Annotated in this window: 54 protein-coding genes, 3 tRNA genes and 2 pseudogenes (2 of these 59 running past the window's edge); 29 read left to right on the forward strand and 30 right to left on the reverse strand. The window is 67.9% G+C overall.

From position 1 onward, the window contains the following. From AC1RLW_RS13990 to AC1RLW_RS14030, 9 genes are all read right to left on the reverse strand, one after another. A protein-coding gene (locus AC1RLW_RS13990) for a nucleoside deaminase (protein WP_159275739.1) crosses the window boundary here: on the reverse strand, window positions 1–34 show its beginning. Its footprint begins 443 nt before the window's first position; the window shows 34 of its 477 coding nt (coding positions 1–34); the start codon lies at window positions 32–34; its stop codon lies off the left edge, out of view. 11 nt (window positions 35–45) lie between these two features. Beyond that, window positions 46–816, reverse strand: a complete 771-nt coding sequence (locus AC1RLW_RS13995) for an ABC transporter permease (RefSeq protein WP_070062385.1) — start codon at window positions 814–816, stop codon at window positions 46–48. Between the two features lie 10 nt (window positions 817–826). After that, a complete protein-coding gene (locus AC1RLW_RS14000) occupies window positions 827–1690 on the reverse strand; it encodes an ABC transporter ATP-binding protein (protein WP_493193513.1) in 864 nt (287 codons plus the stop codon). After that, a complete protein-coding gene (locus tag AC1RLW_RS14005; protein ID WP_062473355.1) occupies window positions 1690–2724 on the reverse strand; it encodes an ABC transporter substrate-binding protein in 1035 nt (344 codons plus the stop codon). The genes AC1RLW_RS14000 and AC1RLW_RS14005 overlap by 1 nt, the downstream gene beginning before the upstream one ends. A 155-nt stretch (window positions 2725–2879) precedes the next feature. Continuing rightward, window positions 2880–3878, reverse strand: a complete 999-nt coding sequence (locus AC1RLW_RS14010; RefSeq protein ID WP_070062387.1) for a TRAP transporter substrate-binding protein — start codon at window positions 3876–3878, stop codon at window positions 2880–2882. A gap of 53 nt (window positions 3879–3931) precedes the next feature. Next, window positions 3932–5197 carry a TRAP transporter large permease gene (locus tag AC1RLW_RS14015; RefSeq protein ID WP_062473357.1) on the reverse strand — a complete coding sequence of 422 codons (1266 nt, stop codon included), beginning with the start codon at window positions 5195–5197 and terminating at the stop codon, window positions 3932–3934. 1 nt (window position 5198) lies between these two features. Beyond that, window positions 5199–5816, reverse strand: a complete 618-nt coding sequence (locus AC1RLW_RS14020; protein WP_493193516.1) for a TRAP transporter small permease — start codon at window positions 5814–5816, stop codon at window positions 5199–5201. Between the two features lie 38 nt (window positions 5817–5854). After that, window positions 5855–6769: a dihydrodipicolinate synthase family protein gene (locus tag AC1RLW_RS14025; protein ID WP_493193517.1), complete on the reverse strand. Its 915-nt coding sequence runs from the start codon at window positions 6767–6769 to the stop codon at window positions 5855–5857. Window positions 6770–7057: 288 nt separating this feature from the next. Beyond that, on the reverse strand, window positions 7058–7837 hold the full coding sequence (locus AC1RLW_RS14030; protein ID WP_493193519.1) for an IclR family transcriptional regulator: 780 nt from the start codon (window positions 7835–7837) through the stop codon (window positions 7058–7060). A 160-nt stretch (window positions 7838–7997) separates the two neighbouring features. Between AC1RLW_RS14030 and AC1RLW_RS14035 the strand changes: the two genes are divergently transcribed. Genes AC1RLW_RS14035 through AC1RLW_RS14045 form a run of 3 tightly spaced genes read left to right on the forward strand, consistent with a single transcriptional unit; the run spans window position 7998 to window position 11562 of the window. Continuing rightward, on the forward strand, window positions 7998–9659 hold the full coding sequence (locus tag AC1RLW_RS14035) for an OPT/YSL family transporter (protein ID WP_493193521.1): 1662 nt from the start codon (window positions 7998–8000) through the stop codon (window positions 9657–9659). A 48-nt stretch (window positions 9660–9707) separates the two neighbouring features. Further along, window positions 9708–10757 (forward strand): S-methyl thiohydantoin desulfurase domain-containing protein, encoded by a 1050-nt coding sequence (locus AC1RLW_RS14040; RefSeq protein WP_062473363.1) that lies wholly within the window; start codon window positions 9708–9710, stop codon window positions 10755–10757. Window positions 10758–10770: 13 nt separating this feature from the next. Further along, a complete protein-coding gene (locus AC1RLW_RS14045) occupies window positions 10771–11562 on the forward strand; it encodes an aspartate/glutamate racemase family protein (RefSeq protein WP_493193523.1) in 792 nt (263 codons plus the stop codon). Window positions 11563–11638: 76 nt separating this feature from the next. Here AC1RLW_RS14045 and AC1RLW_RS14050 read toward each other — a convergent pair whose 3' ends face one another. Then, window positions 11639–13939, reverse strand: coding sequence for an NADP-dependent malic enzyme (locus AC1RLW_RS14050; protein WP_493193525.1), 2301 nt, complete (start codon window positions 13937–13939; stop codon window positions 11639–11641). Between the two features lie 220 nt (window positions 13940–14159). On the opposite strand from AC1RLW_RS14050, the gene AC1RLW_RS14055 reads away from it, so the two are divergent. Further along, on the forward strand, window positions 14160–15500 hold the full coding sequence (locus tag AC1RLW_RS14055) for an NAD(P)/FAD-dependent oxidoreductase (protein WP_492728163.1): 1341 nt from the start codon (window positions 14160–14162) through the stop codon (window positions 15498–15500). Window positions 15501–15808: 308 nt separating this feature from the next. On the opposite strand, the gene AC1RLW_RS14060 is transcribed toward AC1RLW_RS14055, so the two are convergent. From AC1RLW_RS14060 to gcl, 3 genes are read right to left on the reverse strand one after another with little or no spacing between them, the layout of a single operon-like run. Continuing rightward, on the reverse strand, window positions 15809–16720 hold the full coding sequence (locus tag AC1RLW_RS14060; protein WP_062473371.1) for a 2-hydroxy-3-oxopropionate reductase: 912 nt from the start codon (window positions 16718–16720) through the stop codon (window positions 15809–15811). A gap of 23 nt (window positions 16721–16743) precedes the next feature. Next, entirely contained in the window at window positions 16744–17529 is a 786-nt protein-coding gene (gene hyi / locus AC1RLW_RS14065; RefSeq protein ID WP_493193527.1) for a hydroxypyruvate isomerase, read from the reverse strand. A 13-nt stretch (window positions 17530–17542) separates the two neighbouring features. Then, window positions 17543–19336 carry a glyoxylate carboligase gene (gene gcl / locus AC1RLW_RS14070; RefSeq protein WP_062473376.1) on the reverse strand — a complete coding sequence of 598 codons (1794 nt, stop codon included), beginning with the start codon at window positions 19334–19336 and terminating at the stop codon, window positions 17543–17545. 111 nt (window positions 19337–19447) lie between these two features. On the opposite strand from gcl, the gene AC1RLW_RS14075 reads away from it, so the two are divergent. After that, window positions 19448–20350 carry a LysR family transcriptional regulator gene (locus AC1RLW_RS14075; RefSeq protein ID WP_062473378.1) on the forward strand — a complete coding sequence of 301 codons (903 nt, stop codon included), beginning with the start codon at window positions 19448–19450 and terminating at the stop codon, window positions 20348–20350. A 141-nt stretch (window positions 20351–20491) separates the two neighbouring features. On the opposite strand, the gene AC1RLW_RS14080 is transcribed toward AC1RLW_RS14075, so the two are convergent. Further along, window positions 20492–21847 carry an LLM class flavin-dependent oxidoreductase gene (locus AC1RLW_RS14080; protein ID WP_493193529.1) on the reverse strand — a complete coding sequence of 452 codons (1356 nt, stop codon included), beginning with the start codon at window positions 21845–21847 and terminating at the stop codon, window positions 20492–20494. Continuing rightward, on the reverse strand, window positions 21844–22677 hold the full coding sequence (locus AC1RLW_RS14085) for a MetQ/NlpA family ABC transporter substrate-binding protein (protein ID WP_493193531.1): 834 nt from the start codon (window positions 22675–22677) through the stop codon (window positions 21844–21846). Before AC1RLW_RS14085 ends, AC1RLW_RS14080 begins: the two co-directional genes overlap by 4 nt. A 132-nt stretch (window positions 22678–22809) precedes the next feature. Here AC1RLW_RS14085 and AC1RLW_RS14090 point away from each other — a divergent pair, with 132 nt between their 5' ends. Next, window positions 22810–23511: an aspartate/glutamate racemase family protein gene (locus tag AC1RLW_RS14090; protein WP_493193533.1), complete on the forward strand. Its 702-nt coding sequence runs from the start codon at window positions 22810–22812 to the stop codon at window positions 23509–23511. Here the strand turns inward: AC1RLW_RS14090 and AC1RLW_RS14095 are convergent. Then, complete coding sequence (locus AC1RLW_RS14095) at window positions 23508–24434, reverse strand: alpha/beta fold hydrolase (RefSeq protein ID WP_493193534.1); 927 nt, start codon at window positions 24432–24434, stop codon at window positions 23508–23510. The genes AC1RLW_RS14090 and AC1RLW_RS14095 overlap by 4 nt on opposite strands. Window positions 24435–24552: 118 nt before the next feature. Here AC1RLW_RS14095 and AC1RLW_RS14100 point away from each other — a divergent pair, with 118 nt between their 5' ends. The 4 genes from AC1RLW_RS14100 (at window position 24553) to AC1RLW_RS14115 (ending at window position 27185) form a co-directional block, all read left to right on the forward strand. Further along, entirely contained in the window at window positions 24553–25614 is a 1062-nt protein-coding gene (locus tag AC1RLW_RS14100; protein WP_493193536.1) for an aldo/keto reductase, read from the forward strand. Window positions 25615–25623: 9 nt separating this feature from the next. Next, window positions 25624–26115: a Cys-tRNA(Pro) deacylase gene (gene ybaK / locus AC1RLW_RS14105; protein ID WP_159273307.1), complete on the forward strand. Its 492-nt coding sequence runs from the start codon at window positions 25624–25626 to the stop codon at window positions 26113–26115. Between the two features lie 73 nt (window positions 26116–26188). After that, a complete protein-coding gene (gene plsY / locus AC1RLW_RS14110; protein ID WP_070062403.1) occupies window positions 26189–26824 on the forward strand; it encodes a glycerol-3-phosphate 1-O-acyltransferase PlsY in 636 nt (211 codons plus the stop codon). Window positions 26825–26831: 7 nt separating this feature from the next. Further along, window positions 26832–27185, forward strand: a complete 354-nt coding sequence (locus tag AC1RLW_RS14115; RefSeq protein WP_070062404.1) for a RidA family protein — start codon at window positions 26832–26834, stop codon at window positions 27183–27185. A gap of 19 nt (window positions 27186–27204) precedes the next feature. On the opposite strand, the gene AC1RLW_RS14120 is transcribed toward AC1RLW_RS14115, so the two are convergent. Then, window positions 27205–27849, reverse strand: a complete 645-nt coding sequence (locus AC1RLW_RS14120; protein WP_062469972.1) for a retropepsin-like aspartic protease family protein — start codon at window positions 27847–27849, stop codon at window positions 27205–27207. 7 nt (window positions 27850–27856) lie between these two features. Further along, window positions 27857–28342: a YajQ family cyclic di-GMP-binding protein gene (locus AC1RLW_RS14125; RefSeq protein ID WP_493193539.1), complete on the reverse strand. Its 486-nt coding sequence runs from the start codon at window positions 28340–28342 to the stop codon at window positions 27857–27859. Between the two features lie 43 nt (window positions 28343–28385). Here AC1RLW_RS14125 and murB point away from each other — a divergent pair, with 43 nt between their 5' ends. Continuing rightward, entirely contained in the window at window positions 28386–29438 is a 1053-nt protein-coding gene (gene murB, locus AC1RLW_RS14130) for a UDP-N-acetylmuramate dehydrogenase (RefSeq protein ID WP_095746331.1), read from the forward strand. Window positions 29439–29442: 4 nt separating this feature from the next. Further along, the gene (locus tag AC1RLW_RS14135) at window positions 29443–30276 is read left to right on the forward strand and encodes a glycine-rich domain-containing protein (protein ID WP_493193541.1); all 834 of its coding nucleotides are present in this window, start codon (window positions 29443–29445) and stop codon (window positions 30274–30276) included. 90 nt (window positions 30277–30366) lie between these two features. Here AC1RLW_RS14135 and argG read toward each other — a convergent pair whose 3' ends face one another. The 4 genes from argG to AC1RLW_RS14155 form a co-directional block, all read right to left on the reverse strand. Then, entirely contained in the window at window positions 30367–31707 is a 1341-nt protein-coding gene (gene argG, locus AC1RLW_RS14140; protein ID WP_062469963.1) for an argininosuccinate synthase, read from the reverse strand. A gap of 15 nt (window positions 31708–31722) precedes the next feature. Beyond that, window positions 31723–32049 (reverse strand): pyrimidine/purine nucleoside phosphorylase, encoded by a 327-nt coding sequence (gene ppnP / locus AC1RLW_RS14145; RefSeq protein ID WP_062469962.1) that lies wholly within the window; start codon window positions 32047–32049, stop codon window positions 31723–31725. A 126-nt stretch (window positions 32050–32175) separates the two neighbouring features. Next, entirely contained in the window at window positions 32176–32823 is a 648-nt protein-coding gene (locus tag AC1RLW_RS14150; protein WP_307637773.1) for a hypothetical protein, read from the reverse strand. A 58-nt stretch (window positions 32824–32881) separates the two neighbouring features. Beyond that, window positions 32882–33235, reverse strand: coding sequence for an ArsC family reductase (locus AC1RLW_RS14155; protein WP_492684517.1), 354 nt, complete (start codon window positions 33233–33235; stop codon window positions 32882–32884). A gap of 36 nt (window positions 33236–33271) precedes the next feature. Here AC1RLW_RS14155 and folC point away from each other — a divergent pair, with 36 nt between their 5' ends. The 11 genes from folC (at window position 33272) to AC1RLW_RS14210 (ending at window position 42055) form a co-directional block, all read left to right on the forward strand. Next, window positions 33272–34579, forward strand: coding sequence for a bifunctional tetrahydrofolate synthase/dihydrofolate synthase (gene folC, locus AC1RLW_RS14160; protein WP_095950847.1), 1308 nt, complete (start codon window positions 33272–33274; stop codon window positions 34577–34579). A gap of 72 nt (window positions 34580–34651) precedes the next feature. Continuing rightward, window positions 34652–35527 carry an SPOR domain-containing protein gene (locus tag AC1RLW_RS14165; RefSeq protein ID WP_493193545.1) on the forward strand — a complete coding sequence of 292 codons (876 nt, stop codon included), beginning with the start codon at window positions 34652–34654 and terminating at the stop codon, window positions 35525–35527. Between the two features lie 35 nt (window positions 35528–35562). Continuing rightward, entirely contained in the window at window positions 35563–36048 is a 486-nt protein-coding gene (locus AC1RLW_RS14170) for a CvpA family protein (protein WP_070062414.1), read from the forward strand. A 12-nt stretch (window positions 36049–36060) separates the two neighbouring features. After that, complete coding sequence (gene purF / locus AC1RLW_RS14175; RefSeq protein ID WP_095746326.1) at window positions 36061–37563, forward strand: amidophosphoribosyltransferase; 1503 nt, start codon at window positions 36061–36063, stop codon at window positions 37561–37563. Window positions 37564–37584: 21 nt separating this feature from the next. Next, window positions 37585–38808: an O-succinylhomoserine sulfhydrylase gene (locus AC1RLW_RS14180; protein WP_070062416.1), complete on the forward strand. Its 1224-nt coding sequence runs from the start codon at window positions 37585–37587 to the stop codon at window positions 38806–38808. Between the two features lie 11 nt (window positions 38809–38819). Then, window positions 38820–40208, forward strand: coding sequence for a glutamate--tRNA ligase (gene gltX, locus AC1RLW_RS14185; RefSeq protein WP_493193547.1), 1389 nt, complete (start codon window positions 38820–38822; stop codon window positions 40206–40208). A gap of 36 nt (window positions 40209–40244) precedes the next feature. Beyond that, window positions 40245–40320, forward strand: a tRNA-Ala gene (locus AC1RLW_RS14190). Between the two features lie 51 nt (window positions 40321–40371). Next, a tRNA-Glu gene (locus tag AC1RLW_RS14195) sits at window positions 40372–40447 on the forward strand. A gap of 69 nt (window positions 40448–40516) precedes the next feature. Further along, window positions 40517–40593, forward strand: a tRNA-Asp gene (locus AC1RLW_RS14200). A gap of 219 nt (window positions 40594–40812) precedes the next feature. Beyond that, on the forward strand, window positions 40813–41184 hold the full coding sequence (locus AC1RLW_RS14205; RefSeq protein ID WP_159275861.1) for a hypothetical protein: 372 nt from the start codon (window positions 40813–40815) through the stop codon (window positions 41182–41184). A gap of 253 nt (window positions 41185–41437) precedes the next feature. Next, window positions 41438–42055: a DUF4337 domain-containing protein gene (locus tag AC1RLW_RS14210; RefSeq protein ID WP_139702098.1), complete on the forward strand. Its 618-nt coding sequence runs from the start codon at window positions 41438–41440 to the stop codon at window positions 42053–42055. Here the strand turns inward: AC1RLW_RS14210 and AC1RLW_RS14215 are convergent. From AC1RLW_RS14215 to AC1RLW_RS14235, 5 genes are all read right to left on the reverse strand, one after another. Further along, window positions 42052–43695, reverse strand: coding sequence for an ATP-binding protein (locus tag AC1RLW_RS14215; RefSeq protein WP_493193549.1), 1644 nt, complete (start codon window positions 43693–43695; stop codon window positions 42052–42054). The two genes, AC1RLW_RS14210 and AC1RLW_RS14215, sit on opposite strands and share 4 nt — an antisense overlap. 169 nt (window positions 43696–43864) lie before the next feature. Further along, window positions 43865–44128 (reverse strand): hypothetical protein, encoded by a 264-nt coding sequence (locus tag AC1RLW_RS14220; protein ID WP_070062421.1) that lies wholly within the window; start codon window positions 44126–44128, stop codon window positions 43865–43867. A 76-nt stretch (window positions 44129–44204) separates the two neighbouring features. After that, the gene (locus tag AC1RLW_RS14225) at window positions 44205–44720 is read right to left on the reverse strand and encodes a hypothetical protein (RefSeq protein WP_493193551.1); all 516 of its coding nucleotides are present in this window, start codon (window positions 44718–44720) and stop codon (window positions 44205–44207) included. Continuing rightward, entirely contained in the window at window positions 44710–45660 is a 951-nt protein-coding gene (locus AC1RLW_RS14230; RefSeq protein ID WP_095746320.1) for a universal stress protein, read from the reverse strand. The genes AC1RLW_RS14225 and AC1RLW_RS14230 overlap by 11 nt, the downstream gene beginning before the upstream one ends. Before the next feature lie 419 nt (window positions 45661–46079). Next, window positions 46080–46703, reverse strand: a complete 624-nt coding sequence (locus tag AC1RLW_RS14235; RefSeq protein ID WP_369646201.1) for a TetR/AcrR family transcriptional regulator — start codon at window positions 46701–46703, stop codon at window positions 46080–46082. A 110-nt stretch (window positions 46704–46813) separates the two neighbouring features. Between AC1RLW_RS14235 and AC1RLW_RS14240 the strand changes: the two genes are divergently transcribed. Continuing rightward, window positions 46814–47623: a siderophore-interacting protein gene (locus AC1RLW_RS14240; protein ID WP_493193552.1), complete on the forward strand. Its 810-nt coding sequence runs from the start codon at window positions 46814–46816 to the stop codon at window positions 47621–47623. Window positions 47624–47638: 15 nt separating this feature from the next. Here the strand turns inward: AC1RLW_RS14240 and AC1RLW_RS14245 are convergent, their stop codons facing one another. After that, window positions 47639–48649, reverse strand: coding sequence for an AraC family transcriptional regulator (locus AC1RLW_RS14245; RefSeq protein WP_307637827.1), 1011 nt, complete (start codon window positions 48647–48649; stop codon window positions 47639–47641). A gap of 184 nt (window positions 48650–48833) precedes the next feature. Here AC1RLW_RS14245 and AC1RLW_RS14250 point away from each other — a divergent pair, with 184 nt between their 5' ends. The 5 genes and pseudogenes from AC1RLW_RS14250 to AC1RLW_RS14270 all read left to right on the forward strand — a co-directional run bounded on the left by AC1RLW_RS14250 (window position 48834) and on the right by AC1RLW_RS14270 (window position 53964). After that, window positions 48834–49628, forward strand: coding sequence for an SDR family oxidoreductase (locus tag AC1RLW_RS14250; RefSeq protein ID WP_493193555.1), 795 nt, complete (start codon window positions 48834–48836; stop codon window positions 49626–49628). Window positions 49629–49676: 48 nt separating this feature from the next. Next, window positions 49677–50924 (forward strand): styrene monooxygenase/indole monooxygenase family protein, encoded by a 1248-nt coding sequence (locus AC1RLW_RS14255; protein WP_070062425.1) that lies wholly within the window; start codon window positions 49677–49679, stop codon window positions 50922–50924. Between the two features lie 13 nt (window positions 50925–50937). Then, window positions 50938–52173 (forward strand): annotated as a pseudogene (locus AC1RLW_RS14260) (styrene monooxygenase/indole monooxygenase family protein); the annotation flags it as partial. A 9-nt stretch (window positions 52174–52182) separates the two neighbouring features. Next, window positions 52183–52671 (forward strand): annotated as a pseudogene (locus AC1RLW_RS14265) (flavin reductase family protein); the annotation flags it as partial. Between the two features lie 51 nt (window positions 52672–52722). Next, the gene (locus AC1RLW_RS14270) at window positions 52723–53964 is read left to right on the forward strand and encodes a dienelactone hydrolase family protein (RefSeq protein ID WP_493193557.1); all 1242 of its coding nucleotides are present in this window, start codon (window positions 52723–52725) and stop codon (window positions 53962–53964) included. A 55-nt stretch (window positions 53965–54019) separates the two neighbouring features. Here the strand turns inward: AC1RLW_RS14270 and AC1RLW_RS14275 are convergent, their stop codons facing one another. Next, window positions 54020–54379, reverse strand: a complete 360-nt coding sequence (locus AC1RLW_RS14275) for a hypothetical protein (RefSeq protein WP_062469909.1) — start codon at window positions 54377–54379, stop codon at window positions 54020–54022. A gap of 103 nt (window positions 54380–54482) precedes the next feature. Continuing rightward, window positions 54483–54625 carry the final stretch of a roadblock/LC7 domain-containing protein gene (locus AC1RLW_RS14280; protein WP_062469906.1) on the reverse strand. 241 nt of this gene lie beyond the right edge of the window, so only the last 143 of its 384 coding nucleotides appear in the window; its start codon lies beyond the right edge, outside the window; it ends in the stop codon at window positions 54483–54485.

Raw genomic sequence — 54625 nt, forward strand, 5'->3', positions numbered from 1 at the left:
GACGCAGCGCGCGGGTGATCTGTTCGGGGGTCATGCCCCCATTATTTATGCGTTCTGCGAGCCGCGGTGTGCCCAGCCGGTGGTGTGCTTCTCGATGAGGCTGAACAGCTCATACATGATCATCGCCATCGCGCCCACCACCATCAGGCCCGCGAAGGCCAGGCCCATCTGCATGGCCGAGCCGGCCGAGATCAGCAGGTAGCCGATGCCCTCGTTGGCGGCGGTCATCTCCGACACCGTGGTGCCGACGAAGGCCAGCGTGATCGCCACCTTCAGCGAGCCGAAGAAGTAAGGCATGGAGCGCGGCAGGCCGATCTTGACGAGCACGTCCCAGCGCTTGGCACCCAGCACGCGCAGCACGTCTTCCAGCTCGGGTTCGAGCGTGGCCAGGCCGGTCGCGATGTTCACCATGATCGGGAAGAAGCTGATCAGGAACGCCGTGAGGATCGCCGGCCCGATGCCGATGCCGAACCACACGACCAGGATCGGCACGAAGGCCGCCTTGGGCAGGGCGTTGAAGGCCGTCATGAGCGGGTAGATCGCCGCATACGCCAGGCGCGAGCTGCCGATCACGAAGCCCAGCAGCACGCCCACCACGATCGCCAGGCCGAAGCCCGCCATCGTGACCCAGAAGGTGCGCCACGCGTGGCCCGCGATGATTTCCTTGAACTCCCAGAACTGCTCCCAGATGCGCAGCGGACTCGGAAAGATGAAGTCCGACACGCCGAAGCCCGCGCAGATCACCTGCCACAGCAGGAGCACCGCCACGAGCAGCAGCCACGGCGACCAGCGCTCGAGTTGTTTGCTGTTTTTCATTGCCGCCTCCTCAGTGCGCTGCCGCCGCCGCAGCGGAGGAGGTGGTGGTGGCGTTGCCGCGGATGGCGCCGATGTGGCCGCGCAACTCGAGCACGATGTCGGTGAACTCCTTGGTGTAGGTCAGCTCCAGCTCGCGCGGGCGCGGCAGGTCGATCTCGCGCTTCACCACGAAGCGCCCGGGGCTCTTGCTCATCACGTACACCGTGTCGGCCAGGAACACCGACTCGCGCAGGTCGTGCGTGACCAGGATCACGTTGAACTGCTGCTCGGTCCACAGGTCGCGCAGGATGCACCACAGCTCTTCGCGCGTGAACGCGTCGAGCGCGCCGAAGGGCTCGTCCAGCAGCAGCATCTTGGGCTCGTGGATGAGCGCGCGGCAGATGCTCGCGCGCTGCTGCATGCCGCCCGAGAGCTGCCACGGAAACTTGTCCTCGTAGCCGCCCAGGCCCACCTTCTGCAGCAGGCGGCGGGCGCGTTCTTCGTATTCCTTGCGTTTGGCCTTGAAGTTCGAGCGGTAGGGCTCGACGATTTCCAGCGGCAGCAGCACGTTGTCGACCGTGGTGCGCCACGGCAGCAGCGAAGGCGCCTGGAAGGCCATGCCCGAGATCTTCAGCGGCCCGGTCACGGGCTGGCCGTCGATGCGGATCTTGCCCATCGAGGGCATCTTCAGCCCCGTGGTGAGCTTCATGAAGGTCGACTTGCCGCAGCCCGAGGGGCCGACGATGGCGATGAACTCGCCGCGCGTCACCTTCAGGTCGATGGCCTCGACCGCGAAGTGGTTGGCGCGCAGCAGCTCTTCGTTGTAGGCGAGCCAGACGTCCTGGAAATCGACGAAGGGGGCGGCTGCGTCGGGTGTCGTTGCGCCGGCCGCCATCACTTGCGCAGGATTCCGCTGAGCTCGGCCGCGGGCGGGAGCATGGCCGCGGTCCACACGGCGTCGGGGCTCACGCGCGTCTTGGTGTTGAAGGCGTCCGAGACCTGCGAGGCCATGAGCGACATGCGGCCCGCGTTGACGGCACCGAAGCCGTCGGTGCGCGCGTCGGCGCTGTTGATGACGGTGTCGATCGCCAGCTGCAGGCGGCGCGTCTCGAGCTTGCTGTCGATGATGCCGTCGCGCGCCTTCACCGACTCGATGCCCAGGGCCGGGTTGGCGATGACTTCCTTGGCGCCCTTGGCAAAGGCCGAGAGGAACTTCTTCACCGCCGCCGGGTTGTCCTTGAGCAGCTTGGGCGAGGCGATGATCACGTTGCCGTACAGCTTCACGCCGTAGTCGGGGTAGGGCAGGATCACCACGTCGGCCGCCTTGGCGCCGCGCGCTTCCAGGTTGAGCAGCGAGGTGAAGGTGAAGCCCGTGATGGCGTCGATGTCGCCGCGCACCAGCATGGTCTCGCGCAGCGTCGGGTCCATGGCGGTCCAGTTCACGGCGCCGATGTTGTTGGCCTTGGCGAAGATCGGGAACGCGCGGCGGCCCGCGTCAAACACCGGTGCGCCGAGCTTCTTGCCGGCGAGGTCGGCCGGCTTGGTGATGCCGCTCTTCTTGAGCGCCATGACCGAGGCCGGCGTGTTGTTGTAGACCATCATCACGGCCACCGGCTTGTTCGGGCTGTCGGGGTTGTTGGCGTGGAACTCCATCAGCGCCGCGAGGTCGGCAAAGCCCATGTCGTAGGCGCCCGAGGCCACGCGCGTCACGGTGCCGCCCGAGCCGTTGCCGGCGTCGATGGTCACGTCCAGACCGGCGGCCTTGAAATAGCCCTTGGCCGCGGGATGCAGGAACAGCGCGGCCGGTCCTTCGAAACGCCAGTCGAGCTGGAACTTGATCGGCGTCGGGCTCTGGGCCATGGCCGAAGACAGGCCGAAGCTGAGGGCCGAGGCGGCGAGGAAGGACTGGATCAGTTGACGCTTGTTCATGCGGGTTCCGTGAATGTGAATGCTTCGGCATTCAAGCAAAAACGGTGCCCGCACGCGATTGGTGCGAACCCTTCCGGTGAATCACCGAGGTGCGCGGTGCGCCCAGGGCGTGTGCGGCGTGCACCGCGCCTGGGAATCGGGGGCCTGAAACCTCGTCAGAGCGTCGCGCCGATCTTGCGCAGCTCGGCGATCTGCGGCGCCTTGGGCAGCCAGACCTTGTCGAATTCGGCGATGACCGGCGCGGGGTTGTAGTTGCTGGCGCTCTTGATCGCGATGCCGCTGGCCTTGAACTTGTCGATGAGGCCCAGCTCGGTGGTCACGATGTCCTTGATCTGTGCGTCGAGCTGCTGCTTCACGAGGTCGGTGATGAGCGCCTTGTCCTTCGCATCGAGTGTCTGCCAGATGCGACCCGACACCAGCGGGGCGAAGGGCATGAACAGCGCGTTCATCGGCAGCAGGGTTTTCGAGACGCGGTCGAAGCGCTGGTTCCACGAGAACTCGATGTCGGCTTCGAGCCCGTCGACCTGGCCGTTGGACATGGCGTCGAACACGCCCGGCGTGGGAATGGGCGTGGGCGCGGCGCCCAGCAGTTGGTAGAAGTCGCGGTACACCGGCGTGGGGTTGATGCGCAGCTTCATGCCCTTCAGGTCGGTGGGCGAGGCGATGTCCTTGGTGGCGAACACCACGCGCATGCCGGTGATGCCCCAGCCCAGGCCGATGGTGCCGGTCTCGCGCGGCAGCACGTCGAGCAGCTTGAGCGCCGCGGGCGTGCGCACGAGCGAGGCGACGTTGGTGGTCGAGCGCACGAGGTACGGTGCGTTGATGGCCGCCACACTCGCCACGCGCGAGCCGAGTTCGGCCGCCTGGATCCAGCCCATGTCGAGCGCGCCCGACTGCAGCTGCTGCATCATGGCCGACTCGTTGCCGAGCTGGCCCGAGTGGAACACCGTGGCGCTCAGGCGGCCGTCGGTGGCCTTCTTCAGCGCCTCGCCAAAACTCACTGCGGCGCGGTTCCACGAGTGGCCCGCAGGCGTGATGAGGCCCAGGCGGAATTCCTTGGCGGCGGCGGCACGCGACACGGTGCCGAAGAGGGCGGTCGACGCGGCGGCGGTGCCGGCGGCGGCCTGGACGAACTGGCGGCGGGAGAGGGCCATGCGAAGCTCCTGTGGGGTGAGGTGAAGGGAAGCGAGAGAGATCGGTTCAGCGCTTACTTGATGAGCGCCAGCGAAAGACTCGGGAACAGCGACAGCAGCACCAGCGCCACGCAGCAGATCAGGAAGAAGGGCAGCGTGACGATGAACATCTTTCCGGGCTTGGCGCCGGTCACCGCCGAGGCCACGAAGAAGCTCAGCCCCACCGGCGGCGTCATCAGCCCGAGCACGAGGTTGATGACCACCACCACGCCGAAGTGGCGCGGGTCGATGCCGTAGATCTCCGTCGCGATGGGCAAGAGGATCGGCACGGTCATGATGAGACCGGGAATGCCGTCGATCACGGTGCCGATCACCAGCAGGATTACGTTCACCAGTAGCAGGAAGGCGATCGGGTCCTTCGCCACGGTCTGTATCCATGCGGCCGTGGCCTGCGGCACCTTGCCGTAGATCAGCAGCCACGAGAACACCGCGGCCGCCGCCACCAGGAACAGAACCACCGCCGAGTAGATCGCCGACTTCAGCAGGATCTGCGGAATCATCGCGAAGCGGAATTCCTTGGTCACGTAGCGCCCCACCAGCACCGCGGCCACCGCGCCCACGGCTGCCGATTCGGTGGGGTTGGCCAGGCCGCCGAGGATCGAGCCGACGATCACGATCGGAATGAGCAGCGTCGGGCAGGCCGTGAGGATCGTGTGCAGCCGCTGGCGGGCGGTGCGCTTCTCGGTGCGCGGGTAGTTGTAGATCACGCCCATGCCGGCGATGACGATGAAGAACAGCACCGTGAGGATCACGCCGGGGATGATCCCGGCGATGAGCATGTCGCCCACCGCCACCTGCGCGAGCACGCTGTACACCACGAACATCACCGAGGGCGGAATGATCGGGCCGAGCATGCCGCCGTACACCGTGATGCCGGCCGCGAAGGTCTTGTCGTAGCCCTGCTTCTCCATCTCGGGCACCATGATCTGGCTCATGATCGCCACCTGCGCGGTGGCCGAGCCGATGATCGACGACACCAGCATGTTCGCCAGGATGTTCACGTAGGCCAGGCCGCCCTTCACCGAGCCGATGAAGGCCAGCGCGAGGTCGACGAGGCGGCGCGTGATGCCGCCGCCGTTCATGATCTCGCCGATGAGGATGAACAGCGGAATCGCAATGAGGCTGTAGCTGTCGACGCCGCCGAACATCTGCACCGGGAACGACTGGAACAGCACCGTGTCGCCCGAGTTGAGGATGTAGACGATGCCCGACAGGCACAGGCAGGCACCGATCGGCACGCCGACCAGCATGATCAGCAGGAAGAAGGCAGAGGTCAGCATTTCAGTTCACGGCGTCCGCGTTGGCGACATGGAACTCGTCGTGCGTGCGCTTGGGCTGCAGGCCGAGGTCTTCGAGGAGGTTGGCCAGCGCATGCACGCTGAGGGTGAGCGCGAAGATCGGCAGGATCAGCTGCACCACCCACGTCGGCCAGTCGAGCGTCTGCGTGCGCTCGGTGTAGAGGAAGTTGAAGCTCTCGGCCGCGAATTCCTTCGCGTCGAAGCCGTGGCGCACGATGCCGGCCGGGTCCATCCAGAGCCAGCACATCGCGAGCAGCGCCAGCCCGAGCAGCAGCACGCCGCCCGAGGCACTGGCCTTGGCGATGCGTGCGGCCCGGGTGCCGAGCTTGTCGGTGAGCAGCGTCACCGCAAAGTCCAGCCGCAGCCGCGTCATCGCCGACGCACCGATGAAGGTGAGCCAGACCACGCAGTACACCGAGGCCTCGTCCACCCAGTAGAGCGGAAAGCCGCCGTAGCGCGTGACCACGTTCAGCAGCACCAGCACGATGAGCAACCCCATGAGGCTGCTGAGCAGGTGGCGCTCGCAGCGCAGGACGAGGTCCGACGCGTCGAGCACGCGGCGGGACAGGCCGCCGCTTTCTTTCAAGGCGTTTTCTTGCATGGTGTTCTGGGCCTTGCGGTGCGTCGTGCGCGCGGCGATTACATGACCGACTGGTACTGCGCAGGCCGCGTGGCCAGCGCCTTGGCGACGACCTTCTCGATGAAGGCGCGCTCCTCGCCGATGAGCGGCAGGCGCGGGCGGCGCATGTGCTCGGTGCCCACGCCGACCAGCAGGTCGATGAGCTTGAGGTTCTGCACCAGCTTGGTCGACACGTCCAGGTGCAGCATTGGCGTCATCCACTGGTACAGCTTCAGGGCTTCGGCGAATTTGCCCGCCTTCATCAGGTCGTACAGCGCCACCGTCTCGCGCGGGAAGGCGCAGCCGACACCGGCCAGCAGGCCGTCGCAGCCCAGCGCCAGGCCTTCGTAGGCCAGGTCGTCCACGCCCAGGAACAGCTGGTAGCGGTCGCCCACCGTGTTGCGCAGGTCGGTGATGCGGCGGATGTCGTCGGTGCTTTCCTTGATGGCGGCGATCCACTCGCAGTCGGCCAGCTCGACCATGTGCTGGGGCTTCAGGTCCACGCGGTAGGCCACCGGGTTGTTGTAGACCATGATGGGTTTCTGGGCCGTGTCGGCGATGGTGCGCACGTTGAGCATCGCTTCGCGCGCGTCGGCCACGTAGATCACCGAGGGCATGACCATGTAGCCGGCCACGCCCAGCTTGTTGGCGCCGTCCACGTAGCGCAGGGCTTCGCGGGTGCTGGTCTCCGAGACGTTGGCCAGCACGGGGATGCGACCGTCGGCGGCTTCGAGCGCGATCTTGGCGACCTGCAGCTTTTCTGCCAGCGTCAGCGTGCTGGCTTCGCCGAGCGAGCCGCAGGTGACGAGGCCATGGATGCCGTTGCGGATCTGGAAGTCGATGTGGCGGGCGGTGCCCTCGGCGTCGATGCTTTCGTCGGCGTGGAACTTGGTGGTGATGGCAGGGAAGATGCCTTGCCAGCGGGGATTGCTCATGGGTGCGTACCTCGAAAAAAAGAAGAAAAGGGCGCTGCGGACAGCGGTCGAAACCAGGGCTTGAAGGCTTGGTTTTTAAATATATTAGTAAGATATGAGAAATATCTGCTCAGGGTATTAGCAGATTGCATGCCAGCCGAAATGGTGGTTGGAGGCTTCTGGAAAGGGCGGTCGGGCGCCCGGAAGCACCGCCTTGGCGCACCCCGCGCCTCACGATGCAGCGGACGAAAAAAAGCCCCGCAGCGGCGAACGCGGCGGGGCGTGCGGCTGGCGCCGGCGCCGGCGTGGCTACGTCAGCGCGGCCGTCGCCCCGAAGCCCAGCCAGTACGGATCGCCCACGCGCTTGCCCACGCTGCTGGCGGCGTCGCGCACGGTGGCGCCGAAGCGCTCCACGAGCGCTTCCGACAGCTGCTCCGCGGGCAGCGCGATGCCGAAGGCGTAGGTCTGGCGCGTGGCGGGGTCGAGCACTGCCGACGAGATGCCCGCCACGTTGGTCACGTACTCGCCGCGCGACAGGGCCCAGCCCGTGTCGCGGATCACGGCCAGGCGCGCGAGCAGGTCCTTGCGCGTCTTCGGCGCGTGGCCGCGGCCCTGGTCGAGCTTGGTGCCGATCAGGGCGCCCACTTCGTCGTCGTCCAGGCGGGCCAGCAGCGCTCGGCCCATGGCGCTGGAGTAGGCGGGTGCGCGGCTGCCCGGCGGCGTGTAGATCTGCAGCGCGCCGGCGCCGGTGCGCATCTGGATCACCAGCGTGTCGGTGCCGTCGAGCACGTTGATGTAGCCCGTGCAGCCGGTCTCGCGCACGAGCGCGTCGAGCGCCTCCTCGACCAGCGAGGCCGTGTTGCGCGAGGCGCGGAAGTGGTACGAGGCTTCCATGATCACGCCGCCCGGGCGGTAGGCGCGCGTGGCCGTGTCGCGGTCCAGGAAGCCGTAGCTGGCCATCATGCTCAGCGTGCGCGAGGCCGAGCTCTTGGGCAGGCCCAGCTCGGTCACGACGTCCGTCACCGTGATGTCGCGACGCAGCCGCGCGATCAGCTTCAGGACGTCCATGGCGTTGGCAAGGGTGCTCATCGTGTTCGATAGGTTGGGGTGGGAATCATAGGTTCGGCGCCGGTGCGTCTTTTCGGCCGACCCGGGTGAACGCCCGCTTGACAGCCGAAAGTACGGTTTTATCATTCAGTTCAATTTTATTGGACATGGTTCCAAAATATGGAACTAACGAGGAATGACCATGCACCATGAAGTGACCGCCGTCGCGCCGCTGGAAGACAAGGGCGCCGGGCACACCGCGTTGCCGCCGGCCGCGCTGCATCCCAAGGCGCTCGCGCCCGCCAACCTGATCCTCACGGTGGTGCTCAGCGTGTTCGGCGCCATCGTCGGCATCCAGATGCTGGCCAGCCTGGGCATCACGCCGAGCACCTCGCTGATCGGCGCGCTCGCGGCCATGACGCTGGCGCGCGTGCCGCTGGCCATGTTCCGGGGTTTTCGCTCGGTGCATGCGCAGAACCTGGCGCAGACGAGCATCTCGTCGGCCACCTTCGGCGCGGCCAACAGCCTGTTCCTGCCGATCGGCATTCCCTTCCTGTTCGGCCTGCCGCAGATGGTGGTGCCGATGCTCGTCGGCGTGAGCCTGGCGATGCTGCTCGACGCCTGGCTGCTGTACCGCATGTTCGACACGCCCGCCTTCCCCGCGAAGAACCCGTGGCCGCTGGGCATCGCCGCGGCCGAGGCCATCAAGGCGGGCGACGGCGGCGGCAAGCAGGCCTGGTTGCTGCTGGGCGGGCTGGCCACCGGCGTGGCGGGTGCTGTGTTCAAGCTGCCGATGTCGGCCTTCGGTGTGGCGCTGATCGGCGGGCTGGGCGCCATGACCGCCTTCGGCATCGGGCTGCTGGTGCGCGGCTACTCGGCGCCGCTGTTCGGCTTCGACATCGGCACGCGCTACGTGCCGCACGGGATGATGATCGGCGCCGGCCTCGTCGCGCTGGTGCAGGTGGCGCGCGTGGTGCTGAAGAGGCACGGGCGCGCTGCCGACACTGACAGCACCGCCGCGACGAAGGAAGCGCTGGCCGAGGCCCGCGGCGCCAGCGTGCTCGGCCGCTCGCTCAAGCTGGGCGGCGCGGGCTACCTCGCGATCATGGTGCTGCTGTGCGCGGGCACCGGCATCTACACCGGCATGTCGCCGGGCATGCTGGCCTTGTTCATCGTGTACGGCACCTTCGCGGCCTTCGTGCACGAACTCATCGTGGGCATCGCGGCCATGCATTCGGGCTGGTTCCCGGCCTTCGCGGTGGCGCTGATCTCTTTGTTGCTGGGCATCCTGATCGGCTTTCCGCCTGAGGCGCTGGTGGTGCTGGCCGGCTTCTCGGCCGCCACCGGCCCGGCCTTTGCCGACATGGGCTACGACCTCAAGGCCGGCCACCTGCTGCGCGGCGAGGCCTCGGGCTCGGCCTTCGAACTCGAAGGCCGGCGCGAACAGATGATTGCCGGCATGGTCGGCTTCGGCGTGGCGATCGTGGTGGTGGCCTGCGCGTACCCGCTGTTCTTCGCCAACCACCAGACCGCGCCGATCAACGCCGCCTACGTGGCCGCGATCAAGGCCGGCATCTCGGGCGAGACCGCGCGCAACCTCGCGCTGTGGGCCGTGCCCGGCGCGCTGCTGCAGCTGGCGGGCGGGCCGCGCCAGCAGCTGGGCGTGCTGTTCGCCACTGGCCTGCTCATCGCCAGCCCGATGGCCGGCTGGATGGTCGCGGCCGGCATCGCCTGCCGGCTCACGGTGCACGGCGTGCTCGGCGCCGCCGCGCGCGAACGGCTCGAGGTGTTCGCCGGCGGCGTCATCGCAGGCGATGCGCTCTACAGCTTCTTCTCGGGCGCGGTGAAGAGCCTGCGCAAGTAGTTCTTCATCTCCTTCTTTCCTTTCATCACACACACAGGAATCGAATCCATGAAACGCAATCTGACCAGTGACGACGTCCGCGCGGCCATCTGGGGCGGCGCCATCCTCGGCGGGGGGGGCGGCGGGCTCATCGCGGCCGGCGAGCGCGCCGCGCGGCTGGCGCTGCAGGTCGGCACGCCGCAGCTGTGGAGCGTCGACGAGTTCGACGACGCCGCGCTCACCGCCACCATGGCCCTGGTGGGCGCGCCGGCCGCGCCCGACCCGCACGTGCAGCCGGCGCACCTGCTGCGCACGCTGGAACTGCTGCGGCGTGAGCTGCCGGCGGGCCAGAAGCTGGTCGCGCTGCATGCCAACGAGAACGGCGCCGAGACCACGGTCAACGGCTGGTTCCATGCCGCCATGACCGGCCTGCCCGTGATCGACCTCGCGTGCAACGGCCGCGCCCACCCCTCAAGCGTGATGGGCGCGCTGGGCCTGCACACCGAGCCCGACTACCTCTCGGTGCAGGCCTACGCGGGCGGCGAGCCGCACCGCTATGTCGAAGGCGTCGTGTCGGGCCGGCTCGAGCAGACCTCGGCCGTGGTGCGCCGCGCCTCGGTGGAGGCGGGTGGCCTCGTGGCGGTGGCGCGCAACCCCGTGACCGTGGGCTACGCGCGCCAGCACGGCGCACCGGGCGCCATCAGCCACGCCATCGCGCTGGGCCAGACCTTCCTGGACGGCGGCGTCGATGCCGTGGCCCGTTCGCTCGACGGCCGCCTCGTGGCCGAGGGCACGGTGCGCAGCTACCGCTGCGAGCAGCAGGAAGGACTGGACGTCGGCGTGGTCGAGCTCGACGACGCGGCCGGCACCACGCTGCGCTTCATCAATGAGTACATGCTGCTGGCGCAGGGCGGCGAGCGCATCGCGCGCTTTCCCGACCTGATCATGACCTTCTCGGACGACGGCCAGCCCGTGGTGTCGGCGCATGTGCGCCAGGGCGCGCGGCTGCGCGTGCTGGTGGCGCCGCGCGCGCGGCTGCTGCTGTCGCGCACCATGTTCATGCCCGAGCTGTACCGGCCGCTCGAGAAGTCGCTGGGCGAAGCCTTCGCGCCGGCCTGAACGGAGAAACCACATGGCATTGCGCATCCGCTGGATCCGGGCCGTCGGCAACGACACCTACAACGCGCGCTTCGCGCAGGAATTCGCCGAGGTGAAGAACCCCGGCACCGAGGTCGAGGTGGTGTCGCTGCGCAACGCCTCGGTGCAGCACCACGTCGAGTACCAGAGCTACGAGGCGCTGCTGGGCGCCGACATCGTGCGCGCCGTGCGCGACACCGCGCAGCAGGGCTTCGACGCCGTGGTGGTCGGCTGCTTCTACGACCCGGTGCTGCTCGAGGCGCGCGAGATCTCCGGCCAGACGGTGGTGGTCGCGCCCTGCCAGGCCTCGTTCGAGGTCGCGTCCAACCTGGCGCAGAAGGTCTCGGTGATCGTGGGGCGGCGCAAGTGGGTGCCGCGCATCGAGGCGCGCGTGCGCGAGTACGGCCATGCGCATCTGATCGCCTCGTTCCGCGCGCTGGAACTCGGCGTGGAAGACTTCCAGCGCGACCGCGACGAAACCGTGCGCCGCATGATCGCGCAGGGCCGCCGCGCCATCGACGAGGACGGCGCCGAGGCGCTCATCCTGGGCTGCACGCTCGAGTTCGGCTTCTACCGCCAGCTGCAGGACGCGCTGGGCGTGCCCGTCATCGATTCGGCGTTGGCCGCCTTCAAGCGCGCCGAGGCACTGGCCGACACGAAACAGCGTTTCGATTGGAAGCCCAGCCGCGTCGGCGGCTGCGAGCCGCCGCCCGAAGACAGGGAGCTGCTGGCCTGGAACGTGTTCGACCCGGCGGACGTGCCGGTGGTGTCGCCTGTCCACGCCTGAACACGGCCGTCCATGAAAAACGCCCCGCCGCGGAGACCGCGACGGGGCGTTGTGTTTCATGGAAGAAACGTCGGCGTCAGTCCTGGGCCTTCACCTTCGCCACGGCCAGCGCCGTCATGTTGATGATGCGGCGCACCGTCGCCGAAGGCGTCAGCACGTGCGCCGAGCTCGCGCCACCCAGCAGGATCGGGCCCACCGTGATGCCGTTCGCGCCCGTCATCTTCAGCACGTTGTAGAGGATGTGCGCCGAGTCGAGGTTCGGGCACACCAGCAGGTTGGCCTCGCCGGTGAGCGTGGTCTCGGGCAGGGCGGTGCGGCGGATCTCGTCGGACAGCGCGGCGTCGCCGTGCATCTCGCCGTCGCACTCGATGTCGGGTGCCATCTGCGAGAACAGGTCGCGCGCCAGGCGCATCTTGCGCGCCGAACCGCGGCTGGAGGTTCCGTAGTTCGAGTGCGACAGGAAGGCCACCTTCGGCGGCAGGCCGAAGCGGCGGACCTCTTCGGCGGCCATCACGGCGATGCTGGCCAGCAGCTCGGCGCTCGGGTCTTCGTTCACGTTGGTGTCGGTGATGAACACCGTGCGCTTTTCGAGCGTGAGCGCGTTCAGCGTGGCAAAGCCGGGCGCGCCGCGCTTCAGGCCGATCAGGTTGCGGATGTGCTCCAGGTGCACGTCGAAGCGTCCGACCAGGCCGCAGATCATCGCGTCGGCATCGCCCAGGTGCAGCATCAGCGCGGCGATGGTGGTGTTGGAGCGGCGCACCATCGTCTTGGCGGCCTCGGGCGTGACGCCGCGGCGGCCCATGAGCTTGTGGAAGCTCTCCCAGTAGGTGCGAAAGCGCGGATCGTCTTCCGGGTTCACGATTTCGAAGTCGGTGCCGGGGCGGATGTGCAGGCCGGCCTTCTGAATGCGTGCCTCGATCACGGCGGGGCGGCCCACCAGGATGGGCTGGGCCAGGCCTTCGTCGACCGCCCACTGCGCGGCGCGCAGCACGCGCTCGTCCTCGCCCTCGGCGTAGGCCACGCGCTTGGTGGTGGAGATCTTGGCGGCGCTGAACACCGGGCGCATGAACATGCCCGTCTGGTAGACGAAGCGCGTCAGGTGCTGGCGGTAGGCCTCCATGTCCTCGATGGGGCGCGAGGCCACGCCCGAGGCGGCGGCCGCCTTGGCCACGGCCGGTGCGATGCGCAGGATCAGGCGCGAGTCGAAGGGCTTCGGAATGATGTAGTCGGGGCCGAAGGCCAGCTCCTGGCCGGCGTAGGCGGTGGCCACTTCTTCGCTGATGTCGGCCTTGGTGAGGTCGGCGATCTCGCGCACGCAGGCCAGCTTCATTTCTTCCGTGATCTTGCTCGCGCCGCAGTCGAGCGCGCCGCGGAAGATGTACGGGAAGCACAGCACGTTGTTGACCTGGTTCGGGTAGTCCGAACGGCCCGTGGCGATGATGCAGTCGGGGCGCACGGCCTTGGCCAGTTCGGGGCGGATCTCGGGCTCGGGGTTGGCCAGCGCCAGGATGATCGGCTGCGTGCCCATGGTCTTGACCATCTCGGCGCTCATGACGCCGGGGGCCGAACAGCCCAGGAACACGTCGGCGTCCTTCACCACGTCGGCCAGGGTGCGGGCGCCGGTGTCCTTCTGGGCGTAGCGGGCCTTCGATTCGTCGAAGCCGCCCGCGCGGCCCATGTAGATCAGGCCCTTGGAGTCGCAGGCGTAGATGTTGGCGGGCTTGGCGCCCAGGCCGACCATCACGTCCAGGCAGGCGATGGCGGCGGCGCCGGCGCCCGAGACGGCGATCTTGACGTCCTCGATCTTCTTGTCGACCAGTTCCAGGCCGTTGAGCAATGCTGCGGCCGAGATGATGGCCGTGCCGTGCTGGTCGTCGTGGAACACCGGGATGTTCATGCGCTCGCGCAGCTTCTTCTCGATGTAGAAGCACTCGGGCGCCTTGATGTCCTCGAGGTTGATGCCGCCCAGCGTGGGCTCCAGCGCCGCGATGATGTCGACCAGCTTGTCGGGGTCGTTCTCGGCCAGCTCGATGTCGAACACGTCGATGCCGGCGAATTTCTTGAACAGGCAGCCTTTGCCTTCCATCACGGGCTTGGAGGCCAGCGGGCCGATGTTGCCCAGGCCCAGCACGGCGGTGCCATTGGTGATGACGCCCACGAGGTTGCCGCGGGCGGTGTATTCGGCCGCGAGCGCGGGATCTTCCGCAATGTCGAGGCAGGGGTAGGCCACGCCCGGCGAATAAGCCAGCGACAGGTCGCGCTGGTTCAGCAGGGGCTTGGTGGGGGTGATCGAGATCTTGCCCTTGACGGGCGAGCGGTGGTATTCGCGCGCTGCTTCTCGAAGTGCTTCTTCAGCGGGGGACAGGGATGCAGCCATTTGAAAAGTCTCCTAGGTTCTGGCGGGCAATGAGGCTACCGCAAAAGCGCGGCCTCTTCTCTCGGGGGGAACGACGAGACCCTCTATCTTCCGCCTGATCGAGAGGGTCTGCCGACTCGCTAAACTTCAACACCCCCGTTTCCGGGGGGCAAATCCGTGCCGCACGGGCGGTGCGGCGAACCAACGTCCACAACCACAGAACAACACGGAGGGACATCGAATGACACCCGGACCTTTCACCGGCACCGAGCCGGATGTCGTGGTCATCGGCGGAGGCCCTTCGGGCTCCACGGTGGCTGCCTTGCTCGCAGACAAGGGCCACGACGTGGTGCTGCTCGAGAAGGCGCAGCATCCGCGCTTTCACATCGGCGAATCCTTGCTGCCGATGAACATGCCGCTGTTCGACCGGCTCGGCGTGCGCACCGAGGTCGAGGCCATCGGCTTGCGCAAGCACGGCGCCGAGTTCGTCTCGCCCTGGCACGACCACAGCAGCCACTTCGACTTCGGCCAGGCGATGGACAAGAGTTTTCCCTATGCCGTGCACGTGCGCCGTTCGGAATTCGACGAGCTGCTGTTCCGCCACGCCGGCAAGCGCGGCGCGCGCACCTTCGAGGGCCGGCGCGTCACCGGCGTCGACATGGACGCCGGCAAGGGCACGCCCGACAACCGGGCGCTGGTGAAGGTCAAGGCCGACGACGGCACCGAGACCGAATGGCGCCCGCGCTTCGTGATCGACGCCAGCGGGCGCGACACGCTGCTGTCGAACCAGTTCGACGCCAAGCAGCGCAACCGCAAGCATGCGAGCGCGGCGCTGTACGGCCACTTCGCCAACGCCGAGCGCCGGCCGGGCCGCTTCGAGGGCAACATCTCGCTGTTCTGGTTCGACCACGGCTGGTTCTGGTACATCCCGCTGAAGGATGGCACCGTGAGCGTGGGCGCCGTGGCCTCGCCGGCCTACTTCAAGCGGCGCCAGGGCGCCTCGCTCGAGGACTTCCTGATGCAGACCATCGCGCTGGCGCCCAAGCTGGCTGCGCGGCTGAAGAACGCCACGCTCATGGAAGGCGCCACCACCACCGGCAACTACGCCTACGACTCCAAGTTCTGCCGTGGCGACCGCTTCATGATGGTGGGCGACGCCTACGCCTTCGTCGACCCGATGTTCTCCTCGGGCGTGTACCTGGCGATGAACAGCGGCTTCGAGGCCGCGACCTGCGCCGACCACTGGCTCAAGGGCGAGGCGAAGGAGGCCGAGAAGGCCTTCCGCCATTACGAGAAGGTGATGAAGCACGGGCCGAAGATGTTCTCGTGGTTCATCTACCGCATCACCTCGCCCGCCATCCGCCGCCTGTTCATGGCGCCGCGCAACATCTGGCGCATGCAGGAGGCGCTCTTGTCCATCCTGGCCGGCGACCTGTTCCGCAACACGCCCATCGGGCCGCGCTTCTGGGGCTTCAAGGTGACGTACTACGCGTCGTGCATCGGCATCCTGCCGCAGGCCGTGAAGACCTGGGCATGGCGCCGGCGCAATCTCAAAGAGTCTCTGGAAGCTGCAAAGAGCTGATCCCTGCGGCGAGGCCGCGCGGGGCATTCGGGGGCGCGCTCGCGCCGACGGGGCACCTTGCTCCGCGAATGTCCCCCGGCCTGCGGCCTCCTCCTTGATTTCGCTGCGCAAGGCACCCCATCGACCCGAGCGTTGTTCGCACGGGTCGTTGATCGGCCGCACACCCGCAGCGTGTCCCGTGGCCAGGACACTGGGTGCTTCCCGCAGCGAAATCAAGGAGGAGGGGCGAAGCCCCGGGGGACATTCGCGGAGGGAAGTACCCGGTGGCCTGGGCACGTTCCCCGAATGACCCCGCCACTTGATGAGGCTCAGTCCGGCGTGACCGTGTGCTGGGCCAGTGCTTCGAGGGCCTTCACCAGCGCCGAGTGATCCAGCTGCCCGTAGCCCATCGCCGCGCAGGCGTTCATCAGCTGCGCTGCATTGGCCGTCTGCGGCAGGGCCACGCCCAGCGAACGGGCGCTTTGCATCGCCAGGTTCAGGTCCTTCTGGTGCAGCGAAATGCGGAAGCCCGGCGCAAAGGTGCGCTTGATCATGCGTTCGCCGTGCACTTCGAGGATGCGCGAGCTGGCGAAGCCGCCCATCAGCGCCTGGCGCACCTTGGCCGGGTCGGCGCCGGCCTTCGAGGCGAACACCAGGGCCTCGCTCACGGCGGCGATGTTCAGCGCCACGATGATCTGGTTGGCCACCTTGCAGACCTGGCCGTCGCCCGCGCCGCCCACCAGCGTCACGTTCTTGCCCATCTTGTCCAGCAGCGGCTTCACGCGGCCGAAGGTGCCTTCGTCGCCGCCGCACATGATCGTCAGGCTCGCGGCCTTGGCGCCCACTTCGCCACCCGAGACCGGCGCGTCGATGTAGCCGGCGCCCAGCGCGACGATGCGGCGTGCGAATTCCTTGGTGGCGATCGGGTCGATGGAGCTGCAGTCCACCACGATCTTGCCCTGCGAACCCTTCAGGCCGTCGGCCACGCCTTCCGCGCCGGGGGCGCCGAACAGCACCTTCTCCACGTCCGGGGTGTCGGGCACCATGATGAAGACGATGTCGGCCTTGCGCGCCACTTCGGCGGCCGAGCCGCAGATGGTGGCCTTCGAGACGAAGGGCTCCGGCGTGTTGCCGTGCGTGTTCACGAAGAGTTCGTGGCCTGCGTCGAGCAGGTGGCCCGCCATGGGGGCGCCCATGATGCCCAGGCCGATGAATCCGATTTTTTGTGCTGCAGTGGTCATGTCTCTGTTTCCTTCGTGAACGTTCATTGCTTCTTCGTGAGGGCTTCGCGCCAGCCGAGGCCTTCGACGGTGGTGGCACGGGGCTTGTATTCGCAGCCGATCCAGCCGTCGTAGCCCAGCGCGTCGATGTGCTGGAACAGCCACGGGTAGTTGATCTCGCCCGTGCCAGGCTCGCCGCGGCCCGGGTTGTCGGCCAGCTGGATGTGGCCGATGCGCGCCAGCTGCTTCGTGAGCGTGTTGCCCAGCTCGCCTTCCATGCGCTGTGCGTGGTAGATGTCGTACTGCACGCGCAGGTTGTCCGAGCCCACCTCGTCGATCAGCGCCAGCGCCTGGTCGGTGCGCGTGAGGAAGAAGCCGGGGATGTCGAAGGTGTTGATCGGCTCGATCAGCAGGCGCAGGCCCGCGGCTTCGAGTTCGCGCGCCGCGAGGCGCAGGTTCTCGATCACGGTCTTGTGCGCGGCTTCGGTGCTCACGCCCGCCGGCACCTTGCCGACCAGGCAGTTGAGCTGCGGGCAGCCCAGCGCCGTGGCGTAGTCGATGGCCAGCGCGATGCCTTCGCGGAACTCGCCGGTGCGGTCCGGGTGGCAGGCGATGCCGCGCTCGCCCTTGTCCCAGTCGCCGGCCGGCAGGTTGTGCAGCACCTGCTGCAGGCCATTGGCGCGCAGGGCGGCCACGAGTTCCTTCTTGTCGAAGGGGTAGGGGAAGAGGTACTCCACCGCCTTGAAGCCGGCCTTGGCGGCCGCCTCGAAGCGCTGCATGAACGGCAGCTCGGTGAAGAGCATCGTGAGATTGGCTGCGAACTTGGGCATGTCTCTTGTCTCCTCAATCCAGCATCGCCACCGCGAGGGCGGTCGGTGCGTCGGCCGTGCTTTCGGCCAGTGGTTCGAATTCGTTGATGGCGTCGATCTCGGTGCCCATCGCGATGTTGGTCACGCGCTCCAGCATCACTTCGATGACGACCGGCACCTGGAACTCGGCCATGAGCGCTTCGGCACGGGCGATGGCGGGCGCCATTTCTTCCTGCTTGTGCACGCGGATCGCCTTGCAGCCCAGGCCCTCGACCACCTTGAGGTGATCGACGCCGTAGCTGCCTTCGATGCCGGCGTCGGCCGGTGCGTTGATGTTGTCGAAGGCCAGTTGCACGCAGTAGTCCATCTCGAAGCCGCGCTGCGACTGGCGGATCAGGCCGAGATAGGAGTTGTTGACCACGATGTGCAGGTAGGGCAGCTTGAACTGCGCGCCCACGGCCAGCTCTTCGATCATGAACTGGAAGTCGTAGTCGCCCGAGAGCGCGACGATCTTGCGCGTCGGGTCGGCGGCGCGCACGCCCAGCGCGGCGGGAATGGTCCAGCCCAGCGGGCCGGCCTGGCCGCAGTTGATCCAGTGGCGCGGGTTGTACACGTGCAGGAACTGCGCGGCCGCGATCTGCGACAGGCCGATGGTGCTCACGTAGCAGGTGTCGCGTTCCAGGTGGTTGTTCATGCACTGGTACACGCGCTGCGGCTTCATCGGCACGGTGTCGAAGTTGGTCTTGCGCAGCAAGGTCTTCTTGCGCTCGCGGCATTCGCCGGCCCAGGCGCCACGGTCGGTGAGCTTGCCGGCGGCCTTCATTTCCTCGGCCACTTCGACGAAGAGTTCGAGCGCGGCCTTGGCGTCGGAGACGATGCCGAAGTCGGGCGTGAACACGCGGCCGATCTGCGTGGGCTCGATGTCCACGTGCACGAAGGTGCGGCCCTTGGTGTAGACGTCGACCGAGCCGGTGTGGCGGTTGGCCCAGCGGTTGCCGATGCCCAGCACGAAGTCCGACGCCAGCACGGTGGCGTTGCCGTAGCGGTGGCTGGTCTGCAGGCCGCACATGCCGGCCATGAGCGGGTGGTCGTCGGGAATGGCGCCCCAGCCCATGAGCGTGGGGATCACCGGCACGCCGGTGGCTTCGGCAAAGCGCACGAGCAGGTCGGACGCGTCGGCGTTGATGATGCCGCCGCCGGCCACGATCAGCGGGCGCTCGGCCGCCTGCATCATGCCGATGGCCTTCTCGATCTGGGCGCGCGTGGCGGCCGGTTTGTAGGGCTTGAGGGGCTCGTAGGCGTCGATGTCGAACTCGATCTGCGCCATCTGCACGTCGAAGGGCAGGTCGATGAGCACGGGGCCCGGGCGGCCCGAGCGCATGAGGTGGAAGGCCTGCTGGAACACCTGCGGCACCTGGCCGGGTTCGCGCACGGTGACCGACCACTTGGTGACGGGCTTGGAGATCGACTCGATGTCGACTGCCTGGAAGTCTTCCTTGTACAGGCGTGCGCGCGGTGCCTGGCCGGTGATGCAAAGGATGGGAATGGAATCGGCCCAGGCCGAGTACAGGCCCGTGATCATGTCGGTGCCCGCCGGGCCCGAGGTGCCGATGCACACGCCGATGTTGCCGGCCACGGCGCGGGTGTAGCCCTCGGCCATGTGCGAGGCGCCCTCGACGTGGCGCGCGAGGATGTGCGAGATGCTGCCGCGCTGGCGCAGGGCCGAGTACAGCGGGTTGATCGCCGCGCCCGGCACGCCGAAGGCCTGCGTGACGCCTTCTTTTTCCATCACCAGAACTGCGGCCTGGACCGCTGTCATCTTTGCCATTTGAAAGTCTCCTTGAGGTGGCCTCACTGTAGGAAGCGGGGCGCATTCCAAGAAGACGGCTGGGGGCCATAAAACCTATTCCGCCATGGAATAACTGGCTACCATCCGGCCATGGACCGTCTATTGGCAATGGAAATGTTCGTGCGGGTCGTGGAGACCGGCAGCTTCTCGAAAGCGGCGCGCGAGTTCAACACCACGCAACCCACCGTGACCAAGCAGGTCGCGGCCACGGAGGCGCGCCTGAAGGTGCGGCTGCTCAACCGCAACACGCGCGGCGTGAGCCTCACGGAGCCGGGCGCGCTGTACTACGAGAAGTGCAAGACCATCGTGCGCGACGCGGAGGAGGCCGACAGCATCGTGCAGCTGCGCCAGAACCAGGCGCAGGGCCTCTTGCGCGTCGGCACGTCGGTGGCCTTCGGGCGGCGCGTGGTGGTGCCGCTGGCGCTGGAGTACATGCGCCGGCATCCGCAGGTGCAGCTGGACCTGAGCTTCGAGGACCGCTACGTCGACCTCATCGCGCAGGGCATCGACGTGGCGATCCGCATGGGCAAGCTGGCCGATTCGTCACTGGGCGCGCGCTACCTCGGCGCGAATCCGTGGGTCATGGTGGCGTCGCCGGCCTACCTGAAGAAGCACGGCACGCCCAAGCGCGCGCAGGACCTGAGCGCGCACGTGGCGCTGATCTACAGCAGCGTGGTGGGCGACGAGTTCTGGCGCATGCACACGCCCAAGGGCGATCCGGTGACGGTGCCGGTCTCGGGGCGCTTCCGGTCGAACAACCTGTCGGCTGTGCTGGCTGCGGCGCGTGATGGGTTGGGGATCGCGTTGATGCCGCGCTATGTGGCGAGTGAGTCGCTGGCTGCTGGCAAGGTGAACGCCGTGCTGGGGGACCATGCGCTGCCTGAGCAGGAGATTCACGCGGTCTTTCCCTCACCGAAGTTGGTGCCTGGGAAGGTGTCGGGGTTCGTGGCGTTTCTGCAGGGGCGCTTCGACGAAGGGTGGTGGGAGGCCTGAGCCGGCTGTTCAGGGCGCGTGCCCAGGCCACCGGGTACTTCCCTCCGCGAATGTCCCCCGGCCTGCGGCCTCCTCCTTGATTTCGCTGCGGGAAGCACCCAGTGCCCTGGGCACAGGGCACGCTGTGGGGGAGCGGAACCCTCAGGCTGCCAGCCGTTGTGCCGCTCGCCCAGCAGGCCGCGCCAACCCGAGGTGATCGCGCAACGTGCGCCCCTCGTATTCCGTGCGAAAGATGCCTCGCTTCTGCAGGATCGGCACCACGCCCTCCACGAAGTCCTGCAGCCCGTGCGGCAGCGCATCGGGCATCAGGTTGAAACCGTCGGCCGCGCCGCCCTTGAACCAGCGTTCGATGTCGTCGGCGATCTGCTCGGGCGTGCCGACGATCACGCGGTGCCCGCCGCCGCCCGCGAGTTCGCGGATCAGCTGGCGCACCGTGTAGCCGTGCGTACGCCCGGCGGCGACCACGGCGTTGAAGAAGGTGTGGTTGCCGTTGCCATTGCCGGGCAGCGGCAGGTCGTCGGGCAGGCGCTCGTCGAGCTTGAGGCGGTCGGGCGTGATGCCCAGCGTGCCGGCCAGGCGCGTGAGGCTGTAGTCCCAGGGGATCAGGTCGACCAGCGCATCGCGGCGGCGAAGCGCCTGGGCTTCGGTGGCGCCGACGATGGTGGTGAGGCCGGCCAGCACCTTCACCGCATCGGGGCCGCGGCCGAGTTCGGCGGCGCGGGTCTTGAGGGCGCGTGCGTAGGCCTGCGATTCTTCAAAAGATTGCGAGGCGGAGAACACGGCTTCGGCATGGCGCGACGCGAGCTCGCGTCCATCCGCCGAGGCGCCGGCCTGCACCAGCACCGGGTGGCCCTGCGGCGGGCGCGGCAGGTTGAGCGGGCCCTGCACCGCGAAGTGCTCGCCGCGGTGCGCGAGGGCGTGCACCTTGACCGGGTCGATGAAGCGGCCGGCGGCCTTGTCGCCGACGAAGGCATCGTCTTCCCAGCTGTCCCACAGCGCCTTGACGATGTCGGCGAACTCCGAGGCGCGGGCGTAGCGCTTCGCGTGGTCGGGCGTGGTGTCCAGGCCGAAGTTGCGCGCCGAGGGCAGGTCGGCCGTGGTCACCATGTTCCAGCCGGCACGGCCGGCGCTCACGTGGTCGAGCGTGGCGAAGCGGCGCGCGAGGTTGTAGGGCTCGTTGTAGCTGGTGGAGGCGGTGGCGATGAGGCCGATGTGCGTGGTCGCGGCGGCCACGCAGGCTAGCAGGATGGTGGGTTCCAGCGCGGTGATGGGGCGGAAATGGATCTGGTCGACGATGGCCGCGTTGTCGGCCAGGAACACCGCGTCGAGCTTGGCGGCTTCGGCGATCTGCGCGGTGCGGATGTAGTGCTGGATGTCGGCGAACGCCCACGGGTCGCTCTCCGGCAGGCGCCAGGCCGAGGGCACGAAGCCCGAGTGCAGGATGTTGACGTTGAGGTGCAGCTGCCTGCGCGGCGCGGTGTTGTGGTTGTTGCTCATTGGCTGAAATAGTCCGGCAGCCGGTAGCCCGCCCACACGGGGTTGGCCTTGAAGAACTTCTGGAATTCGGGCGACTGGTAGGCGGTGGCGATGTCTTTCGCGAACTTCGCGTTTTCGTTGCTGCGCTTGACGGCCACCACGTTGACGTAGGGCAGCGTCATGTCTTCGAGCTTCAGCGCCTCGGTGAGCTTCAGGCCCGAGGCCACGGCGAAGTTGCCCTGCACGGCCGCGAGGTCGGCGTCGGCCAGCGAGCGCGGTGCCTGCGCGGCGTCCAGCGGCACGATCTTCAGGCGCTTGGGGTTGCTCGCGATGTCGCGCTCCGACACGCTCAGCGGGCTCACGCCCGGCTTGAGCGTCACCCAGCCGACGGCCGCGAGGATGTTGAGCGCACGCGCCGCGTTCACCGGGTCGGCCGGCAGCGTGACGGTGGCGCCGTCGGGCACGGCGTCGAGCGTCTTGTGGCGGCGCGAATAGAGGCCCATGGGCGGCGTCGGCACGTGCACCACGGGCACGAGGTCGAAGCCCTGCTGCTTGTTGGTGGCGTTCAGGTACAGCGAGTGCTGGAAGATGTTGGCGTCGATCTGGCCGCGCTCCACCGCGTCGTTGGGCTGCACGCCCTGGCTGAACTCGACGTACTTGATGCTGTAGCCCAGCTTCTTCAGCTGGGGCTCGATGCCGTGGGTGAAGGCGTCGCGGTAGGGGCCAGGCATGAAGCCGACGCGCAGGTCGTCCGCATGGGCGGGTGCCAGCAACAGCAGGCTCAGTGCGAGCCCGCCGGACAGCGGGGCGAGGCGGCGCAGCCACGAGGGGGCGCGCGAAAGGGAAGGCATGGCGACAACTCCGGGAGACGGCAAGGGGAGTCGGGCACTCTAGGACGCACGCCGCGCGCCGCGAACGAAGATTTGCGCGCTTGCATATCCGCAGGCCGGATAAACCGCGCCGGCTTTTGTAGGATGCGCCCCATGACCCTGCACATCGGAATCGTCGGCTGCTCCGCCGAAGGCGCGGCCCTTTGCTACAAGACCATCTGCATCGAGGGCGCGGCGCTGCTCGGCCCGCACGCGCACCCCGAGGTGTCGATGCACACGCCCTCGCTCGCGGAGTACACGCGCCGCCTGGACGCGGGCGACCTGGCGGGAGTGGGCGAGTTGATGCTCGGCTCCGCGCACAAGCTCGCCGCAGCGGGCGCGGATTTCCTGATCTGCCCCGACAACACCATCCACCAGGCCTTCGACCACGTGGCGCCGCGTTCGCCACGGCCCTGGCTGCACATCGCCGAGGTGGTGGCCGACGAGGCCGTGCGCCGGGGCTTTCGCCGCATCGGCATCACGGGCACGCGCTGGCTGACCGACAGCGAGGTGTATCCCGAGAAGCTCTCGGCGCGCGGCCTTGAATACGTGCGCCCCACCGTCGACGAGCGCGCCGAGATCGGCCGGATCATCATGGACGAGCTGGTCTGCGGCATCTTCAGGCCCGAGGCCGTGGCCACCTTCCAGCGCGTGATGCAGCGCCTGAAAGACGAAGAGGGCTGCGACGCGGTGGTGCTCGGCTGCACCGAGATTCCGCTGATCATGAGCGACGCGAATTCGCCACTGCCGACGCTGGATTCGACACGGCTTTTGGCGCGCGCGGCCTTGCGCCGCGCCACGCAGAAGTCGAACTAGGCCAGGAAGCCTTCGATCAGCTGCGCCACGCGTTGCGGCTGGTCGTGGTGCAGCATGTGGCCCGCGTCGTCGAGCTGTTCGATGCGCACCGAAGGCACGGACTTCAGGCGCTCATGGAACTCGGCGAGCGTGTAGCGCGCCTTCCACCAGCCGTGCAGGCTGTCGTCGGATGCTTCGACCATCAGCGTCGGCGCGGTGATGCGCGCATAGAGCGCGAGCGTCTCGTCGACGCGGAAGATGTTGGCGTTGACGATCTTGTGCGCGGCCTCGCCAAGAATCTGCCAGCGCGTGCTGCCGTCGGCCTGGGGCTGCTGCGCCGACCAGTGGCTGGCCAGCCAGTCGGCCTTGTCCTGCGTGAGGCGCGGGTTGGTCTTCATGAGGCGGCGTGCCACGCCGTCCACCGCCGAATAGCCCGCGAGCGCCTTCTCGCCGCGGTGCAAGCCCTTGAGCTCGTCGATCCACTGGCCGTAGCGCGCGGGCGCCTCGGCGGGCTGGCGCGCGGGCATGCCGAAGCCCTCGAGGTTGACGAGGCGGCGGATGCGCGCCGGGCGCACGCCCGCGTAGTGCATCGCGACGTTGCCGCCCATGCTGTGGCCCACGAGGTCGACCGGGCGTGCATCGTCGCCCTCGCCGGCGTAGTGGTCGAGCAGCCATTCGAGGTCGGCCAGGTAGTCGGGCAGCCAGTAGTTGTCGACGCCGCCGCCGTCGGTGAGACCGAAGCCGCGCCAGTCGGGGGCGATGATGAAACGGTCGTCCTTCAGGGCATCGACCACGAACTGCCAGGAGGCCGCCACGTCCATCCAGCCATGCACCAGCACCAGCGGCGGGCGCTCGCTCGACGGTTGCCCCCAGAGGCGGACGTGGTAGTTCAGGTTGCGCACGGGCACGAATTCGCTGCGCGAAGGGCGGAGGGCTTGGTACATATGGCGCTCGATGATACGGAGAGGCCGCGCCGCGCGCAGTCCGCCACAGGACAGGGCTGCGCTCGGTTTCTCGGGGCCGGGGCAGCGCCTGCCGCGCGGGCGCGCTAGCATTCCGCGCATGAAAAAGATTCCACTCGGTCAGAGCGACCTTCACGTCACCCCGATCTGCCTCGGCACCATGACTTTCGGCGAGCAGGTCGACGAGCCCACCGCCCACGCCGTCCTGAACCGTTCGCTCGAGCGCGGCGTCGACTTCATCGACACGGCCGAGATGTACGCGGTGCCCGCGCGCAAGGAAACCTGCGGCGCCACCGAAACCATCATCGGGAACTGGTTTGCGGCCAACCCCGGCACGCGCCAGAAGATCACGCTGGCGACCAAGGTGGCCGGCCCCTCGCGCGGCATGCCCTGGGTGCGCGAAGGCACGGGCATGACGGCGGCCGACATCGAGGCCTCGTGCCACGGCAGCCTGCGCCGCCTGCAGACCGACGTGATCGACCTGTACCAGATCCACTGGCCCGAGCGCCACGTGCCGGTGTTCGGCAACATCCACTACAGCCCCGAGAAGGAAACTTCGCAAACGCCGATCCACGACCAGCTCGAGGCGTTGGGCAAGCTGGTGAAGGCGGGCAAGGTGCGCACCATCGGCCTGTCGAACGAGACGCCCTACGGCGTGCACGAGTTCGTGCGGCTGGCCGAGCAGCACGGGCTGCCGCGCGTGGTGTCGGTGCAGAACGTCTACAACCTGGTGAGCCGCGCGCACGAGAACGCGCTCGACGAGACCATGCACCGGCTCGGCGTGTCGCTGCTGGCGTACTCGCCGCTGGCCTTCGGCCTGCTGACGGGCAAGTACGACCAGAGCGGCATCGAGGGCCCCGACGCGCCCAAGGGCGCGCGCATCTCGAGCTACGAATCGGTGCGCAAGCAGCGCTGGGGCAAGCCCGACGCGCTGCGCGCGGCGCGGCGCTACAACCAGCTCGCGCGCGACCACGGCCTGAGCCCCACGCAGCTCGCGCTGGCCTTCTGCTACACCAAGTGGCAGGTGGCGAGCACGATCATCGGCGTGACCTCGGTGGCGCAGCTCGACGAAGACCTGGACGCCTACGGCACCACGCTGTCGGCCGAGGTGCTGGCCGAGATCGACAAGATCCGCCTGGACATCCGTGACCCCGCCGCCTGACCTGAGCAAGTGAGCAAGAAAGCCCACGTTTCCGAGACGCCCGCCACCCAGCTGCTGCGGGCGAACAAGGTCGCCTTCACCGAGCACCCCTACGAGTACCAGGAGCACGGCGGCGCCCAGCACAGCGCGCAGGTGCTGGGCTTCGACCCGTTCACCGTGGTCAAGACGCTGGTGATGCAGGACCAGGACGCCAGGCCGCTGATCGTGCTGATGCACGGCAACCGCACGGTGTCGACCAAGAACCTCGCGCGGCAGATCGGCGCCAAGTCGGTCGAGCCCTGCAAGCCCGAGGTGGCGCAGCGCCACAGCGGCTACATGGTGGGCGGCACCTCGCCCTTCGGCACGCGGCGCGAGATGCCGGTCTACATCGAGTCGAGCGTGCTCGAGCTGCCGAAGATCGCGATCAACGGCGGGCGGCGCGGCTACCTCGTGGGTATCGATCCGCAGGTGTGCGTGACGCTGCTGGGCGCCAAGCCCGTGCAGTGCGCGCTGGCAGAATAGCCGGCGTTTGCTTTTTCCCGCCGGGCATGCAGGCCGGCGGCGCACAACAACAATCCGTTCCCCGGAGACCGCCTTGAGTTTCGATCTGCCTTCCCTCCTTGCCATCGTGGCGTCGTACCTGATCGGTTCGCTGTCGTTTGCGGTCATCGTGAGCAAGTCGCTCGGCATGGCCGATCCGCGCAGCTACGGCAGCGGCAACCCCGGCGCCACCAACGTGCTGCGTTCGGGCAACAAGGGCGCCGCGCTGGCCACCTTGCTGCTCGATGCGGCGAAGGGCTGGCTGCCGGTGTTCCTGATCCGCCAGTTCGGCGCGCAGTGGGGGCTGGGCGAGGGCGTGGCGGCGCTGGCGGGCCTGGCGGCCTTCCTGGGCCACCTGTACCCGGTGTTCTTCAGCTTCCAGGGCGGCAAGGGCGTGGCCACGGCCGCCGGCGTGCTGGTGGGCATCGCGCCCTGGCTGGGGCTGGCCACGGGCGCGACCTGGCTGATCATCGCGATCTTCTTCCGCTATTCGTCGCTGTCGTCGCTGGTGGCGGCGTTCTTCGCGCCCGCCTACTACCTGCTGGGTGGAAACATTGCGTGGCCACTCGACCGCACGGTGCTGATTGCGATCATCATCATGAGTCTGCTGCTGATCTGGCGGCACCGCGAAAACATCCGCCGGCTCGCGGCCGGCACGGAGTCGAAACTCGGCTCGAAGAAAAAGGCTTGAACTCACCATGGCATCCATCACCCGCTTCCACGTCGGCCCGCGTCTGTCCGAGACCGCGGTGCACAACGGCACCATCTACCTCGCGGGCCAGGTGCCCGACGACACCACGCAGGACATCCGCGGCCAGACCGCGCAGGTGCTCGGCATGGTCGACCGCCTGCTGGCCGAGGCCGGCAGCGACAAGTCGCGCATCCTCATGACGCAGATCTTCCTGGCCGACATCGGCGACATCGGCGCCATGAACGAGGTGTGGGACGCGTGGATTCCGGCCGGCAACACGCCGCCGCGCGCGACCGTGGAGGCCAAGATGGCCAACGCGGCTTACAAGATCGAGATCGTCGTCACGGCCGCACAGGCCTGAGGCCGGATCGGGAGCGGTCTCAGTACCGCTTCTCGAGAATCATCTCGTCGGCATCGCGCCGCATCGAGAAGCGATTGAGAAAGCTGTTGCCCAGCAGCACGAAGGGCATGGGTTGCTGCGAGACGATGGCGTCGATGTCGTAGACCTCGACGTCGCCCACGCGCACGCTCTGCAGCCGCAGCCTGTAGCCCGCAGCGTTGCCATTGGCCGTGCGCATCTGCACCAGCTGCCCCTTGCTGTAATCGAGCCCGATGCGCTGGGCATCGACCGCCGACAGCGCGATGGTGGTTGCGCCGGTGTCGAGCATGAAGGTGACGGCGCGGCCGTTGATCTGGCCCTGCGTCATGTAGTGGCCCCGGCTGTCGGCCTGCAGCACGATGCGGTTGCCGCCGCTGCCGGCAATACCGCCCCGGCCGATGCTCACGGGCGAATCCATGCGCAGCGAAAAGCGCTTGCCCGCCGATTCGACCACCGCCTGGTCGGCCTGCAGCGACACCAGCTTGACGCCCTGGAAGGTCTCCCCGACCGCCACCGTCTTGGGCGGCGCGCCGTTCACGATGAGGATGGCGCGGCTGCCGATGGAGCCGGTCAGCGTGACCGAGTCGGCGGCGTGCGCCGCCATGGCCGCGGCCGCCCACAGCGCCGCGACGAGGAGCGCCTTCATGCGCGGGTCAGTCGCGGAAGTTGTTGAAGGACAGCGGCATGTCGGGCACGTCCTTCTTGATGAGGGCCATGGCGGCCTGCAGGTCGTCGCGCTTGGCGCCGGTGATGCGCACGGCGTCGCCCTGGATCGCGGCCTGCACCTTGAGCTTGCTGTCCTTGACGATGCGGGTGATCTTCTTGGCCTGCTCGCTCTCGATGCCGTTCTTGATCTTGATGACCTGCTTGACCTTGTCGCCGCCCATCTTCTGGACGTCGCCCTTGTCGAGAAAGCGCACGTCGACGTTGCGCTTGGTGAGCTTGTTGCGAAGGATGTCCTCGACCTGCACGAGCTGGAACTCGGCATCGCCGATCATGGTGATCTCCTTGTCCTTGAGCTCGACGGCGGCGGCGGTGCCCTTGAAATCGAAGCGCGTGGCGATTTCCTTGGCGGTGTTTTCGACCGCATTCTTCACTTCGGGCAGATTGGGCTCGCAGACGGTATCGAAAGACGGCATGGGCACTCCTGGACGCACGGGGACTGAATGCGACAATTCTCCCATGATCGTGGAGTCCAATGTCCCGCTGCAGCCCTACAACAGCTTCGGCATCGTCGCGCGCGCGCAGCACCTGGCGCGCATCACCAGCGAGGCCGACCTGGCCGCGCTGCACGCCGATCCGGCCTGGCGCGACGAACCCCGTTTCGTGCTCGGCGGCGGCAGCAACATCGTGCTCACGGGCGACGTCAAGCCGCTGGTGCTGAAGGTCGAGATCAAGGGCCGGCGGCTGGTCGAAGAGACGCCGCGCGCCTGGATCGTCGAGGCCGGCGCCGGCGAAACCTGGCACGACACCGTCGAATGGATGGTGCGCAGCGGCTATCCGGGGCTGGAAAACCTGGCGCTCATTCCCGGCACGGTGGGCGGCGCGCCGGTGCAGAACATCGGCGCCTATGGCGTCGAGCTGCAGGACCGCTTCGACTCGCTCGACGCCTTCGACCTCGAAACCGGCCGCGCCTTCACGCTCGACGCGGCGCAGTGCGCCTTCGGCTACCGCGATTCGGTCTTCAAGCACGTGCGCAGCGGCCCGAACGATTTCGGCCTGGCGGGCCGGGCGGTCATCACGCGGGTGCGCTTCCGGCTGCCCAAACCGTGGAAACCGGTGGTCGGCTACCTCGACCTTGAACGCAAGATGGAAGAAACCGCCAACTTCACGCCCAGCGCGGTCGACATCTTCGAGTGGATCTGCGCCATCCGCCGTGCCAAGCTGCCCGACTGGCGCGTGCTGGGCAACGCCGGCAGCTTCTTCAAGAACCCGACGGTCACGCCCGAGCAGTGCGCCGACATCATCGCGCGCGACCCCAAGATCGTTCACTACCCGATGGACGACGGCAGCATCAAGCTCGCGGCCGGCTGGCTCATCGACGCCTGCGGCTGGAAGGGCAAGTCGGTGGGCAACGCCGGCGTGTACGAAAAGCAGGCGCTGGTGCTGGTCAACCGCGGCGGCTCGGCCAACCCGGTGACCGGCGGCGAGGTGATGACGCTGGCCAAGGCGATCCAGACCAGCGTGTACGAGCGCTTCGGCATCCGATTGGAGCCGGAGCCGGTGGTGGTCTGACGCGGTGGATCTCGACTTCCTGCACCTGAACTACCGCCGGCGCATCGCCGTGCTGGGCTGGGCGCAGCTTGCCGTCATCGTGGCGGGCATCGCCTCGGTGTTCCTGGTGCGGGCGGGCTGGTGGGGGTCGGTGCTGCTGATCCTCGCGGCCCTCTTATTCGCGGGGCTCCTGAGCCAGATCGAACTCAGCCTGCGCCGCCAGTTCATCCGCGAGGCCCGGCTGCCGCCGTTCCTGATCGGCAAGCTCCGCGCGGCGCACCCGCAACTGAGCCGACGCGACGCCGAGTTGGTGCTGCGCGGGCTGCGGCAGTTCTTCATGGCGTACCTGCGCAGCAACCTCAAGTTCGTCGCCATGCCCTCGCGGGTGGTCGACACGGCCTGGCACGAGTTCATCCTGCACACGCAGGGCTACCAGACCTGGTGCCAGGCGGCCTTCGGGCGCCTGCTGCACCACAGCCCGGCCGAGGTACTGGGGCAGGACGCGCGGCGCAACGACGGCCTGCGCCGCACCTGGTACTGGGCCTGCAAGGAAGAAAGCATCGACCCGCGTAATCCGGCGCGACTGCCGCTGCTGTTCGCGCTGGACATCAAGTTCGCGATTGCGGACGGCTTTCACTACATCCCCGATTGCCGGGCGATCGAGCGCGCAACGGGCACCGACGCGCACTGCGGCTCGAGCTTCGGCGATTCGTCGTCTGACGGCGGCAGCTCGGGCGATGCCGGAGGCTTCGGCGGCAGCGAGGCGAGCGGGAGCGGCGATGGCGGCTCCGGCGACGGCGGTGGCGCGTCCGATGGGGGCGGTGGATGCGGTGGCGGGTGCGGAGGAGGCGGCGACTGACGCCGGGTGCACCTTCCAAAGAAAAACGGGCCCCGAGGGGCCCGTTGTCATTGCTGCCCTTGCGGTTGGCAAGGGCAGCGAAGGGATCGATCAGCTCGCGTCGCCGTCGTTCGCCAGCTTCGGCAGCGAGGCGCCTTCGCCCGACGACAGCAGGCCGACCTGCGTGTAGATGGCGAGCTTTTCGCGCGTGTCGACGATGTCCAGGTTGCGCATCGTGAGCTGGCCGATGCGGTCCAGCGGCGTGAACGCGCCTTCGACCTTTTCCATGCTCAGGCGCTCGGGCTTGTACGTGAGGTTGGCCGACTCGGTGTTCAGGATCGAGTAGTCGTTGCCGCGGCGCAGCTCGACCGTCACTTCGCCGGTGATGGCGCGTGCCACCCAACGCTGGGCCGTTTCGCGCAGCATGATGGCCTGCGGGTCGAACCAGCGGCCCTGGTACAGCAGGCGGCCCAGGCGGCGGCCGTTGTCGCGGTACTGCTCGATGGTGTCTTCGTTGTGGATGCCGGTGACCAGGCGCTCGTAGGCGATGAACAGCAGCGCCAGGCCGGGGGCCTCGTAGATGCCGCGGCTCTTGGCCTCGATGATGCGGTTTTCGATCTGGTCGCTCATGCCCAGGCCGTGGCGCCCGCCGATGCGGTTGGCTTCGAGGATCAGCTCGACCAGGTTCGTGTAGCGCACGCCGTTCAGCGCGACGGGCACGCCTTCCTCGAAACGCACCGAGACGGTTTCGCGCTTGACTTCGACTTCGTCCTTCCAGAAGGCCACGCCCATGATGGGCTGCACGATCTGCATGCCGCTGTTCAGGTGCTCGAGGTCTTTGGCCTCGTGCGTGGCGCCCAGCATGTTCGAGTCGGTCGAGTAAGCCTTCTCGGACGACATCTTGTAGGCGAAGCCGGCCTTTTGCATGAACGCCGACATTTCGGCGCGGCCGCCCAGCTCGTCGATGAAGACCTGGTCGAGCCAGGGCTTGTAGATCTTCAATGCGGGGTTGGTGAGCAGGCCGTAGCGGTAGAAGCGCTCGATGTCGTTGCCCTTGTAGGTGCTGCCGTCGCCCCAGATGTGGACGTCGTCTTCCTTCATGGCCGACACCAGCATGGTGCCCGTCACCGCGCGGCCCAGCGGCGTGGTGTTGAAGTAGGTCACGCCGGCGGTGGTCACGTGGAACGCGCCGGCCTGCAGGGCGGCGATGCCTTCGTTGGCCAGCTGTGCGCGGCAGTCGATCAGGCGGGCGTTCTCGGCGCCGTAGAGCATCGCCTTGCGCGGGATCTCGTCGTAGTCGGGCTCGTCGGGCTGGCCGAGGTTGGCGGTGTAGGCGTAGGGGACCGCGCCCTTGAGCTTCATCCAGTGCAGCGCTGCGCTGGTGTCCAGGCCGCCGGAGAAGGCAATGCCGACCTTCTGGCCGGCGGGAACGTTTTGGAGAATGGTCGACATGTCAGGGGTTCCGTTTCAACCGAAGTGGCAGATGTAGCTGTAGGGCTCGCCGCTCACGCGGATCTGGAAGCTGGAGTTGCCCGGGATGCTGAACTTCTGGCCGGGGCCCGAGGCGATCCATTCGCTGGTGCCCGCGAGCTGGTATTCGCAACTGCCGCCGGTGCCTTCCATGATTTCAGGCGCGCCGGTGTTGAAGGTGAGGGTGGAGGGCAGGACCACGCCGACCGATTTCTTGGTGCCGTCCGCCAGGGTGAGGTTGTGGCTCACGCACTTGCCGTCGAAATACACATTGGCCTTGGTGGCCACTGCGGCGCTGTTGATGGTGTCGGTAGTCGTCGTCATTGGATGGATGGCGCCGGCGCCTGCGCGTTCGGCGGATCGAGGGACGCGCCGCGGCAGCAGCACCCCCGGGGTTGGAGAAGCCCTCGATTTTAGGGGCTCGGGCGAGCCGGCCCGCCGTGGGGGAACTCAGTAGCGCCAGCCGTGGCGATGGCCGCCCCATCCGCGGTAGCCACGGTAGTAGCCGCCACCACCCCAGCCGCGCGAATAACCCAGGTTCAGCGAGATGCCGACCGGCGGGTAGACATAGGGCTGCGCATACGGGTAGGTGTAGGCGGGTTGCACGTAGACGGGCGGGGCGTACACCGGGGCCGGCTGCACGTAGACCGGCGCGGGCGCGTTGGACACCACCACGCCGGGTTCGGGCACGACGCTGTCCCACGGGGAGTTGGCACCTTGTTGGTACTGCCCCTGTTGCGGGTATGGCTGGTACTGTTCCTGGTACTGCGGGCCGTTGTTGGCCTCGACCGGGTAGGGCTGCAATTGCGACTGGGGCTGGACCGGCGCGGTGGTCACGCCCGACGTGGTCACGCCGTAAGCGCTGGCCTGGATCGGAATGGTGGCGCCCGGCCGGCTGGTGGTGCGGGTCGTGTACTGGCGGCCCTGGTACTCGTAGGTGACGTTGTAGCTGACGTCGCTGCCGGTCGTTTCGCGGATCGGCGTGGCGGAAATCACGCGGGCCTGGACCACTTGCTGGGCCTGCACGACGCTGGCGCCCGTGGCCAGCAGGCCGGCCGCCGAGAGCCCCGTGAGGATGCGAAAAACGTGTCTGTTCATGGTGTTCTCTCCTGCAGATCGCGGTTGGAGGCCGGCCGGCGGGACGGGGTTCCGGGGTTTACACGGCGTTCACAGCCCAGCTGTCGGCATCGAAACCAGTCGTTACGCCCGTCTTCGGGCCCCAATCGACCACCGGCCGCTTGATCAGGCTGGGGTTGGCCAGCAGCACGGGGCGGGCCGAGGCGGCGTCGACCACCGCGTCGCGCGTGGCCTCGTCCAGCTTGCGCCAGGTGGTGCCCTTGCGGTTCACCAGTGCCTCCCAGCCGGGGGCCTGGAGCCAGCGGTCGAGCTCGGCCTCGGGCACGCCCTGTTTCTTGAAATCGTGGAAGGCGTAGGCCACGCCATGGTCGTCGAGCCAGGCGCGGGCGCGCTTGACGGTGTCGCAGTTCGGAATGCCGTATAGGGTTGTCATGGCCGCCATGATGCCGCGAGCGGCGGGTCGGCGACAATGCCGGCCTCCATGGAAACCCTGAACGACTGGCTCGCGCGCGCCGAGCACCTTCATCCCGACAAGATCGAACTCGGGCTCGATCGCGCCAAAGAAATGGCGCAGCGTCTGGGCCTGCGTTTCGACTGCCCCGTCATCACGGTGGCGGGCACCAATGGCAAGGGCTCGACCTGCGCCATGCTCGAATCGATCCTCACGCACGCGGGCTACCGCACGGCCGTGTTCACCTCGCCGCACCTGGTGCGCTTCGAGGAGCGGCTGCGGCTCAAGGGCGAGGCGGTCGATGCTTCCAAACTGATAGCAAGCTTCGAGGTGGTGGAAAAGGCCCGTGGCGACATGGCCCTGACCTACTTCGAGTTCACCACGCTCGGCATCCTGCATTGCATGATCCAGGAGAAGCCCGACGTGGCGATCCTCGAGGTCGGCCTGGGCGGCCGGCTCGACGCGGTGAACATCATCGACGCCGACTGCGCGGTCATCACCAGCATCGACCTGGACCACATGGAGTACCTCGGCCCCGACCGCGAAAGCATCGGCTTCGAGAAGGCCGGCATCCTGCGCGCCGGCAAGCCCGCCATCGTGAGCGACCCGGTGCCGCCGCAAAGCGTCATCGACCACGCGAACGCCATCGGCGCTGACCTGTGGCGTTTCGGGCACGACTTCAACGTCTCGGGCGACAAGCAGCAGTGGGGCTGGTCGGGCCGGGGGCGGCGCTACAGCGGGCTGGCCTATCCGGCGCTGCGCGGCGCCAACCAGCTGCTCAATGCTGCGGGCGTGCTCGCGGCGCTCGAGGCGCTGCGCCCGCAGCTGCCGATCACGGCGCAGGCGGTGCGCAACGGGCTCGCGATGGTCGAGCTGCCGGGCCGCTTCCAGATCGTGCCGGGCGAGCCCACGCTGGTGCTCGACGTGGCGCACAACGCCCACGCCGTCGCGGCGCTGGCCGAGAACCTCGACGCGATGGGTTTTTCGCCCACCACGCACGGCGTGTTCGGCGTCATGGCCGACAAGGACCTCGCGCCCATCCTGGCGCGCATCGGGCCGCTGATCGACCGCTGGTACTTCACCGACCTGCCCACGCCGCGCGCCGCCAAGGCCGCCGATCTGCTGGCCGCGTGGCAGGCCCAGAACACGCGCAAAGACGCCTCGGGCAGCGTGCACGCGAGCCCGATGGACGCCCTGCGCGCGGCCATCGAGCAGGCAGGTGCCACTGATAGAATCGTGGTCTTCGGATCGTTCTTCACCGTGGGTGGCGTCCTCGAAAACGGCACCCCCCGGCTGCAAGCCAAACACCTGCTGCCAGGCGGCTGATCGTCGGGCTGTCCACACCCATCCGGCACCATCGGGCACCACCTCGCTGCACTCCTCCAGGGATCGAACTTCATGGCGTTTTTCAAGTTCCGCGCGCGCGGCCCACAAGGCAACGAAGGACGCAGCGCCCCCGCGGCGGTGCCGGCGGAAAGTGTCGAATCCATGCGCCGGCGTGCGCGCCATCGGCTGCTCGGCGCAGCGGTGCTGGTGCTGGTCGGCGTGATCGGCTTCCCGCTGCTGTTCGACACCCAGCCGCGCCCCGTGCCGGTCGATATCCCGATCGAGATTCCCGACCGCAACAAGGCCAAGCCGCTGCCCGTGCCCGCCACGCCGGCACCCGCGACGAGCAGCGCGCCTTCGTCGTCGTCCGATGGCAGCTCCCGCGTGGCGGCGGCCTCGTCGGCCGGCGGCATGATCACCGAGACCGCCGACGGCACCGTGATCGAGCCCGGCGCGACCGTGCCGGCCACCCCGGCGGCGTCCAAGCCCGCCGTCGAGCCGAAGAAGCCCGAACCCAAGCCGGAACCGAAACCCGAGCCGAAGCCCGAGCCCAAACCGGAACCCAAGCCAGAGCCGAAAAAGCCTGAGCCGAAGCCCGAGGTCAAGCCGAAGCAGGAACCCGCCAAGCCCGCCGCGAACGCCGACGACGGCGCGCGCGCCCGTGCGCTGCTCGAGGGCAAGCCGCCCGCCACCGCGCCCAAGCCGGCTGCCGACGACAACGGCCGCTTCGTCGTGCAGGTCGGTGCCTTTGCCGATGCCGACAAGGCGCGCGAAGTGCGCCAGAAGCTCGAGCGCGCCGGCCTCAAGACCTACGTACACGTCGCCAAGACGACCGACGGCGAACGCACGCGTGTGCGCGTCGGGCCGTTCGCCTCGCGTGCCGAGGCCGAGAAGGCCGCGGACCGGGTCAAGGGCTTGTCTTTGGCCGCAGCCATCCTCACGTTGTAAGCACCGCCGTCGCCCGCTGCCTGTAGTTCATTGCCGTGGCCCTGCTCGACTGGATCGCCATCGCGCTCATCGTGCTGTCGATGCTGTTCGGGCTGGTGCGCGGCCTGGTGTTCGAAGTGATTTCGCTGATCGGCTGGGTGGCCGCCTTCATCGTGGCCCAGTGGGTGGCCTCCGACGTGGCGGCCTGGCTGCCGTTCGGCGACCCGCAGGCCACCTGGCGTTACCCGCTGGCCTTCGTGCTGGTGTTCGTGGCGGTGGCGTTCGGCGTGGGGCTGGCAGCGGCCCTCACGCGCAAGCTGATCGCCGCGGTCGGCCTGCGGCCGGTGGACCGGATTTTGGGAGCAGCGTTCGGCGCGGCACGGGGGGCGGTGGCCCTGCTCGTGCTGGCGGTCGTTGTTCATTTGCTGGCGTTGAGCGACAGTGCCTGGTGGCACGAATCGCGCAGCGCCATTGTTCTCGATGCGGCATTGCAGGGCCTCAAACCCTCGCTGCCTGAAAAGTTGGCAAGCTACCTGCCCTGAGAGGAATCGTTCATGTGTGGAATCGTCGGCGTTGTCAGCAACGCACCCGTCAACCAGCTGCTCTATGACGCGCTGCTGCTGCTGCAGCACCGTGGCCAGGACGCGGCCGGCATCGTGACCTTGCTGGAACGCAAGTTCTTCATGCACAAGGCCAAGGGCATGGTGCGCGACGTGTTCCGCACCCGCAACATGCGCGCGCTGCCGGGCAACGTGGGCCTGGGCCAGGTGCGCTACCCGACCGCGGGCAACGCCTACAGCGAGGAGGAGGCGCAGCCCTTCTACGTGAACGCGCCCTTCGGCATCGTGCTGGTGCACAACGGCAACCTGACCAACGCGCACGCTCTGCGCGCGGAGCTGTTCTCCACCGACCACCGCCACACCAACACCGAGAGCGACTCCGAAGTGCTGCTCAACGTGCTGGCGCATGAAATCGAGCGTTCCTCGCGCGGCGTGCCGTTGCACCCGGCCGAGGTGTTCGCCGCCGTCAAGAACGTCTACAAGCGCCTGCGCGGCTCGTACGCCGTGGTCTCGCTGATCGCCGGCCACGGCCTGCTGGCCTTCCGCGACCCCTACGGCATCCGCCCGCTGTGCATGGGCCGCAGCGCCGACGGCACCGTCATGGTGGCCAGCGAATCGGTCGCGCTCGAAGGCTCGGGCCACGTGTTCGAACGCAACATCGAGCCAGGCGAAGCCGTGTTCATCGACCTCGAAGGCAACGTGCACTCGATGCAGTGCGCCGAAGGTGCGTCGCTCAACCCGTGCATCTTCGAGTTCGTGTACCTCGCACGTCCCGACTCGGTGCTCGATGGCATCTCGGTGTACCAGGCACGCCTGAACCTGGGCGAAACGCTGGCCAAGCGCGTGGTCTCGACCGTGCCGCCGAACCAGATCGACGTGATCATCCCGATTCCCGAATCGAGCCGCCCGAGCGCCACGCAACTCGCGCACCTCCTGGGCATTCCGTACCGCGAAGGCTTCGTGAAGAACCGCTACGTCGGCCGCACCTTCATCATGCCGGGGCAGGGCGTTCGCAAGAAGTCGGTGCGCCAGAAGCTCAACGTGATCGGCAGCGAGTTCAAGGGCCGCAACGTGCTGCTGGTCGACGACTCCATCGTGCGCGGCACCACCAGCCGCGAGATCGTGCAGATGGCGCGCGACGCCGGCGCCCGCAAGGTCTACCTGGCCAGCGCCGCACCGCCAGTGCGCTACCCGAACGTCTACGGCATCGACATGCCGACCAAGGACGAACTCGTGGCGCACGACCGCACCGTCGAGGAAATCCGCGAACTCATCGGCTGCGACGCGCTGATCTACCAGGACGTCGACGCCATGAAGCGCGCCATCGGTTCGCTTAACCCGAAGCTCGCCGGTTTCGACGCCTCGTGCTTCGACGGCGTGTACGTGACCGGCGACATCGACACCGCCGCCATCTCGCGCATGAACGGCAACCGCCCGCGCATCGAGGAAAACGAAGAAGACGCTTCGCGCCTCGCCCTGCCGAACCCCAGCGAGTAAGAGAAAGAAGAGAGGGCCGACGTGAGCCAAGACGAACGCACCTTGCCACCCGGCCTGCACCGCGACACCCTCGCGCTGCGCACCGGCCTGGCGCCCAGCCAGCACGGCGAGCACTCGGAGGCCCTGTTCCTCACGAGCGGCTTCGTGCAGCCCGACGCCGAAACCTCGGCCCGCCGCTTCGCCGGCACCGAGGCCGGCTTCACCTACTCGCGCACCTCGAACCCGACGGTCGCCAGCTTCGAGCAGCGCCTGGCCGCGCTCGAAGGCACCGAGGCCGCCATCGGCGCCTCGACCGGCATGGGCGCGATCCTCATGATGTGCATGGGCCTGCTCAAGGCCGGTGACCATGTGATCTGTTCGCGTTCGGTGTTCGGCTCCACGCTGAACCTGTTCGGCAAGGAGTTCGCCAAGTTCGGCGTCGAGACCACCTTCGTCTCGCAGACCGATGTCGCCGAATGGCGCGCGGCGCTCAAGCCCAACACCAAGCTGCTGTTTGCCGAGACGCCGACCAACCCGCTGACGGAAGTCTGCGACATCCAGGCATTGGCCGACCTGGCCCACGGCGTGGGCGCGCTGCTCGCGGTCGACAACTGCTTCTGCACGCCGATCCTGCAGCGGCCGGCCGAGCTGGGCGCTGACCTCATCATCCATTCGGGCACCAAGTACCTCGACGGCCAGGGCCGTGTGATGGCTGGCGCGATCTGCGGTCCGTCGAAGCTCATCGTCGATGTCTTCGGCCCCGTGGTGCGCACCGCCGGCATGGCGCTGTCGCCATTCAATGCGTGGGTCGTGCTCAAGGGCATGGAAACGCTCGGCATTCGCATGAAGGCGCAATGCGCGAATGCGCTGGCCGTGGCGCAGTGGCTCGAGCAGCAGCCCGGCATTGCGCGCGTGTACTACCCCGGTCTTGCCTCGCATGGACAGCACGAACTCGCGATGCGCCAGCAGTCGGGGCAGGGCGGGGCGGTGGTGTCGTTCGACGTGGTCGGCGACACGCCCGACGCCGCGCGCGCCAACGCCTTCCACGTGATCAACAGCACGCGCGTCGTGAGCATCGCCACCAACCTGGGCGACACCAAGACCATCATCACGCACCCCGGCACGACCTCGCACGGCCGCCTCACCGAAGTGCAGCGCCAGGCTGCCGGCATCAGCCAGGGGTTGATCCGCCTCGCGGTCGGCCTCGAATACATCGACGACATCACGGCCGACCTTTCGCGCGGCCTGAGCACCCTGACTTCCTGATTTTTCATTTCATGACCGGCAAAGTTCGCACCCGCATCGCACCGTCTCCCACCGGCTTCCTGCACCTGGGCACGGCGCGCACCGCACTCTATTCGTGGGCCTATGCGCGCCACCACGGCGGCGAGTTCGTGCTGCGCATCGAGGACACCGACGTGGCCCGCTCCACGCAGGACTCGACCGACCAGATCCTCGCGTCGATGCACTGGCTCGGCCTCGACTACGACGAAGGCCCGATCTACCAGATGCAGCGCCTCGAGCGCTACCGCGAAGTCATCGCACAGATGCTCGCGGCCGGCACCGCCTACCACTGCTACTGCACGCCGGCCGAGCTCGACGAGATGCGCGAAGCCCAACGCGCGCGCGGCGAGAAGACGCTGTACGACCGCCGCTGGCGCCCGGCGCCCGGCAAGGTGCTGCCGCCCGTGCCCGAAGGCGTGCCGCCCGTGGTGCGCTTCTGCAATCCGCCCGAAGGCGATGTGACGTGGAACGACCTCGTCAAGGGCGAGATCACCATCAACAACCGCGAGATCGACGACCTGATCATCCTGCGGCCCGACGGTGTGCCCACCTACAACTTCGCGGTGGTGGTCGACGACTGGGACATGGCCATCACGCACGTGTTCCGCGGCGACGAGCACATCAACAACACGCCGTGGCAGATCAACATCTTCCGCGCACTCGGCGCACCGCTGCCGCAGTTCGGCCACGTGCCTGTGATCCTCGGCGACGACGGGCAGAAGCTCTCGAAGCGCCGCGGCGCGGTGAGCGTCACAGCGTACGAGGACAACGGCTACCTGCCTGAAGCCATGCTCAACTACCTCGCGCGCCTGGGCTGGAGCCACGGCGACGACGAGCTCTTCACGCGCGAGCAGATGGTGAGCTGGTTCGACGGATCGCACCTGTCGAAGAGCCCCGCGCAGTGGGACGCGGCCAAGCTTGCATGGGTGAATGCGCAGTACATCAAGGCCAGGAGCGGCGACGAGCTCGCGCCGCTTGTTGCAGCGCAGTTGCAAAAGCGCGGCATCGTCGCCGATGAGCGTCTGCCTGCGATCTGTGCGCTCTTCAAGGACCGTTGCGACACCACGGTGGCGCTCGCTGGTTGGGCTGCGGCCTTCTATGCGGACATCGAAGTGAGCGATGCAGACCGCGCGCAGCACATCACCGATGCAGTGAAGCCCGCGATCGCAACACTCGTTGAAAAATTGATGACGGTCGCCTGGGAGAGGGCCGAAATCGCAGTTATGATCAAGGAAGTCCTCGCGACACACGCGCTGAAAATGCCCGTGTTAGCGATGCCAGTACGAGTGCTTGTGATGGGAACATCGCAGACACCGTCCCTCGATTCAGTGCTCGAAATTTTTTCCCGCGAAAAAGTTATCGAGCGATTGAAAAAGGCCTGAAAAATCGGGCTATAATTCGAGGCTCGACACCCACACGGGGGTATAGCTCAGCTGGGAGAGCGCTTGCATGGCATGCAAGAGGTCATCGGTTCGATCCCGTTTACCTCCACCATCAAAGTGTCGAGTAGGTTAGAGATGCTGATCGCAGCACGTCCAAGGTTTTGACCCTATCGTCTAGAGGCCTAGGACACCACCCTTTCACGGTGGCTACCGGGGTTCGAATCCCCGTAGGGTCGCCAGTTTCACTTCGGTGAAGTCGGCACGAGTCGTCAACACTCGGTTCCGCAAGGAACGAACGTTGTCTACCAGGAGTGGTAGTTCAGTTGGTTAGAATACCGGCCTGTCACGCCGGGGGTCGCGGGTTCGAGTCCCGTCCACTCCGCCAAACACAAGCCCCAGTAGCAGTTTTGCTACTGGGGCTTTTTGTTTTGCTCCGGGGCTAGGGCGCGGATGGGCACTTGTTCCAGGGATTCCGGCTAACCCCACCACTACCTGCCGGCAGCGTGACATTTGGGAACGTTCTTCACCGTGGCGATGTACGCGACGCCGCCAGGCCAGGCGTTGGTGATGCATCAGGGCAGCTTCTCGCCCTCCAGGAGATGAAATGATTTTTCCCCGGTCCACTCTCAAGCTCGGTGTCGCAGGTCTCGTGGCTGCCGCCGCCGTTTTCACCGCCGCATCGGCCAGTGCAGCCACCAGCTGGTCCATTGGCGTCAACTTGCCTGGCGTGGTCGTGAGCGAGCCCGCACCGGTCTATTACGAGCCGGCGCCTGTCTATTCGAGGCCAGCCCCGACCTACTACCAGCCCGCACAGCCGGTCTACTCCGCCCCGGCACCTGTCTACTACGAGCCTGAATCCCGTTGGGAAGAGCGTCGCGCGCAACGCTGGGAGGAACGCCGCGCAGAGCGCCGTGAATGGCGCCGCCGTCAATGGGAGCGTGAGCAGCACCGTCGCTACTACGAGGATCGCGACTGACATCGGGAACGTCGATCCCTGCGAATCTGCCGGGCCTGGCATCAGTGATCTGCTGCCAGGCCCGGCTCGCACGCACGCGCGGTTGACCTGAGCGCAGCACGTTTCCGGAGCGCAGCCACGCGCTCCCGGCGGTTGCCTGCGAGCCCTGCGCATCCGCAGGGCCGACAGGACTTTCCCCGAGCCATCGACGCATGAAGTCCGGGCATACTCGCGCGCCCTCCAGATTTCCAACAACAACGCCTAGAAGAACTTCATGTCAGGACACGGCTTTCACGTGCATGGTCCGCACGATCACGAACTCGAACATGCAGCATCCGGCGGCCACGACCACGGCCACGGTGATGCAGCCTCCTCAGGCAAGGGCATGAGCACGACGGGAAAGATCGCTGTCAGCACCGCGGCCATTGCGACGGCGGGCGCGATCTTCGCGTACATGGGCGGGGCCACGCAGGCCAACGCCGGCCTCTACAAGAACAACGCGGCCATCAAGAAGACCGAGGCCTCCAACCAGTGGAATTACTTCCAGTCGAAGAGCACCAAGCAGGCGCTGGCGGAGTTCGCACGCGACACTGCCACCGACGACGGCCGTCGCCAGGGCTGGCAGGTGAAGGTCACCCGCTACGAGCAGGAGAAGACCGAGATCCAGGCCGCCGCCAAGAAGCTGGAGGACGAGGCCAGCCGCTGGGACGCGCAATCCGAGACGCAGATGCACCAGCACCACCGCTGGGCGCAGGCCACCACCGTGCTGCAGGTCTCCATCGCGCTGGCGGCCATTGCGCTGCTCACCCGGAAGAAATGGCTGGAGCGCGCGATGTACGGCGTCGCCGTCGCGGGCGTGGCGATCGGCGCGCTGGCGGCGCTGCACATCTAGGACGGGGCGCGGCGGTTCACCAGCGCGTGAATCCCGCGCAGGTCCAACCGCTCCAGCAGGTTGGCAAGCAGAGCCAGGAACGGCGCGTAGGCGGCTTCGTCGGCGTGGCGTTCGATCCAGTGCTCGATGTCCGTGACGCGGCCCTCAAGCGCCAGGCTGGCGAGTTCGTCCAGGGCGCGATCCTCCGGCATGGCATCTCGGGGCATCGCGGGCGCCGGTGATGGCTCGCCAGGCGCGGTTTCCCGCTGCGCGACGACGGGCCAGTCCGCGTCGGAGGCATCGACCGGCACCGACAGCGCGAAGGAGAACGTCGCACCCTGACCGGCCACGCTGGCCACACTCAGCGTTCCGCCCATGGCCGAGACGATGCGCTGCGCGATGAACAGGCCCAAGCCCGTGCTGCCGCTCGCGGGGTGCATCTGCTGGAAGGCGCCGAAGATGTCGATGTTCCGGCTCATGTCGATGCCGATCCCGGTGTCACTGACCGCGAAGCTCAAGACACAGGCGCGCCCCTCGGGCCGGGCCGTGACCGACAAGGTCACCACACCGTCGCGCGTGAACTTGGCGGCGTTGGACAGCAGGTTCAGCAGCACCTGCTGCATGCGCTTTCCGTCCAGGCCGATCTCTCGGGGCATTCGCTCGGAAGGGCGGTAGCGAAAGCGGTTGTTGCGCTGCGCGCACAGAGCGACGGCGTAGTCGGAAATGTCGTCCAGCAGGCGCGGCAGGTCGGTGGTGACGGGGTGGACCGTCAGCGGTTGCAGCTCTGCCTTGGCGTACTCCAGCAGTTCGTCGATCAGGTGGAGCTGGTACTTGACGCTGCGCTGGATGGTCAGCAGATGCTTGCGCTGCGTGTCGTGCGCATCGGCGAGCAGGAGAGACGCGTACCCGCCGATCGTCGCAAGCGGTGCGCGCAGGTCGTGGCCGATGTAGCCCAGGATCTCGACTTTCTGATGGGCCTTGGCCTCGATGTGGGCAAGGGCCGCGCGCAGATCGGCATGCAAGGCGGCGGCGTGCATGTTGCCGAAGGCGAGTGCGTAGCCGATGTGGGTCAACTTCAAGCCGAAGGCCAGCAGGGTCTGGAAATTGCCCGACGCCAGAAAATCCTGTGGCACGGGAAAGAAGGGCGTGCCGACCAGGCGTGCACCATGAACCAGCAACGCCAGCAAGGCGACGACGACCACTTCGGGGTTGCTGTTTCCCCCGCGCCCACGACCCATCGTGCACAGTGCCTGAAGGGTCATCAGGGCGATCACAGACTGGGCCGCGCCGTACACGTAGACACGCGCCGAGGTGTCGTACGTGACATAGGAGAAGCAGGCCAGCAAGGCCACTTCCACCGCCAGTACCCCTGCCATCCAGGGCAGCCACGCGCGGCGCCGATCGAAGAACAGGCAGATGCCCACGTAGAACAGGACCGAACTCAGTGTCGTGAGGAAATTCCCGAGGAGGATGGAGAAGAAGTCCGGGATCCTGTCCCGCAGGATGAGCAGCAAGGCGCCGACGCCGAAGACAAGGAAGCCGACGCCCCAGACCAGCAGATAGCGCGCGCGTCCCTTCGCCCACAGCGCCAGCATGCCGGCGGCAAGGACAAACTCCGCCAGCGCCGTGAAGAACGCAGCAGTTCCCAGATTCAGATTCATTTGGACTTCGATCGACGCTTGGCGATGCGCGTCGCTCCGAGGGGAGTCCGATTCTGCGGAGGATCTCGTCAGCCGCCTTTGCCTGGCGGTGCGCCGGTTTTGATCGGGCGCCCTGTTCGGTCATTGACCGGTTCGCGCCTTCCCAGGTTGCGCGAGTTCAAGCGCAGCGCTACCCCAGCAGCAGGACCTGCGTGCCGTCGGAGGCCACCATCACACCCGGCGAGGCCGCATCGATCTCGATGCGGATGCCCATGTGCAAGGCCGGGTCCAGGGGGCGCTGGCGGCCCGCGTTGAAGAGCGCCACGTCGCGCAGGTAGGTGTCGTGCTGCGCAAGGTTCAGCACGAACTTCTCCGGGTAGGCGCCGGTCGCGCTCAGGTGGTCCGAGAATTTCTCGGTCATCGTGAAGAAGAGGAACAGCGGGTTGTCGGCCATGTCGCAAATCTAGCCGCGCCGGCCGAAATCCGGCTACCGGGTTTGTGGGAGGGAGAAGAGGCGCCCGGCCGCAGCCTCAGGCCATCCCGTAGCGCAGCAGCCAGTTCCAGATCACCGCCGAGCCGTTCGACATCGTCAGCGCCGCCTTCGCGTAGCCCATGAGGTCGGCCAGCCGCACCTCGGCGCGGATCACGACGTCGTGGCGCTGCAGGTCTTCTTCCTTCACGTCCGCGCGGCGCCGGTCGAGTTCGTCGCGCAGCACGGTGGCGTAGGCGCGCGGGCTCTTCAGGCGCAGGAACATGATCGGCTCCACCACCGCGTCGAGCGCGGGATCGACGAAGGTGTGGATCTCGGGTTCGCGCGAGACGACCTGGTCGCCGTGCGCGTCCCGGATCAGCTGCTGGGCCTCTTCGAGCGCGGCCTCGTTCGCCGCGTAGATCCGGCCGCCGCGTCCTTCGCAGATGAACACGTACTGGTCGGGCCGCGAGAGCCAGTCGACCGGCCCGCGCTGGGCGAAGACGGCCAGGCCTTCGGCGCCGGGCAGCAGCGACTGGCGCAGCGGGTACTTGGTGAGCGGGTCTTCAGCGAACATCTTGCAGCTTCCTCGAAATGACGAGCGACGGGGTGTCGGCGCGGCGGTCGGCGGGCACGACCAGCACGTCGCCCGTGGCCCAGCACAGCACGCGTTGCGCCACGCTGCCGAACAGGAAGTCGGCCAGCGGATGGGCGCGGCGCTTGCCGACCACCAGCAGCTCGGCGCGCGCATGCTGCTGCTGCACTGTGGCCTGCCGCGCCGGGTCGCCGCGGCCGATGGCCGACAGCACGCGGTTGCGCCGCGCGCTCGACGAGTCGGTGAGCGAGAACAGCCGCTCGCGCGCCTGCCGCATGCTGTCGTGGCGGTAGGTCTTGATGGCGTGTTCGGACACTTCGGCGTAGCGCAGCTTGCTCTCGTGCATCGTGTTGAGTGCGTGGAACAGCTCCAGCGCGGCGTCGGGGTCCAGCCCGTGGGCCAGGCTCACGAGCTCGCGCGAGGCGGGCGTGAAGTCGACGGCCACGAGGATGCGGCTGTAGCGCAGGCGCGTGTCGAGCCGCGTCACGAGCACCGGGCAGCGCAGCTGCCGCAACAGGCGCTCCACGGGTTGGCCGGTGAAGAAGGCGGCAGGCGAGCGGTCGCGTTCGTGGCTCAGCACCACGAGGTCGACGTAGCGCGCCTCGTCCACGATCTGCGCGAGGCCGCCGCCCGGCCCCGCGACCTGCTTGACCAGCACATCGAAGCGCGAGGCCATGGCGCGAGCCAGCCCCGCGAGGGCAGTCGCTGCTTCGGCGTGCGCGAGCGGCGCTAGGTCCGCGGGCGCGTACACGAGCTTCAGCAGCGCGCCGTGCTCGGCCGCGAGCAGGGCGGCGCGTTCGACCGCGCGGTTGCCGCGCGCCGTCAGGTCGGTGACGGCGAGGATGGATTGAAAGGACGGCGTGCTGGATGCGACGCCGCCTCCGGGAAGGGCGTGCTCCCGCTGAACCTGATGATGATGCATGACGCACTCCAGTCGAACGCGACCCCGGATGACGGGGGCGCAGCCGCGCGGGGCAGGTGCCCGGCGGTCGATGGTTTGCGCTGAAAAGAGAGAGGGGGAAAGAGGCGGACCGCCGGGCTCAGGAATGTGCGGGCGTCTGCTGGGCCGCCGCTGTCATCCGCGCCCACGCAGGCGTGCAACCGCCGGGGCGGGACGTCAAGGTGTGGAGGAAGGGCTGGGCGTTCATGCGGGGGAGTCTAGGCCGGATGCGGCCGAATCCGTTCAGTACCCGCACAACCTTTGCCAGATTGACGCCGCGCGGTGCAGGGCGTGCGCGGTGGGGCTTCCCATTTTTCCTTTTCATTTGTCATGCGCAGGAGGGGACGTGTTTCCGTGTCTGTCCCCGTCTTCCTGGAGGTTCACGCATGAGATCCCACTGTCTAGCGCCCGGCCGGGCCGCAGAGATAGCCCATGAGCGCATCGACGATCGAGGCCTCGAGCGCGGCCGGCTCGAACTGTGCGGGCGGCTCGATGACGGCCGCATGCACCAGCGTCTCCATGATCTGCAGCACCACCCAGGTGGCGAGGTCGAGGTTGCGCGGCGCGAGCTCGGGGCGGTGCTCGTCCAGCAGCTGGCGCACGCGCCGGAAGATGTCGTGGTCGGCGGGGCTTTCTTCGCGCGGCGTGTCGAAGAAGGGAAATTCCTTTTCGAGCACGCGATGCAGCGCCGGGTAGAGCGCATGCGCCGCGAGCAGCGCGCGCACCATGGCCTGCACACGCCCGCGCAGGCTGCGCGCACGCGAGGCGGCCAGCACCTCGTCGATCACCGCGTACATCTGCCCCGCGTGTCGCTCGTGCAGCGCCGTGATCAGCGAGTCCTTGTTCGGGAAGTACTGGTAGAGCGAGCCCACGCTCACGCCGGCGCGTTCGGCGACCACGTTGGTGTTGGTGCCGGCATAGCCGCGCTCGCCCAGAACGCGAGCCGTGGCTTCCAGAATGACCTCGACCATCTGCTGGGAGCGCGCCTGGCGCGGCGCCTTTCTTGGCTGGGGAAGGGATTTCATCGGGCGGTTCGAATGCGAGTTTTCAATGCGAGTGAAGGCTCGTATTCTAAGAAGAACCGAGCAAATGCTCGCATTCAAGAGTTCGCAACATCCGAATCGATACACACACCATGACAGCCAATGCCTCCGAGGCCCACGCGCCGCGTGCGTTGCCTTCCGTCTTCCCGCTCCTGCAGCCAATCGCCGCGGTCCCACCCGAACGGGGCACGCGGCTGGAAGCCCATGTCCTCCAGTGCCGCCTCGTGACGCCGCACATGCGCTGCATCACCCTCGGCGGCCCGGACGTCGCCGCCTTCTTGCGCCACGCGGCGGCCGACCTACCCGGCGCCTGGGTGAAGGTGTTCGTGCCCGGCGGCGAAGGGCGGGCCTACACCCTTCGGCGCATCGACCGCGTCGCCGCCACGCTCGCGCTGGACTTCGTGCTGCACGGCGACAGCGGCCACGAAGGCCCCGCTTCGGCCTGGGCGGCACGGGCGCAGCCGGGCGAACGCATCGGCTTCGCCGGGCCGCGCGACGGCGGCTTCGCGCTCCCGGACGACGCGCGCTGGGTGATGCTGGCCGGCGACGCGACCGCGCTGCCTGCGATCCAGTCGATTGCCGCGAGCCTCGGGCCGGAGATCCGCCTCAAGACCTATGTCGAAGTGCCCACGGCGGCCGATGTGCAGGAGATCCGCAGCCAGGCCGTGCTGCGCACCTGCTGGCTCACCGGCGATCCGGCCGAGCCGGGGCTGGCGCTTCAACAACAGCTGATGCACCGGCCGCAGCCGGCGGGGCCGGGTTACATCTGGCTGGCGGGCGAGTCGGGCGTGGTGCGCACGTTGCGCGCCCATTTCCTGAACGACCAGGGCCTGGCGCGCACGCGCCTGACCGCCAAGGGCTACTGGAAGCACGGCGAAGCCGATCACCGCGACCGGGCCTGAGCCCGACGCGCCGGGTCAGTGTTCCGCCGGTGCGTGGCGCGTGCGGGTGTCCGAAGGCCGCTCGCCGAAGCGCGCGCGGTACTGGGCCGCGAAATGGCCCAGGTGAAGGAAGCCGTATTTTTCCGCCACGTCGCGCACGCCCGTCTGCGTGGACGCGGCCTGCAGCTCGGCGCGCACCCGGTCCAGCCGCAGCTCGCGCAGGAACTCCATCGGTCCCTGGCCCGCATGTTGGCGGAACGCGATCTGCAGGGCGCGCGCGCTGCAGCCGGCCTCGCGGCACACGTCGGCCAGCGACAGCGGCTGCTCGGCGTGCGCGGCCATGAACTCCTGCGCCTTGCGCACCGCGCGCGGCAGCAGGTGGCGCTGCGCGTCGCCGGCGAGCGCGCGCGAGTGGTTGTGGCCGGCCGACATGAGCAGGCTCGACATCAGGTACTCCTCGGCATGCTCGGCCAGGCGCCCGCCGCCTTGCAGCGCATTGCCGGCGTCGAGCGTGAGCCGCAGGTAGTCGATGAAGTGCACCAGCGGCGCGAGCGCGGGGTTGTCCAGCGGCACGCCGAGGTCGAATACCAGGTGCTGGCGCACCGGCGCCTGCAGCAGTGCCTCGAGCCGCGACAGCAGCGCCGCGCGCGCGATGCGCACGATCAGGTGCGGGCTGTCGTCGGCCCAGCGCATCGACAGCAATTCGGTGGGCGAGGGCAGCGAGGCGACGCGCGGCGTGGCGTCGACCTGCTGGCCGCCGCAGCGGATGTCGGCGCCGCCGCGCAACGGAATCTGCAACAGGAAGAAGTCTTGCAGGTAGCCCGGGTCGATCTGCACGCCGGGGCCGTACTGCACGTAATTGAGGCTCACGTCGCGGTGCAGCCGCGCGCTGTGGTGGCAGGCGTCCAGTTCGGTGCGCGGGCGCAGCATCGTGAGGCCGTGGGGGCAGAACACGCGGGCCACGCTCTCGCGCGCCTCGTCCATGTCGTGGCTCTCGAACAAACGGTAACGCTGCAGCGGCAGTCGTGGGGCGGTGGCGGTTTCCATAGGGAAGCGGGCAGACCGTAGCAAAAAGCCTTCCAGCCCACAATTCGGGCCGTCCCTTGGACCCCCCGAAAAAACCTGCGCGGCAGGGACAGCGCCTGCGTTTTCCGGATCGGCCGGCGAGGCCTTGCGTTCTACCTTTGGCCCATTCGCCGAACCGGCGATTCAACCGAGGAGAGCAAGCGTCATGTTCAAGGGACTCGAAGGCAAGAGCGCCATCGTCACGGGTGGTTCGACATTGATAGGCGCCGGCGTGGTGCGCGCCTTCCACGCGGCGGGCGTGAAGGTGGTCGTCGCCGACATCGACGCCGACAAGGGCCAGCCGCTGGCCGACGCACTGGGCGCCGGGGTGCGCTTCATGCGCACCGACATCACCGACGACGCGCAGGTGAAGGCCTGCGTCGAGGAGGCCGCGGCCCGCCACGGCGGCGTGCACTTTCTGGTGAACCTGGCGTGCTCGTACGTGGACGACGGCTTCAAGTCGCCGCGCGCCGACTGGCTCACCTCGTTCAACGTGAACGTGGCCAGCGCCGTCGCGATGCTGCAGGCGGTGCACCCGCACATGGTGGCGGCCGGCGGCGGGGCGGTGGTCAACTTCACCAGCATCTCGTCGCGCGTGGCCCAGACCGGGCGCTGGCTCTACCCCGTGAGCAAGGCCGCGATGGCGCAGCTCACGCGCAACATGGCGATGGACCTCGCACCCGACCGCATCCGCGTGAACAGCGTCTCGCCGGGCTGGACCTGGTCGGCCGTGATGGACCAGCTGACGGGCGGCGACCGCGCGCGCACCGACCGCGTGGCCGCTCCCTATCACCTGCTGGGGCGCGTCGGCGACCCCGACGAGGTGGCGCAGGTGGTGCTGTTCCTGTGCTCCGAGCACGCGAGCTTCGTCACCGGCGCCGACTACGCGGTGGACGGCGGCTACTCCGCCATGGGCCCGGAGCAGGCCGTGCCGGCCATTCCCCGCCTGATGGAACCCTGATCGGCATCCACAACAACACCCCACGAGACAACACAGAAGGAGCAAGCCATGAAGCGAATCGCCATCGTCGGCGCGGGCCAGTCGGGCCTGCAACTGGGACTCGGCCTGCTGGACGCAGGCTACGAGGTCACCATGTACAGCAATCGCACGGCGGACGACATCCGCCACGGCAAGGTCATGTCGAGCCAGTGCATGTTCCACACCGCGCTGCAGGTCGAGCGCGACCTCGGGCTCGACCATTGGGCCAGCGACTGCCCCACGGTGGACGGCATCGGCTTCGCCGTGCCGCACCCCGAGCAGAAGGGCGCCAAGGCCATCGAATGGGCGGCGCGGCTGAACTCGAGCGCGCAGTCGGTCGACCAGCGCGTGAAGGTGCCGGCGTGGATGGCGCTGTTCCAGCAGAAGGGCGGCGAGCTGGTCTTCAAGGACGCGGGCATCGACGACCTCGAGGCCTGCACCCGCAGCCACGACCTCACGCTGGTGGCCAGCGGCAAGGGCGAGATCTCCAAGCTCTTCGAGCGCGACGCCGCCAAGTCGACCTACGACCAGCCGCAGCGCGCACTGGCGCTTACCTACGTGAAGGGCATGCGCCCGCGCACGCCGTACTCGGCCGTGTGCTTCAACCTCATTCCGGGCGTGGGCGAGTACTTCGTGTTCCCGGCGCTCACCACCACGGGCCCGTGCGAGATCATGGTGTTCGAAGGCGTGCCCGGCGGCCCGATGGACTGCTGGGCCGACGTGAAGACCCCGCAGGAACACCTGGCGCGCAGCAAGTGGATCCTCGACACCTTCACGCCCTGGGAGGCCGAGCGCTGCGCCGACATCGAACTCACCGACGACAACGGCATCCTCGCCGGCCGCTTCGCACCCACCGTGCGCAAGCCCATCGCCACGCTGCCTTCGGGCCGCAAGGTGCTCGGCCTGGCCGACGTGGTGGTGCTCAACGACCCGATCACGGGGCAGGGCTCGAACAACGCGGCCAAGTGCGCGGACACCTACCTGAAAAGCATCCTGGCGCGCGGCGAGGGCGCGGCCGATGCGCCGTGGATGCAGCAGACCTTCGACCGCTACTGGTTCGGCTACGCGCAGTGGGTCACGCGCTGGACCAACATGCTGCTCGCACCGCCGCCGCCGCACGTGCTCAAGCTGCTCGGCAGCGCCGGCGCCGTGCCGCCGATGGCCAGCGCCATCGCCAACGGATTCGACGATCCGCGCACCTTCTTCCCGTGGTTCGCCGACCCGCAGGAGGCCGACCGCTACCTTGACACCTGCGCGGCCGCCGCGGCGGCTGCGTAGGCGGAGCCAGCGCATGACACGACGCGTGGCCATCGTCGGCGCCGGCCAGTCCGGCATGCAGCTCGCACTGGGCCTGCGGGCCAAAGGGTACGCCGTGACGGTGTATGCGAACCGCACGGCGCAGGAGATCTTCGACGGGCCGGTGATGTCCAGCCAGTGCATGTTCGAGACCGCGCTGCAGACCGAGCGCGAACTGGGGCTCGACGGCTGGGCCGACACCTGCCCGGTGGTCGAGGGCATCGGCATGTCGGTGCGCAGTCCCGAAGGCAGCCGCGCCATCGCGTGGGAGGCGAAGCTCGACGGCCCCGCGCAGTCGGTCGACCAGCGCCTGAAGATCTCTGCGTGGATGCAGCTCTTTGAAGCGCGTGGCGGTCGCCTCGTGCACCAGGACGCCGACCTCGACACGCTGGAAGACTGCGCGCGCACGCACGACCTCGTGGTCGTCGCGAGCGGCAAGGGCGAGATCTCGGCGCTGTTCCCGCGCGACGCGGCGCGCTCGCCCTTCGACGCGCCGCAGCGCGCGCTGGCGCTCACCTACGTGAAGGGCGTGCGCCCGCGCGAACCGTTCGCGGCCGTGAGCTTCAATCTCATTCCGGGAGTCGGCGAATACTTCGTGTTCCCCGCGCTCACCACCAGCGGCCCGTGCGAGATCATGGTGTTCGAGGGCGTGCCCGGCGGCCCCATGGACTGCTGGGACGACGTGAAGACGCCGCAGGAGCACCTGGCGCGCAGCAAGCAGATCCTGGCCACCTTCCTGCCGTGGGAGGCCGAGCGCTGCGAACACATCGAGCTCACGGACGACCACGGCGTGCTGCGTGGCCGCGTCACGCCCGTGGTGCGTCACCCGGTCGCCACGCTGCCTTCGGGCCGCCAGGTGCTGGGGCTCGCCGATGCCGTCGTGCTCAACGACCCGATCACGGGGCAGGGCTCGAACAACGCGGCCAAGGCGGCCGATATCTACCTCAAGCGCATCCTCGAACATGGCGACGCGCCGTTCGATGCCGCGTGGATGCAGCAGACCTTCGACCGCTACTGGGAGGGCTACGCGCGCTGGGCTACCGACTGGACGCACAGCCTGCTCACGCCGCCTGCGCCGCACCTGCAGAAGCTGCTGCAGAGCGCCACGCACAGGCCGGCCGTGGCGAGCGCGGTGGTCAACGGTTTCGACGACCCGCGCAACTTCGCGCCCTGGTGGTTCGACGCGGCCGAGGCCGACCGCTTTCTCGAAGCCAAGGCGCGCGAGGCGGCGGTCGACCGCTTCGACCGGCGCGACTTCCGCAAGGCGCTCGGCCAGTTCAGCACCGGCGTCACCGTGATCACCACGCGCGCGCTCGACGGGCGCCGCGTGGGCATGACGGCCAACTCGTTCTCGTCGGTGTCGCTCGATCCGCCGCTGGTGCTGTGGAGCCTGGCGCGGCAGGCGCCCAGCGTGGCCGATTTCACCGGCGCGAGCCACTTCGCGATCAACGTGCTGGCCGCGCCGCAGCACCACCTGTCGCGCCAGTTCTCGACACCGCAGGCCGACAAGTTCGGCGGCGTCGACTGCTGCGAAGGCACGGCCGGCGTGCCGCTGCTCAACGGCGTGCTCGCGCGCTTCGTATGCCGCAACGTGCGCCAGTACGACGGCGGCGACCACCTGATCTTCATCGGCGAGGTCGAAGGCTACGAACGCTTCGACGGCGAGCCGCTGGTTTTTCACTCGGGCTACTACCAGGTCACGACGCGCCATCCGGAATGCGTACAGTGAGCCCCTGGTTCCCCACGTCCACCTTTGAGCATTGAACGGAGTCACACACCCATGCAGAACAAGGCATCCATCTCCTCGTCGCAAGACATCCGCATCCAGGCCGCCGACGGCAGCGGCAGCTTCGGCGCCTACCTGGCCCTGCCGCGCGGCGGCACCGGCCCGGGCCTGGTGCTCGCGCAGGAAATCTTCGGCGTCAACAAGACCATGCGTGACGTGGCCGACTACTACGCCGAGGAAGGCTACGTGGTGCTCGTGCCCGACCTGTTCTGGCGCCAGCAGCCCGACGTGCAGCTGGGCTACACGCCCGACGACTGGCAGCGCGCCTTCGCGCTGTACCAGGGCTTCGACGAAGCGCTCGGCATGCAGGACATGCAGTCCGCGATCACCGCGCTGCGCCAGCGCCCCGAGGTGCCCGGCGGCAAGGTCGGCGTGCTCGGCTTCTGCCTGGGCGGCAAGCTCGCCTACCTGGCGGCCTGCCGCACCGACGCGGACGTGGCCGTGGGCTACTACGGCGTGGGCATCGACGCCGCGCTCGACGAGGCCGACCGCATCCGCTGCAAGCTGGCGCTGCACGTGGCCGAGCTCGACGGCTTCTGCCCGCCCGAGGCGCGCGACCGCATCGTGCAGACCCTGCACGGCCGGCCGAATGTCGAGGTGCATGTGTACCCCGGCGTCGACCACGCCTTTGCGCGTGTGGGCGGCGAGCACTTCCACCGTGCCTCGGCGCTCATGGCGCACGAGCGCAGCGTGGCCGCGCTGAAGTCGGCCATCGGCCCCAACTACGACCTGGCGGCGCTGTGGGACAAGCACTGCGAGTACGAGTTCGGCACCCGCAACGTGGACGACACCATGGGCACCATGGTGGCCGAGCCCTATGTGAACCACATCCCGACCATGACCGGCGGCGTGGGCTACAAGAACCTGCACGCGTTCTACACGAATCACTTCGTCAACAGCAACCCGCCCGACACCTCGCTGGTGCCGATCTCGCGCACCGTGGGCGCGACGCAGGTGGTCGACGAGATGCTGTTCTGCTTCACCCACACCACCGAGATCCCGTGGATGCTGCCCGGCGTGGCGCCCACCGGAAAGCGCGTGGAGATCCCGCTGCTCGCGGTCATCAAGTTCCGCGGCGACAAGCTCTACCACGAGCACATCTACTGGGACCAGGCGAGCGTGCTGGTGCAGGTGGGCCTGCTCGACGCGGCGCTGCTGCCGGTGGCGGGCGTGGAAACGGCGCGCAAGCTGCTCGACGAGACGCTGCCGTCGAACACGTTGCTGACGCGCGCTTGATGTGCGCCTGATGCGTCCGCGCGGCGGAACTGCCGCGCGGGACGCAGGGGGCTGCTCAGACCGTCATGCCTTGTTCGACATCGAGCGTCTTGCGGCGCGCCATGGCCAGGTTCGACTTGGTCTTGTCCAGCACCAGGTAGACGAACAGGCCTTCCTTCTTCTGCATCGGGCGGATGATGTGGTACTGCTTGCCGAGCGTGATCAGCATGTCTTCGATGTTGTCGTTCAGGCCGAGGTCGCGCATGGTGCGCAGCTTGGCGCGGACCACTTCGGTGTTGCCGGCGGCGGCCACCTCGAGATCGACGCCCGAGCCGATCTGGCCCAGGATCATGCCGCTGCTCGAATCGACCAGCGCCGCGCACAGGGCGCCGTCGCAGGTCATCAGGTCGTCCATGGATTGCTTGATATTTGCCATCGAAATCTTTCCTAGTCCTCGCCCCTGAAAGTCGGCGGCCGCCCGGGCGAAGGGAATGGGCGGCTGCCGGTGTCGAATGGGTGTGGTGCGCCGGCGCCCGGCGTCAGGCGTGCTGCAGCAGCTGCGTTGCCTGTTTCGCGAAGTACAGGACCTGGCCGATGATGGCTTCGCGGCTGGTGACCACGCTCACGATCAGCGTCATCTCGGGGTGCCGCGCCTGCAGCATGAGGATGTGGCCGTGCGTGG

The sequence above is a fragment of the Variovorax sp. GW822-FHT04A09 genome, assembly GCF_058801005.1.

Excerpts from the sequence above, each read along its gene's own strand:
- AC1RLW_RS14005 (WP_062473355.1), bottom strand. The coding sequence starts at position 2,724 with ATGAACAAGCGTCAACTGATCCAGTCCTTCCTCGCCGCCTCGGCCCTC.
- AC1RLW_RS14245 (WP_307637827.1), bottom strand. The coding sequence starts at position 48,649 with ATGGAAACCGCCACCGCCCCACGACTGCCGCTGCAGCGTTACCGTTTG.
- AC1RLW_RS14045 (WP_493193523.1), top strand. The coding sequence starts at position 10,771 with ATGGCATTGCGCATCCGCTGGATCCGGGCCGTCGGCAACGACACCTAC.
- AC1RLW_RS14205 (WP_159275861.1), top strand. The coding sequence starts at position 40,813 with ATGATTTTTCCCCGGTCCACTCTCAAGCTCGGTGTCGCAGGTCTCGTG.
- ppnP (WP_062469962.1), bottom strand. The coding sequence starts at position 32,049 with ATGACGACGACTACCGACACCATCAACAGCGCCGCAGTGGCCACCAAG.
- AC1RLW_RS14000 (WP_493193513.1), bottom strand. The coding sequence starts at position 1,690 with ATGGCGGCCGGCGCAACGACACCCGACGCAGCCGCCCCCTTCGTCGAT.
- AC1RLW_RS14210 (WP_139702098.1), top strand. The coding sequence starts at position 41,438 with ATGTCAGGACACGGCTTTCACGTGCATGGTCCGCACGATCACGAACTC.
- hyi (WP_493193527.1), bottom strand. The coding sequence starts at position 17,529 with ATGCCCAAGTTCGCAGCCAATCTCACGATGCTCTTCACCGAGCTGCCG.
- AC1RLW_RS14250 (WP_493193555.1), top strand. The coding sequence starts at position 48,834 with ATGTTCAAGGGACTCGAAGGCAAGAGCGCCATCGTCACGGGTGGTTCG.
- gltX (WP_493193547.1), top strand. The coding sequence starts at position 38,820 with ATGACCGGCAAAGTTCGCACCCGCATCGCACCGTCTCCCACCGGCTTC.
- AC1RLW_RS14040 (WP_062473363.1), top strand. The coding sequence starts at position 9,708 with ATGAAACGCAATCTGACCAGTGACGACGTCCGCGCGGCCATCTGGGGC.
- AC1RLW_RS14215 (WP_493193549.1), bottom strand. The coding sequence starts at position 43,695 with ATGAATCTGAATCTGGGAACTGCTGCGTTCTTCACGGCGCTGGCGGAG.
- argG (WP_062469963.1), bottom strand. The coding sequence starts at position 31,707 with ATGTCGACCATTCTCCAAAACGTTCCCGCCGGCCAGAAGGTCGGCATT.
- AC1RLW_RS14275 (WP_062469909.1), bottom strand. The coding sequence starts at position 54,379 with ATGGCAAATATCAAGCAATCCATGGACGACCTGATGACCTGCGACGGC.
- AC1RLW_RS14155 (WP_492684517.1), bottom strand. The coding sequence starts at position 33,235 with ATGACAACCCTATACGGCATTCCGAACTGCGACACCGTCAAGCGCGCC.
- AC1RLW_RS14235 (WP_369646201.1), bottom strand. The coding sequence starts at position 46,703 with ATGAAATCCCTTCCCCAGCCAAGAAAGGCGCCGCGCCAGGCGCGCTCC.
- AC1RLW_RS14020 (WP_493193516.1), bottom strand. The coding sequence starts at position 5,816 with ATGCAAGAAAACGCCTTGAAAGAAAGCGGCGGCCTGTCCCGCCGCGTG.
- AC1RLW_RS14060 (WP_062473371.1), bottom strand. The coding sequence starts at position 16,720 with ATGACCACTGCAGCACAAAAAATCGGATTCATCGGCCTGGGCATCATG.
- AC1RLW_RS14030 (WP_493193519.1), bottom strand. The coding sequence starts at position 7,837 with ATGAGCACCCTTGCCAACGCCATGGACGTCCTGAAGCTGATCGCGCGG.
- AC1RLW_RS14055 (WP_492728163.1), top strand. The coding sequence starts at position 14,160 with ATGACACCCGGACCTTTCACCGGCACCGAGCCGGATGTCGTGGTCATC.
- folC (WP_095950847.1), top strand. The coding sequence starts at position 33,272 with ATGCCGGCCTCCATGGAAACCCTGAACGACTGGCTCGCGCGCGCCGAG.
- AC1RLW_RS14220 (WP_070062421.1), bottom strand. The coding sequence starts at position 44,128 with ATGGCCGACAACCCGCTGTTCCTCTTCTTCACGATGACCGAGAAATTC.
- purF (WP_095746326.1), top strand. The coding sequence starts at position 36,061 with ATGTGTGGAATCGTCGGCGTTGTCAGCAACGCACCCGTCAACCAGCTG.
- AC1RLW_RS14090 (WP_493193533.1), top strand. The coding sequence starts at position 22,810 with ATGACCCTGCACATCGGAATCGTCGGCTGCTCCGCCGAAGGCGCGGCC.
- AC1RLW_RS13995 (WP_070062385.1), bottom strand. The coding sequence starts at position 816 with ATGAAAAACAGCAAACAACTCGAGCGCTGGTCGCCGTGGCTGCTGCTC.
- AC1RLW_RS14025 (WP_493193517.1), bottom strand. The coding sequence starts at position 6,769 with ATGAGCAATCCCCGCTGGCAAGGCATCTTCCCTGCCATCACCACCAAG.
- AC1RLW_RS14115 (WP_070062404.1), top strand. The coding sequence starts at position 26,832 with ATGGCATCCATCACCCGCTTCCACGTCGGCCCGCGTCTGTCCGAGACC.
- AC1RLW_RS14100 (WP_493193536.1), top strand. The coding sequence starts at position 24,553 with ATGAAAAAGATTCCACTCGGTCAGAGCGACCTTCACGTCACCCCGATC.
- murB (WP_095746331.1), top strand. The coding sequence starts at position 28,386 with ATGATCGTGGAGTCCAATGTCCCGCTGCAGCCCTACAACAGCTTCGGC.
- AC1RLW_RS14240 (WP_493193552.1), top strand. The coding sequence starts at position 46,814 with ATGACAGCCAATGCCTCCGAGGCCCACGCGCCGCGTGCGTTGCCTTCC.
- AC1RLW_RS14150 (WP_307637773.1), bottom strand. The coding sequence starts at position 32,823 with ATGAACAGACACGTTTTTCGCATCCTCACGGGGCTCTCGGCGGCCGGC.
- AC1RLW_RS14050 (WP_493193525.1), bottom strand. The coding sequence starts at position 13,939 with ATGGCTGCATCCCTGTCCCCCGCTGAAGAAGCACTTCGAGAAGCAGCG.
- AC1RLW_RS14080 (WP_493193529.1), bottom strand. The coding sequence starts at position 21,847 with ATGAGCAACAACCACAACACCGCGCCGCGCAGGCAGCTGCACCTCAAC.
- AC1RLW_RS14085 (WP_493193531.1), bottom strand. The coding sequence starts at position 22,677 with ATGCCTTCCCTTTCGCGCGCCCCCTCGTGGCTGCGCCGCCTCGCCCCG.
- AC1RLW_RS14120 (WP_062469972.1), bottom strand. The coding sequence starts at position 27,849 with ATGAAGGCGCTCCTCGTCGCGGCGCTGTGGGCGGCCGCGGCCATGGCG.
- gcl (WP_062473376.1), bottom strand. The coding sequence starts at position 19,336 with ATGGCAAAGATGACAGCGGTCCAGGCCGCAGTTCTGGTGATGGAAAAA.
- AC1RLW_RS14230 (WP_095746320.1), bottom strand. The coding sequence starts at position 45,660 with ATGCATCATCATCAGGTTCAGCGGGAGCACGCCCTTCCCGGAGGCGGC.
- AC1RLW_RS14010 (WP_070062387.1), bottom strand. The coding sequence starts at position 3,878 with ATGGCCCTCTCCCGCCGCCAGTTCGTCCAGGCCGCCGCCGGCACCGCC.
- AC1RLW_RS14225 (WP_493193551.1), bottom strand. The coding sequence starts at position 44,720 with ATGTTCGCTGAAGACCCGCTCACCAAGTACCCGCTGCGCCAGTCGCTG.
- AC1RLW_RS14075 (WP_062473378.1), top strand. The coding sequence starts at position 19,448 with ATGGACCGTCTATTGGCAATGGAAATGTTCGTGCGGGTCGTGGAGACC.
- AC1RLW_RS14165 (WP_493193545.1), top strand. The coding sequence starts at position 34,652 with ATGGCGTTTTTCAAGTTCCGCGCGCGCGGCCCACAAGGCAACGAAGGA.
- AC1RLW_RS14015 (WP_062473357.1), bottom strand. The coding sequence starts at position 5,197 with ATGCTGACCTCTGCCTTCTTCCTGCTGATCATGCTGGTCGGCGTGCCG.
- AC1RLW_RS14035 (WP_493193521.1), top strand. The coding sequence starts at position 7,998 with ATGCACCATGAAGTGACCGCCGTCGCGCCGCTGGAAGACAAGGGCGCC.
- AC1RLW_RS14095 (WP_493193534.1), bottom strand. The coding sequence starts at position 24,434 with ATGTACCAAGCCCTCCGCCCTTCGCGCAGCGAATTCGTGCCCGTGCGC.
- AC1RLW_RS14255 (WP_070062425.1), top strand. The coding sequence starts at position 49,677 with ATGAAGCGAATCGCCATCGTCGGCGCGGGCCAGTCGGGCCTGCAACTG.
- AC1RLW_RS14270 (WP_493193557.1), top strand. The coding sequence starts at position 52,723 with ATGCAGAACAAGGCATCCATCTCCTCGTCGCAAGACATCCGCATCCAG.
- AC1RLW_RS14125 (WP_493193539.1), bottom strand. The coding sequence starts at position 28,342 with ATGCCGTCTTTCGATACCGTCTGCGAGCCCAATCTGCCCGAAGTGAAG.